General features: G+C 70.5%; 53 protein-coding genes. 39 read left to right on the plus strand and 14 right to left on the minus strand.

Annotated features, from left to right (window positions below):
* Positions 1-52: 52 nt before the first annotated feature.
* Positions 53-1,654 (minus strand): peroxidase family protein, encoded by a 1,602-nt coding sequence (locus VGX25_RS05700; RefSeq protein WP_326916538.1) that lies wholly within the window; start codon positions 1,652-1,654, stop codon positions 53-55.
* Positions 1,655-1,912: 258 nt separating this feature from the next.
* Positions 1,913-2,329 (minus strand): hypothetical protein, encoded by a 417-nt coding sequence (locus VGX25_RS05705; RefSeq protein ID WP_326916539.1) that lies wholly within the window; start codon positions 2,327-2,329, stop codon positions 1,913-1,915.
* Between the two features lie 75 nt (positions 2,330-2,404).
* Here VGX25_RS05705 and VGX25_RS05710 point away from each other — a divergent pair, with 75 nt between their 5' ends.
* Complete coding sequence (locus tag VGX25_RS05710) at positions 2,405-2,830, plus strand: DUF4062 domain-containing protein (protein ID WP_326916540.1); 426 nt, start codon at positions 2,405-2,407, stop codon at positions 2,828-2,830.
* Positions 2,827-4,818 (plus strand): FxSxx-COOH system tetratricopeptide repeat protein, encoded by a 1,992-nt coding sequence (gene fxsT, locus VGX25_RS05715; RefSeq protein WP_326916541.1) that lies wholly within the window; start codon positions 2,827-2,829, stop codon positions 4,816-4,818. Before VGX25_RS05710 ends, fxsT begins: the two co-directional genes overlap by 4 nt.
* A 138-nt stretch (positions 4,819-4,956) precedes the next feature.
* Here fxsT and VGX25_RS05720 read toward each other — a convergent pair whose 3' ends face one another.
* Positions 4,957-5,670: a hypothetical protein gene (locus VGX25_RS05720; RefSeq protein ID WP_326916542.1), complete on the minus strand. Its 714-nt coding sequence runs from the start codon at positions 5,668-5,670 to the stop codon at positions 4,957-4,959.
* Positions 5,671-6,628: 958 nt separating this feature from the next.
* Between VGX25_RS05720 and VGX25_RS05725 the strand changes: the two genes are divergently transcribed.
* The 6 genes from VGX25_RS05725 (at position 6,629) to speB (ending at position 12,434) form a co-directional block, all read left to right on the plus strand.
* Complete coding sequence (locus VGX25_RS05725) at positions 6,629-7,345, plus strand: PEP/pyruvate-binding domain-containing protein (RefSeq protein ID WP_326916589.1); 717 nt, start codon at positions 6,629-6,631, stop codon at positions 7,343-7,345.
* 8 nt (positions 7,346-7,353) lie between these two features.
* Positions 7,354-8,247, plus strand: a complete 894-nt coding sequence (locus VGX25_RS05730) for an SIR2 family protein (protein WP_326916543.1) — start codon at positions 7,354-7,356, stop codon at positions 8,245-8,247.
* Between the two features lie 17 nt (positions 8,248-8,264).
* On the plus strand, positions 8,265-8,825 hold the full coding sequence (locus VGX25_RS05735; protein WP_326916544.1) for a non-canonical purine NTP pyrophosphatase: 561 nt from the start codon (positions 8,265-8,267) through the stop codon (positions 8,823-8,825).
* Between the two features lie 9 nt (positions 8,826-8,834).
* The gene (locus VGX25_RS05740) at positions 8,835-9,893 is read left to right on the plus strand and encodes a PEP-utilizing enzyme (RefSeq protein WP_326916545.1); all 1,059 of its coding nucleotides are present in this window, start codon (positions 8,835-8,837) and stop codon (positions 9,891-9,893) included.
* The gene (locus VGX25_RS05745; RefSeq protein ID WP_326916546.1) at positions 9,883-10,884 is read left to right on the plus strand and encodes a radical SAM protein; all 1,002 of its coding nucleotides are present in this window, start codon (positions 9,883-9,885) and stop codon (positions 10,882-10,884) included. Before VGX25_RS05740 ends, VGX25_RS05745 begins: the two co-directional genes overlap by 11 nt.
* A gap of 569 nt (positions 10,885-11,453) precedes the next feature.
* Entirely contained in the window at positions 11,454-12,434 is a 981-nt protein-coding gene (gene speB / locus VGX25_RS05750; protein ID WP_326916547.1) for an agmatinase, read from the plus strand.
* Position 12,435: 1 nt separating this feature from the next.
* Here the strand turns inward: speB and VGX25_RS05755 are convergent, their stop codons facing one another.
* Together VGX25_RS05755 and VGX25_RS05760 are read right to left on the minus strand one after the other, a co-directional pair.
* Complete coding sequence (locus VGX25_RS05755; protein WP_326916590.1) at positions 12,436-12,603, minus strand: DUF2795 domain-containing protein; 168 nt, start codon at positions 12,601-12,603, stop codon at positions 12,436-12,438.
* An 82-nt stretch (positions 12,604-12,685) separates the two neighbouring features.
* Entirely contained in the window at positions 12,686-13,021 is a 336-nt protein-coding gene (locus VGX25_RS05760) for a DUF3140 domain-containing protein (RefSeq protein ID WP_326916548.1), read from the minus strand.
* Positions 13,022-13,122: 101 nt separating this feature from the next.
* Here VGX25_RS05760 and VGX25_RS05765 point away from each other — a divergent pair, with 101 nt between their 5' ends.
* Both VGX25_RS05765 and VGX25_RS05770 read left to right on the plus strand, forming a co-directional pair.
* Positions 13,123-14,019: a glycosyltransferase family 2 protein gene (locus tag VGX25_RS05765; RefSeq protein ID WP_326916549.1), complete on the plus strand. Its 897-nt coding sequence runs from the start codon at positions 13,123-13,125 to the stop codon at positions 14,017-14,019.
* Positions 13,997-14,152, plus strand: coding sequence for a DUF2795 domain-containing protein (locus VGX25_RS05770; RefSeq protein WP_326916550.1), 156 nt, complete (start codon positions 13,997-13,999; stop codon positions 14,150-14,152). The genes VGX25_RS05765 and VGX25_RS05770 overlap by 23 nt, the downstream gene beginning before the upstream one ends.
* Positions 14,153-14,166: 14 nt before the next feature.
* Here the strand turns inward: VGX25_RS05770 and VGX25_RS05775 are convergent, their stop codons facing one another.
* On the minus strand, positions 14,167-14,340 hold the full coding sequence (locus VGX25_RS05775) for a hypothetical protein (RefSeq protein ID WP_326916551.1): 174 nt from the start codon (positions 14,338-14,340) through the stop codon (positions 14,167-14,169).
* 96 nt (positions 14,341-14,436) lie between these two features.
* Here VGX25_RS05775 and VGX25_RS05780 point away from each other — a divergent pair, with 96 nt between their 5' ends.
* The gene (locus VGX25_RS05780; RefSeq protein WP_326916552.1) at positions 14,437-15,621 is read left to right on the plus strand and encodes a zinc-dependent alcohol dehydrogenase; all 1,185 of its coding nucleotides are present in this window, start codon (positions 14,437-14,439) and stop codon (positions 15,619-15,621) included.
* Here VGX25_RS05780 and VGX25_RS05785 read toward each other — a convergent pair.
* Complete coding sequence (locus VGX25_RS05785; RefSeq protein ID WP_326916553.1) at positions 15,618-16,673, minus strand: NAD-dependent epimerase/dehydratase family protein; 1,056 nt, start codon at positions 16,671-16,673, stop codon at positions 15,618-15,620. The two genes, VGX25_RS05780 and VGX25_RS05785, sit on opposite strands and share 4 nt — an antisense overlap.
* Positions 16,674-16,802: 129 nt before the next feature.
* Here VGX25_RS05785 and VGX25_RS05790 point away from each other — a divergent pair, with 129 nt between their 5' ends.
* Positions 16,803-17,156 (plus strand): STAS domain-containing protein, encoded by a 354-nt coding sequence (locus VGX25_RS05790; RefSeq protein ID WP_326916554.1) that lies wholly within the window; start codon positions 16,803-16,805, stop codon positions 17,154-17,156.
* A 52-nt stretch (positions 17,157-17,208) separates the two neighbouring features.
* The gene (locus VGX25_RS05795) at positions 17,209-18,012 is read left to right on the plus strand and encodes an ATP-binding protein (protein ID WP_326916555.1); all 804 of its coding nucleotides are present in this window, start codon (positions 17,209-17,211) and stop codon (positions 18,010-18,012) included.
* 45 nt (positions 18,013-18,057) lie between these two features.
* Here VGX25_RS05795 and VGX25_RS05800 read toward each other — a convergent pair whose 3' ends face one another.
* Positions 18,058-18,249 carry a DUF2795 domain-containing protein gene (locus tag VGX25_RS05800; RefSeq protein ID WP_326916556.1) on the minus strand — a complete coding sequence of 64 codons (192 nt, stop codon included), beginning with the start codon at positions 18,247-18,249 and terminating at the stop codon, positions 18,058-18,060.
* Positions 18,250-18,355: 106 nt separating this feature from the next.
* Between VGX25_RS05800 and VGX25_RS05805 the strand changes: the two genes are divergently transcribed.
* From VGX25_RS05805 to VGX25_RS05855, 11 genes are all read left to right on the plus strand, one after another.
* On the plus strand, positions 18,356-18,904 hold the full coding sequence (locus tag VGX25_RS05805) for an HAD-IIIA family hydrolase (RefSeq protein ID WP_326916557.1): 549 nt from the start codon (positions 18,356-18,358) through the stop codon (positions 18,902-18,904).
* On the plus strand, positions 18,901-19,944 hold the full coding sequence (locus VGX25_RS05810) for a glycosyltransferase family 9 protein (protein WP_326916558.1): 1,044 nt from the start codon (positions 18,901-18,903) through the stop codon (positions 19,942-19,944). The genes VGX25_RS05805 and VGX25_RS05810 overlap by 4 nt, the downstream gene beginning before the upstream one ends.
* Positions 19,941-20,912: a glycosyltransferase gene (locus tag VGX25_RS05815; protein ID WP_326916559.1), complete on the plus strand. Its 972-nt coding sequence runs from the start codon at positions 19,941-19,943 to the stop codon at positions 20,910-20,912. Before VGX25_RS05810 ends, VGX25_RS05815 begins: the two co-directional genes overlap by 4 nt.
* Before the next feature lie 19 nt (positions 20,913-20,931).
* A complete protein-coding gene (locus VGX25_RS05820; RefSeq protein ID WP_326916560.1) occupies positions 20,932-22,158 on the plus strand; it encodes a glycosyltransferase in 1,227 nt (408 codons plus the stop codon).
* Positions 22,155-22,745, plus strand: coding sequence for an SIS domain-containing protein (locus VGX25_RS05825; protein ID WP_326916561.1), 591 nt, complete (start codon positions 22,155-22,157; stop codon positions 22,743-22,745). Before VGX25_RS05820 ends, VGX25_RS05825 begins: the two co-directional genes overlap by 4 nt.
* Positions 22,742-24,100, plus strand: a complete 1,359-nt coding sequence (locus tag VGX25_RS05830) for a PfkB family carbohydrate kinase (RefSeq protein ID WP_326916562.1) — start codon at positions 22,742-22,744, stop codon at positions 24,098-24,100. The genes VGX25_RS05825 and VGX25_RS05830 overlap by 4 nt, the downstream gene beginning before the upstream one ends.
* Positions 24,101-24,119: 19 nt before the next feature.
* Positions 24,120-24,830: an SDR family oxidoreductase gene (locus tag VGX25_RS05835; RefSeq protein ID WP_326916563.1), complete on the plus strand. Its 711-nt coding sequence runs from the start codon at positions 24,120-24,122 to the stop codon at positions 24,828-24,830.
* Between the two features lie 10 nt (positions 24,831-24,840).
* Positions 24,841-26,196 (plus strand): aldehyde dehydrogenase family protein, encoded by a 1,356-nt coding sequence (locus VGX25_RS05840; RefSeq protein ID WP_326916564.1) that lies wholly within the window; start codon positions 24,841-24,843, stop codon positions 26,194-26,196.
* Positions 26,196-27,287, plus strand: a complete 1,092-nt coding sequence (locus VGX25_RS05845) for a glycosyltransferase family 9 protein (RefSeq protein WP_326916565.1) — start codon at positions 26,196-26,198, stop codon at positions 27,285-27,287. The genes VGX25_RS05840 and VGX25_RS05845 overlap by 1 nt, the downstream gene beginning before the upstream one ends.
* Entirely contained in the window at positions 27,284-28,726 is a 1,443-nt protein-coding gene (gene rfaE2, locus VGX25_RS05850; protein ID WP_326916566.1) for a D-glycero-beta-D-manno-heptose 1-phosphate adenylyltransferase, read from the plus strand. Before VGX25_RS05845 ends, rfaE2 begins: the two co-directional genes overlap by 4 nt.
* A gap of 67 nt (positions 28,727-28,793) precedes the next feature.
* Positions 28,794-28,955, plus strand: a complete 162-nt coding sequence (locus VGX25_RS05855; protein WP_326916567.1) for a hypothetical protein — start codon at positions 28,794-28,796, stop codon at positions 28,953-28,955.
* A gap of 206 nt (positions 28,956-29,161) precedes the next feature.
* On the opposite strand, the gene VGX25_RS05860 is transcribed toward VGX25_RS05855, so the two are convergent.
* Positions 29,162-30,682: an MFS transporter gene (locus VGX25_RS05860; RefSeq protein ID WP_326916568.1), complete on the minus strand. Its 1,521-nt coding sequence runs from the start codon at positions 30,680-30,682 to the stop codon at positions 29,162-29,164.
* 122 nt (positions 30,683-30,804) lie between these two features.
* On the opposite strand from VGX25_RS05860, the gene VGX25_RS05865 reads away from it, so the two are divergent.
* From VGX25_RS05865 to VGX25_RS05880, 4 genes are all read left to right on the plus strand, one after another.
* Complete coding sequence (locus tag VGX25_RS05865; protein ID WP_326916569.1) at positions 30,805-31,371, plus strand: nucleotidyltransferase family protein; 567 nt, start codon at positions 30,805-30,807, stop codon at positions 31,369-31,371.
* Positions 31,368-31,634: a BON domain-containing protein gene (locus tag VGX25_RS05870; RefSeq protein WP_326916570.1), complete on the plus strand. Its 267-nt coding sequence runs from the start codon at positions 31,368-31,370 to the stop codon at positions 31,632-31,634. The genes VGX25_RS05865 and VGX25_RS05870 overlap by 4 nt, the downstream gene beginning before the upstream one ends.
* Positions 31,631-32,344, plus strand: coding sequence for a metallophosphoesterase family protein (locus tag VGX25_RS05875; RefSeq protein ID WP_326916571.1), 714 nt, complete (start codon positions 31,631-31,633; stop codon positions 32,342-32,344). The genes VGX25_RS05870 and VGX25_RS05875 overlap by 4 nt, the downstream gene beginning before the upstream one ends.
* A gap of 149 nt (positions 32,345-32,493) precedes the next feature.
* On the plus strand, positions 32,494-32,868 hold the full coding sequence (locus VGX25_RS05880; protein ID WP_326916572.1) for a hypothetical protein: 375 nt from the start codon (positions 32,494-32,496) through the stop codon (positions 32,866-32,868).
* A 113-nt stretch (positions 32,869-32,981) separates the two neighbouring features.
* Here VGX25_RS05880 and VGX25_RS05885 read toward each other — a convergent pair whose 3' ends face one another.
* Complete coding sequence (locus VGX25_RS05885) at positions 32,982-33,941, minus strand: fatty acid desaturase (protein ID WP_326916573.1); 960 nt, start codon at positions 33,939-33,941, stop codon at positions 32,982-32,984.
* A gap of 245 nt (positions 33,942-34,186) precedes the next feature.
* On the opposite strand from VGX25_RS05885, the gene VGX25_RS05890 reads away from it, so the two are divergent.
* From VGX25_RS05890 to cpt, 6 genes are all read left to right on the plus strand, one after another.
* Positions 34,187-35,824, plus strand: coding sequence for an ABC transporter substrate-binding protein (locus VGX25_RS05890; RefSeq protein ID WP_326916574.1), 1,638 nt, complete (start codon positions 34,187-34,189; stop codon positions 35,822-35,824).
* A gap of 16 nt (positions 35,825-35,840) precedes the next feature.
* Positions 35,841-36,797, plus strand: coding sequence for an ABC transporter permease (locus tag VGX25_RS05895; protein WP_326916575.1), 957 nt, complete (start codon positions 35,841-35,843; stop codon positions 36,795-36,797).
* Between the two features lie 94 nt (positions 36,798-36,891).
* A complete protein-coding gene (locus VGX25_RS05900) occupies positions 36,892-37,791 on the plus strand; it encodes an ABC transporter permease (protein ID WP_326916576.1) in 900 nt (299 codons plus the stop codon).
* Positions 37,788-38,789: an ABC transporter ATP-binding protein gene (locus VGX25_RS05905; protein ID WP_326916577.1), complete on the plus strand. Its 1,002-nt coding sequence runs from the start codon at positions 37,788-37,790 to the stop codon at positions 38,787-38,789. The genes VGX25_RS05900 and VGX25_RS05905 overlap by 4 nt, the downstream gene beginning before the upstream one ends.
* 157 nt (positions 38,790-38,946) lie before the next feature.
* Positions 38,947-39,957 carry an ABC transporter ATP-binding protein gene (locus VGX25_RS05910; RefSeq protein WP_326916578.1) on the plus strand — a complete coding sequence of 337 codons (1,011 nt, stop codon included), beginning with the start codon at positions 38,947-38,949 and terminating at the stop codon, positions 39,955-39,957.
* Positions 39,958-39,976: 19 nt separating this feature from the next.
* Positions 39,977-40,510, plus strand: a complete 534-nt coding sequence (gene cpt / locus VGX25_RS05915) for a chloramphenicol phosphotransferase CPT (RefSeq protein ID WP_326916579.1) — start codon at positions 39,977-39,979, stop codon at positions 40,508-40,510.
* 363 nt (positions 40,511-40,873) lie between these two features.
* Here cpt and VGX25_RS05920 read toward each other — a convergent pair whose 3' ends face one another.
* The gene (locus tag VGX25_RS05920) at positions 40,874-42,853 is read right to left on the minus strand and encodes a translation factor GTPase family protein (RefSeq protein ID WP_326916580.1); all 1,980 of its coding nucleotides are present in this window, start codon (positions 42,851-42,853) and stop codon (positions 40,874-40,876) included.
* Between the two features lie 201 nt (positions 42,854-43,054).
* Between VGX25_RS05920 and VGX25_RS05925 the strand changes: the two genes are divergently transcribed.
* Entirely contained in the window at positions 43,055-43,396 is a 342-nt protein-coding gene (locus tag VGX25_RS05925) for a metalloregulator ArsR/SmtB family transcription factor (protein ID WP_326916581.1), read from the plus strand.
* Entirely contained in the window at positions 43,393-44,283 is an 891-nt protein-coding gene (locus VGX25_RS05930; protein WP_326916582.1) for an SRPBCC domain-containing protein, read from the plus strand. The genes VGX25_RS05925 and VGX25_RS05930 overlap by 4 nt, the downstream gene beginning before the upstream one ends.
* A 102-nt stretch (positions 44,284-44,385) precedes the next feature.
* On the opposite strand, the gene ligD is transcribed toward VGX25_RS05930, so the two are convergent.
* Both ligD and VGX25_RS05940 read right to left on the minus strand, forming a co-directional pair.
* Positions 44,386-45,405 (minus strand): non-homologous end-joining DNA ligase, encoded by a 1,020-nt coding sequence (gene ligD / locus VGX25_RS05935; protein ID WP_326916583.1) that lies wholly within the window; start codon positions 45,403-45,405, stop codon positions 44,386-44,388.
* 19 nt (positions 45,406-45,424) lie between these two features.
* On the minus strand, positions 45,425-46,231 hold the full coding sequence (locus VGX25_RS05940; RefSeq protein WP_326916584.1) for an SAM-dependent methyltransferase: 807 nt from the start codon (positions 46,229-46,231) through the stop codon (positions 45,425-45,427).
* Between the two features lie 129 nt (positions 46,232-46,360).
* Here VGX25_RS05940 and VGX25_RS05945 point away from each other — a divergent pair, with 129 nt between their 5' ends.
* Complete coding sequence (locus VGX25_RS05945) at positions 46,361-46,684, plus strand: hypothetical protein (RefSeq protein WP_326916585.1); 324 nt, start codon at positions 46,361-46,363, stop codon at positions 46,682-46,684.
* 9 nt (positions 46,685-46,693) lie between these two features.
* Entirely contained in the window at positions 46,694-47,938 is a 1,245-nt protein-coding gene (locus tag VGX25_RS05950) for an RNA polymerase sigma factor (protein ID WP_326916586.1), read from the plus strand.
* Here the strand turns inward: VGX25_RS05950 and VGX25_RS05955 are convergent.
* Complete coding sequence (locus VGX25_RS05955; RefSeq protein ID WP_326916587.1) at positions 47,935-49,407, minus strand: PhoX family protein; 1,473 nt, start codon at positions 49,405-49,407, stop codon at positions 47,935-47,937. The two genes, VGX25_RS05950 and VGX25_RS05955, sit on opposite strands and share 4 nt — an antisense overlap.
* A 248-nt stretch (positions 49,408-49,655) precedes the next feature.
* On the opposite strand from VGX25_RS05955, the gene VGX25_RS05960 reads away from it, so the two are divergent.
* Positions 49,656-50,279: an LPXTG cell wall anchor domain-containing protein gene (locus tag VGX25_RS05960; RefSeq protein WP_326916588.1), complete on the plus strand. Its 624-nt coding sequence runs from the start codon at positions 49,656-49,658 to the stop codon at positions 50,277-50,279.
* Positions 50,280-50,314 lie beyond the last annotated feature (35 nt).

A 50,314-nucleotide genomic window follows, 5' to 3' on the forward strand; every position in this document is an offset into this window, starting at 1 on the left:
GTCCTTTGTGGTGCTACAGCCCCACAAAGGACTCACGACAAGCGCGCGGCACCTACGGGGCCGTCCCGCGGCTGACCGGGTCGACGCGGGCCCAGCGCAGCAGATCGGTCATCTTGAAGTCGCCGGCCGTCTGGCTCGGCAGCGACGGGCGGAACCCGGAGTTGAGATAGGAGAACTCGTCGAGCTGGAGCAGGCCGATGATCGTCTCGGCGACGATCCGACCACCCACCGGGCCCAGCCGGGTGCCCTGGTTGAACACCTGGGCCTCGCGCAGGATGTAGTACCAGAGCGGGGTGCTGGCATCCAGGCCGAGGTTGTAGGGCCGCAGCTCCGGGAAGTTGCTGGAGCCCAACACCGGAGATCCGGTCGCCGCCGCGATGCGCTGCCCGGACGGCAGCGACCAGGTGAGGTGCCGCAGCAGGTTGCGCTGCGCCAGCGAGATCGGCGCGTCCCGGCTGGGAATCGCCGCCAGCGGCAACCGGAACAGCGGCGTGGAGATGCTCGTGTCGATCAGCTTGTTCGGCCGGACGTGCTGCGCCCACACGCCGCCGAAGTTGAAGAACGTCTCCCAACCGATGAACCGCCTGGGCGCCCGCGCCCCGCCGCGCAGGTCGACCGGGTCGCGCTGGCCCTCGCCGGCCGGATCGAAGATGAACCCGAAGAACGCCGGCGCACCGGTCGCCGGGTTGCCGCCGGCGTCACCGTCACGGTTCGCCCGGTACGACGGGCGAACCAGGCTGTGCCCCATCCGGTAGGTGCCGGTCTGGAACTCCACCGGGATCGTCGGCTGGCTGAACCGGTACCACCGCCGGCCGTTGCGCAGGATGTCGTCGACCAGCGAGCGGCCAACGATCTGCGGCAGGAACTCGTTCACCACGATCCACTGCCAGTGGTGGATGATCGTGCGCCGGGAGTAGAACCAGACGTCCCCCGCCAGGTTATTGGCCCGCCGGAAGTCGACGGTCCGGTTGTGCGCCAGCAGGAACGCCGCGTGCAGCCCGGCGATCATCAGGTTCTCGTCGTTACGCGGATCGGCGATGACCGCCGCCAGGTTGTCGCTTCGCCGGGGCAGGTCCTCGAACCGCCCGCCCGAGCTGACGAAGAACTTGGCCCGGTCGTCCGTGCGGTACAGGCTCGGGCTGACCGACGGGCCGCCGCCGTAGACCGAGTCCAGGTCGAGCCGCGCGTCCCGGACGTTGGGCGTCTGGGTCGGCTCGGCCGGCACGCCGAGCGGCGAGCTGTTGTCGAACGTGATGTCATGGTCGAGGAACTGGCCGACGAACGTGGTTCCCGCCGTCATGTTGGCGACGTTCTGGTCCACGTTGCGCGGGCTGAGCTCAGGATTGGTGATCAGGCGCACGGGTCCCTCGTTGAGCGGGTCCCGGGCGTCCAGCAGGCCGCCGAGCTTGCCGATGTCGGTCATCGCGTTCCTGACCGCCGTCGAGCGGGGGTCGGCGAACGCCGGGAGCTGGAACATCCGGCTGAACCGCGGGTCGGGCGCCGCGGTCGCGACCGGACCCTCGACCTGTTCGGCCAACGCCTCGACGTCCTTGAGGACGAAGATGCCGGCCGCGCCGGCGGCGGTGGCGCCGAGGAAGCGCCGCCGGCCCATCGTGGTCGTCTGAATGTCGGGGTCTGGGCTGGTTTTGGACATGCGTTCCCTCCAGCTGGGCTGAGGGCGGGGATTACCTATGCAGGGAGAGGAAGGGGCGATTTGGGCGTTTCCGGATGTTCCTCACCCGACAGCCTCTTCGCCACCGTTGAACGATGCAAGATTGAATCGATTTTGACGCATTCCCTTGGGGGAAGGCCGAAGTAACGCCCCCGGGGGACCAAAGAGGACGGATGACCGGTCCGGCACCGATCCCCTTGGGGGGTGCGCGGCCGGGTCTACGTGGAGCAGTCGGTGCGCTCACTCGATCGTGGCGATCCACAGCTCCAGCTCGTCGCGCACCGAGCGCAGCTCGGCGGCCAGCGGACCGAGATCGAGCACGCTGCGCCGCAGCCGCTCCAGCCGCTCGCTGCGATACTTCGGAAACGCCAACCGGATCGACACGTGCAGCAGCTGGCAGTGATGCATCAGCAGCTGCGACACCCGCCGCTCCAACGACTCCGTCCCGGCGTCCGGCGCGAAGTCCAGCGACCACCCCCACAACCGGTGATACTCCCCGGCGACCACACCACCCTCGCGCGCCACAGACGTCGGCGGCTCCCCGGGCGCCGCGCACGCCCGGATCACGGCGACGGCCCGCTCCTGCAACCCGATCGCCCGATCCACGATCGCCAGCAGCGCCCGCAGATCTGCCAGCTCCTGCGCCTGCCCGCTCATCGGATCTCCTGGCCCGCTACCCGGTAACAGCATAGGGAGGTGCACGATGTATTGACGATTACTTCAGTCGCCGTGATGGGTGGTCGCCGGATGGTCCCGCGCCGGGTATTCATCAGCCATACCTCGGAGCTCCGCGAGTTCCCCGCGGGCAAATCATTCGTCGCGGCCGTGGAGTCCGCGATCGCCCGCGCCGGCGACGCCGTCTCCGACATGGCCTACTTCGCCGCCCGCGACGACAAGCCCGAACAGGCCTGCCGCGACGAGGTGGCCAAAGCCGACGTCTACGTGCTCCTGGCCGGCTTCCGCTACGGCTCCCCGGTCCGCGACCGCCCAGAGCTGTCCTACACCGAGCTGGAGTTCGAGGCCGCCGGTGACGCGGGCCTGCCACGGCTGGTGTTCTTGCTGGGGAGAAGACCGAGGGCCCGGTGGGTTTGTTCCATGACCCTCGGTACGGCGCGCGACAGGAAGGGTTCCGGACGCGGCTCCGCGACAGCGGCGTGACCACGGCGTTCGTGTCGTCGCCGGGTGAGGCCGAGGCCGCGGTCCTGCACGCGTTGACGGCGCTTCCCCGCGCCCGGACCGACGGTGGATCGGCCGGGCGGGTGTGGGGAGTGCCGGCCCGCCTGGCGCGGTTCACCGGCCGCGACGAGTTGCTGGCCGGCCTGGCTACGGCGTTGCGTGCGGGCGGCCCGGCGGTGGTGCAGGCAGTATCCGGGATGGGCGGGGTCGGCAAGACAAGCGTGGCCTTGGAGTACGCGCACCGGTACTCCGATGACTACGACGTGACCTGGTGGGTGCCCGCCGAGGCTCCGGAGCTGATCCCGGACCGGCTGGCTCAACTGGCCAGGGCCTTGCACCTGGCCGATGCCGGTGACCCGGCCGGCGTGGCTGTGGCGCGGCTGTTTGGTGAGCTGCGGGCGCGTGACCGCTGGCTGCTGGTGTTCGACAACGCCGAGGACCCTGCCGCGCTCGCCCCGGTCCTTCCGGGCGGAGCCGGCCATGTACTGATCACCTCCCGCAATCCGAACTGGTCTGATCTCGCGGCCACCATCGACATCGCCGAGTTCACCCGGACCGAGTCGATCAGGCTGCTGCGCTCGCGGTCCCCGGGATTGTCCGAAGTGGACGCCGACCGAGTGGCCGAAGCGGTCGGCGATCTACCGCTGGCGGTCGACCAGGCCGCCGCGCTCCTTGCCGACACGCCGCTGGACGCCGACACCTACCTGGCCGAGCTCAAGGCCCGTGCCGACGACCTGCTGGCCCAGAAGCACGACACCGCCGGATATCCGGTGTCGGTGGCAGCGTCCTGGACGCTGGCCTTCGACCGCTTGGCCGCCGACGACCCGGCAGCCCTGCAACTCCTCACCCTGCTCGCCTGGCTGGCCCCGGAACCCGTGCCGCTGACCCTGCTCACCGAGCACCACCACCTGTTGCCCGACCCGCTCTCGACCGTCGCGTCCGATCCGCTGGCCTTCGCCGCGACCCTCGCCACGATCCGCCGCCGAGCCATGGCCCGCGTAGCACCGGATAGCCTGCTCCTGCACCGCGTTCCCGCCGCCCTCCTACGCACCCGAACCACCGCGCCGCATCCTGACGACGGCTGGGCCGCCGCCGCTGTCCACATCCTGCGTGCGGCAGCGCCACCGGATCCTTGGAATAGTCCACCGATCTGGCCCGTGTGGCGCCAACTCCTGCCGCACGTGCTCACCGCTACCGATCCTGACCGAGATCTCGACCCGGTTATCGACAAGGTGTCGTGGCTGCTCGACTACGCAGCGACCTACCTGCAGACCCGAGGCGAACCCAGGGAAGCCTGTCCCCTGTTCCAACGCGCATATGATCTTCGCCGCGACCGGCTCGGCGACGACCATCCCGACACTCTCGACTCGGCGAGCAATCTGGGTCTTGATCTGTGGGCGTTGGGTGAGTATGAGCGGGCCCGGGCGTTGGATGAGGACACGCTGGGCCGGCGTCGGCGGGTGCTCGGCGACGACCACCCCGGCACCCTCATGTCGGCGAGCAATCTGGGTCTTGATCTGCGGGGGTTGGGTGAGTATGAGCGGGCCCGGGCGCTGGATGAGGACACGCTCGGCCGGCGTCGGCGGGTGCTCGGCGACGACCATCCCGACACCCTTAACTCGGCCAGCAGCCTGGCCAGTGTTCTGCGGCTCTTGGGTGAGTATGAGCGGGCCCGGGCGCTGGACGAGGACACGTTGGCCCGGCGCCGGCGGATACTCGGTGACGACCATCCCAGCACACTCACCTCGGCCAACAATCTGGCCATCAACCTGGGGCAGTTGGGTGAGCGTGAGCGAGCCCGGGAGTTGAATGAGGACACGTTGGCCCGGCGCCGGCGCGTCCTCGGCAACGACCATCCCAAGACCCTCAACTCGGCCAAGAACCTGGCCATCGACTTGCGAGCGTTGGGGGAGCATGAGCAAGCTGCGGCATTGGAGAGGGAAATCGAGGCTCGGGAACGCGACCGCTGAGGCGTTAGATGGTCGGGTTCGGGGTGGCGTTGGGGTCTGGATGGGATTGAGGCGTTGGGTGAATTGGCCCCATTGGCCGTGTTCGATGCGGAAGATTTCTTCGACGCGGTTGAGGTCGTCGGCTAGGGGATCGCTCCGTTACGATCCCGGCTGCCCGAGCGCCGCCGCGAGTGCTTCGGCGATTCCGGCGGGGTTGCCGACGTCCAGAATCCGGATCAGCGGTGAACCGGCGACCCGCTCGGCGCGGGACTCGGAATCCTGCCCGGCCACCGCCGCCGCGATCGCGTCCGCGGCGCGACCGGTCCCGGCCAGCACCAGCGTGGGCCGCTGACCGGCCAGGCTCCAGTCGATATCGTCGTAGGTGATCTCGCCCCCGTTGACCACCACGGTGACCGACCGGTGGTCTCCGGCGATCGCCGCCGCGACATGGCCCAACCATGGCGACTCGTCCCCCCACGACTGGCCCGGCACGAGGATGACGTGGGTATGGTTCGGCTCGATCTCCACCACGCCGCCGGCATGCAGCTCGCCGTCGCCCGGCCAGGTCACCGTCCCCTCGGCCGCCACCCCCACGAGCGGAAACCGCGCCCCGGCCGCGGCCCGCGCCCGGCCGACCACCTGCATGACGCCCGAGTCGCTGCCCCCGTCCACCACCGCGGCCGCACACCCCTCGAGCACCGGAAGCACCGCGAGCCGCAGCACCTCCTCGACCCGCCGCAGGTCATCCTCGCCCATGCCGCCCGCGCCCCCCACCAGCACGACGGCCGGCCGCCCGCCGCCTAGCCCGAGCCGGTCAAGCTCGGCGGCCAGCTCCTCCACCCGCTCGACCCGCCCCACCCGAAAACTACGCACGCGGCAAACCCCTCGACTCGATCCCGCGGAGTCTATCCGCCACCACCCCCCGGGGCCGGCTCCCAGACCGGCGGCTGGCCTCCACTCACGCCGACGGTCCGCACCCGCAAGGGCGGCTTGGGTGCCGTCCCCGGCTCCTTCCGGAATGCCGGGCCGGTCCCGTTGGCAGAGCCGGGCCCGGCGTTCCGGAAGTCGTCGCGGGCGGTCAGGTGAACAGAAGGATGGGCTCGGTCGGGAAGCTCCGGCGAGGATGTGGCGCCGAACACAGGAACACCGAGGCCCGGGAAACGAACGGAGCGAACTGACAACGCGCCCGGGGCCGACCCTAACTACCGAACATTCGCTGCCGACCACGTGGTCGAATGCCGGGGGTCCGGAATCGCCTACCTGGACGAGATGCCGGGTGGCCGGGACGAGAACGGTGTGCGGTGGCAGCGCGTGCCGTCGCGGCCGGGTTGGGACGGCCGGAGTTCGGGAAGGTCCATCCGCTGCCGCGGCGCCGGCCATGCGGCGGCTGCTGTGCGGCTTCTGCGCCGGACCGCACCGACCAGGGCGTGCCGTGGTTGATCAAGATGCACTTCACACGAACCGACGGCGGGTCCACCCAGCCACCGCATCCTCCTTCGGGGCAGGATCACCACTCAGTGGGCGCGTCGGCGCTCTCAGGACGCGTGCAATAGCCACCACCCGGCACGGCGCAACACGACGCGGGCTCAGCGATCGTCAAGGTCCTCGCCTAGTGAGTTGGTAACCACAAATCCTCATGATCTCGATCTCCGTTCCGCACGACCAACCACCCACCGTGTCACCTCACCCACTCGAGTCTCGGAGAGTGCCTTTGGCGTAGCGTTGGCGCATGCCTCCCGCAGCGGCTGCGCACGACTTCTCCTGGTGCCAACTGAACAGTCCATGGGACATGTCGACTGCGGGCAGATACGGCAATAAGTCGGCGAATCTGATGCGGCTCGCAACCAACGGCTTCCCGGTTCCACCTGGCGTGTGCCTCTCGTCGGCGTCACATGCGGCTGAACCAGCTACCAGAGCCGACCTTGTTGAGGCGCTCTCACAGGTCGCAAGCCCTTGGGCTATACGGTCTTCAAGCTTGACGGAGGATACGCGCCACAGGGCATTTCCTGGCATCTACAACACGGTCTTGGGTGTGGAAAGCCTCGAAGGGGTCATCAACGCACTTTGCCAGGTGGGCTCCGTTCCCGACGCCGAAGTGCTGCGCGTCTATTCGCCAGGCGACCCAACACCTACACGTGTTCCGGCGCTGATTCAGACGATATACGATCCCCGCGCGGCTGGTGTCCTGTTTACTAACAATCCGATCTCGTTGAGTGACTCGCTCCTGATAAATGCAAGCTGGGGCCTTGGCAAGCCTGTCGTCGACGGCACAGTCACACCAGACCAATTCGAAGTCGATCGAACCGGACGGGTGCTCTCGGCGGTTATCGCCATGAAGGACACGGTGGTCGATTCTTTCGGGAAGGCTGTTGAATTGCCGCCAGATGTGTCCCGAAAGCCGTGCCTAGGCCCACAGGAGCTCGCTTCTCTGGCACAGATCGCGATCAAGGTTGAACAACTCATGGGAGGCCCACAAGACATCGAATGGATGCAAGATCAGACGGGTCTCCTTTGGCTGGTGCAAACTCGACCAATAACGACTCTATAGAGGTTTTCGTGACAGTCCTGCTCCCCAGCGAGTACGAGGATACCGCGCGCGAACGCAAGGTAATCCCCTTTGTTGGTGCCGGATTCTCGAAGAACATCTCCGCGGACATGCCAAACTGGCGCGAGGTGATGGACATCGTGGCAAAGGCATTAGGCTACGACCCCGACGTACTTGGCTTGCACGGGGACTATCTCCAGATAGCCCAATACCTAAAGATAAGGGGCAAGGAGGGCGCAGTATACTCCGATCTGCAAAACCTCTTCCATCTTCCTACAATGAGTGTCAGCACATCGAGACCACATCGACTTCTGCCGTACATTGATGCCCCGGCGATCTTCACCACGAACTGGGACTATTGGATCGAGCGATCGTTCGAGCACGAAGGCGTTCCCTACGTAAAGATCGTTAGTCCTCGGGACTTCTATGATCGTGAGGTTGTGGCACCAGGTGCACCGTTAACCGCCACTCCACTCTATGATACCAGTCGTCGTGCACGAATTCTCCGAGAACATCCCGCGACGAGTATCGTTAAGTTTCACGGAGACTTCACCGACCACCAGTCGGTGGTCTTCGCTGAAGACAAGTACTTCGACCGAATGGCGTTCGAGGACCCTTTGGATCTATTTCTCCGATCAGAAATATTAGGAAGATCCGTCCTCTTCGTCGGCTATTCATTTACGGATCGCAACATCAGATTCATCTGGCACAGGCTTCGGAGAATGATGGCATCCGTCCCCGATCGCGCCAAACGACCCTCCTATCTAATCACGAGTGGAGCCAGCAACGTCCAGCAGGAGGTAATGCAACAGTTGGGGATCCATTTGATCCAGGTATCGCCGGGCGCCGTTGGCGACGGCATATCTGAGGTCCTGGAGCGAACGATAGAATGGCAGGAAGCGTAGTGCCGAACCTATACTTCTTGACCAGCAATGACTACAAGTTCAACGAGTATGAGAGACTGTCTCGCGCGTTCGGTCTTACCATCAGTCGATGGTCTGGCGATATTCAAGAGATACAAGAGATCGACTTCCACGCCATGGCGCGTCAGAAGGCGCTAGAAGCCTATAAATGGCTGCTTCACCCCGTCTTGGTGGATGTTAGTGGCATGCGCCTCGCTGCACTTGACGGTTTGCCCGGTGGCTTAAATCGACAGTTTTGGGACATCCTCCACAACAACATCTGCGAAGTCGTACACAAACTTGGAGACGCTACAGCGACCATGGTCGTGAGCTTGGCCCTCTGTGATGGGCGGAAGATATTCTTTGCCGACGGGGAAGTCGAAGGAGAGCTGGACACGCATGAGTCCGGCGTCGGTTCGTTCCATCTCGACCGAACATTCATCCCAAAGGGCGCGTCGTGCGTGCTGTCGGAGATGACGGAGGACGAGCGTGATTCCATTGGCCCGCGGGCGCGCGCACTGACCGACTTGGTCGCACAGTTGCGGGGAACTTCGACTGGTCGAGAACTAGGCTTGCGATAGGAGGCCGAAATGGACAAATACTTCAAGGATCACTGGACATTGTCGGAATGGCTGGCTCGCTCGACGCGTCGCGATGCGATCATTGCGGAGGATGCTTCCAAGCGGTCCAGGCTGGCGACCCTGCGGAGCTGCGCCGGGATCCCCTCCGTTGAGACCATCCGATTCCCTTACAGCGAACTGCTTGAACATGGGGCCCGTATCAGTGAGTTCGCAGAGACCTGTGGAGACACGCCCCACGCACTTCGGCTCACTCCTCTATCGGCTGGCCAAGTCCTGCGTGACAGGGGTAAGCCTGTTCGAGAACTGCTCGTGTGGGCTCGCGCGTTGCAAGCGCCCGCAGATGCCTATGAGTGCACCTTCGAGCGGCACGTGGAGTCCAAAAGCTCCGCGATCTTTGTTTGTGCCGAAAGCGGTGTGTGGGGAGAGTTTCACGAGGGGCCGCTTCTCGAGTTGAATCGGGGTACCGCATCTGATGCGGTTACCCATTTCAGTTTCCATTGGCGACAGACTGGTATTGCACTGCCCGAACTAGTTGCGCGCGCTCTCCGCTACCTCGAGATTTCCGACGAGGACCTGCGACAATTCTTGCAGGATGAATGCGGCGCCGATTTCGCGGAGAACCGTCTTCTGGGCTACTTCGAGGTGATTCGCGATGCTTCGGGAGAGCTATGGTTTGTCGACTACAACAGACTGCTGATTGCCGAGTTGCCCCATGTGCGACATAAGGAAGCGGTCAACGCGGGTGTCGTACTCACGGGGCAGACCGGATCGCGCGGGACGGGTCATGGAATCGTGCTTCACGCACCGGATATGGGGGTGACGCATGTGCCGGACAACACCGTTCTAGTCGCGCGAGCAACCAGGCCGGAGCTGATTGAGATGATGGCCTCCTCACGCGCCGTTGTGACCGAGGTGGGCGGGGTTTTGAGCCACGCAGCGATCGCCTGCCGCGAACTTGGGATCCCTTGTGTGGTCGGTGTGAAGGGAGCCACCTCAACACTGGCGGAGGGCGTTGAAGTGATCGTCGACGCGGACGCGGGCAAAATCGACATTCTCAATGAGCGGTGACTCCTCGATGAGTAATACTCTTGCGCCAGCCGGCGCCGATCTCTACATAACTGATCGTTGCGGCTTCAACTGCCAGCACTGCTTCCTTGGAAACGAGCTCAACTCTGGTCAACAGATGAGCGTGGAAATGGTGCGCGCCATCACTATCTTCCTGCGGGACGCCAACTTTGAGGACATTACCTTACTCGGAGGTGAACCCTTCCAGCATGCAGGTCTCGTGAATATTGTGCGGGAGGTCGAATCTGCGGGGCTAAGATGCAGAATCGTTACCAACGGCTATAGGCAGGCTTACAAGGTATTGCGCTCAGGTCTTCTACCGCGGGATGTTGAACTAACCTTTAGCGTCGATGGAGGACATGAGGACGTACATGATGGTATCCGCCGGCGCGGCTCACACTCCCAGCTTGCAGAGACGTCGCGGTTGGCACGGGAAATGGGGCATGCGACGTCGGCGATCCTCTCGGTGTCCGCACAAAATGCGGGTGATATTGCGCGGACCGTTGCCTTCTGCGAAGAGGTCGGATATAGCCTGCTGACGGTGCACCATGTCACTGCTCGGGGAAACGCCTCGCGAGATTCGGTTCTCGGAGAGATCGAGTGGCGTAGGGTGCTACAGGCGCTGTCGAGCATCTCCAACACCACCGGGATGCCGATTCGTTGCGAGGACCCGTTCTTCAGCCTAGAGCCGGGAGCGCCGTTGAAATGCGCCGTGCGAAACCGGACAAACATGATGTTCTTCCCCGATGGGCGAGTATATTCCTGCTTATTGTTCATAAACTCCGAAGGTGGGAGCGGAGCCTTCTGGGACGGTACGACGGTTGTCCAGGTTGTTCCACGTCGAGGAGATCTCGACGCCTGTCTTAGTGCCAGAGATAGCTCCTCTTGTCCCGCTTCCGTTGTCGTGCGGCCGGCCCTGTATCCTGGGGTTGAAACAACTCGTATCCGGTGCATTTACGACAAAGTGCCGCTTGTGCACGGTATACCTGCGTGACGTCATTACTTTGTCTGCGGATCGTGACTGTGCGCGGGATGCTGCCGGGCTCGGTGAAGGCAGGTGGCGCCGGGGTGGCGGTCAATCGGCGCGGCCTCTGTGGTCCCCGAGTGGGCGCCGCCGGGTCGATGACGCCGTCGTCGACTTGACGATCGCGCCATCGCCTGGACCCGCGCTACCAACTGATCCGAGAGCTCCGCGACCGTGCCGCCCTGCCCGCCTTGCCGGAACGCCAGGACCAGCTCTGCCAACGGGACCGACCTGGTGTTCCGAACGGAGTCGGGGACGGCACCCAGGCCGACCCCGCGGCTGCCGAGCCACGAGCCCGGGCTGGGTGTGCGACGGCCCCGCCATGGCCTGGACCCGCCGGCCTACTCGGCCCGAGAGTTTCGCGACTGCACCCTCCTGCCGGCCCTGCCGCAACGCCGGGACCAGCCCTGCGAGCGGCACCGACCTGGTGTTCCGAACGGAGTCGGGGACGGCACCCAGGCCGACCCCGCGACTACGGAGCCATGAGCCCACCGGGGTGTGCGACGATCTTGGATGGACCCGGAGTCGGAGGGGGAGGCATGAGCTCGTTGTTTGGGCCGGATATTACGTTTCTGGGGGTGCCGCGGGTGGAGTTGGGGGCCATTGACGCTGATGCGGTGATTGTGGGGGCGCCGTTCGACGGGGGGACGTCGCATCGGGCGGGGGCGCGGTTCGGGCCGGGGGCGATCAGGCAGGCGTGTTACCTGCCGCAGGACGGGTCGCGGCCGTCGTTGGCGTTGCGGGTGGACGGGTTGCGGGACCTGCGGGTGGTGGATGTGGGGGATGTGGCGCTGTTCAACGGGGACATCGAGCGCTCGATCGGGGTGATCGAGGAGGCGGTGTACGCGATCGCGGCGGCGGGGGCGATTCCGGTGGTGTTGGGGGGTGATCACACTATCGCGCTGCCCGATGTTACCGGAGTGTCCAGAGTGTACGGCGCGGGGCGGGTGTCGGTGGTGCACTTCGACGCGCATGCGGACACCGGGACCGGGGCGTTCGGGTCGTTGTACGGGCACGGGATGCCGATGCGGCGGTTGATCGAGTCGGGGGCGGCGCGGGGGGATCGGTTCCTGCAGATCGGGTTGCGGGGGTATTGGCCGGGGCCGGAAACCTTGGCGTGGATGGCGGAGCGGAACATGCGTTCCTATGAGATGAGCGAGATCGTGGCGCGGGGGTTGGACGAGTGTCTGGATGAGGCGTTCGCGATCGCGGTGGACGACTGTGACGGGGTGTTCCTGTCGGTGGACGTGGATGTGGTGGATCCGGGGATGGCGCCGGGGACGGGTACGCCGGAGCCGGGTGGGTTCACGACGCGGCAGCTGTTGGACGCGGTGCGCCGGTGTTGCTTGGAGCTGCCGGTGGTGGGGATGGATGTGGTCGAGGTGTCGCCGCCGTACGACCAGGCCGAGGTGACGGCGTACCTCGGCAACCGGGTGGTGCTCGAGGCGTTGTCGGCGATCGCGCGGCGGCGGCGCGGGGATCCGTGGGATCCCCGGCAGCCGCTGCTTTCGGGTCGGTAGGTCAGCTCTTGGTGTACTCGGAGCTCACCGCGTTCGGGCCGTCGAAGGTGCGGTCCGGCATGGCCTCCAGCTTGCGCAGCACCTCCTCGTCGGCGCCCTTCTTGCGGGCGTGCTCGACGAGGTCCTCGCGGCTTGCCGGGTAGTCGACGCCGCTGAGGAACTTCTGCATCTGGATCGGGTTGGCCGACACGAGTTTCCTCCTTCCGTTGGGTACGTCGGTGAGGCGTACCCGGGCGGACCGGTGGAAAACCTCAGGCCGACTTCAACGGGTCGTGCCCGAGTGACATCAGGCGGTGACGCCAGTTCACCTGGCCCTGGGTGGGTTCCAGGTCGTCGCGGCGCCGGGCGTGGATCCGGTCCACCACGCGGCGCATGGTGCGGACGTCCTCGTCGTCGAGATCGGTGCGGCGCTTGCGCAGGATGTGCAACACCTGCTGGCCGGTGGGCGTGCCGGCCCGGTCGGGCAGCTCCTCGTCGTCCGGGTGCGCCGACACGGTCCGCAGCCAGTCGGCGAGCTCCCGCGAGGACATGTTGACCACGCGATGGAACTCGTTCCACAGCTCGTCGTCGACGCGGGTCTCGGCCACCGTTGATCACTCCTCTCGAGCGGGGCCTTCCCGGGCGGGTTCCCGTGCCGGCCGGGCGGCAAACCACGGTTGACGTCCGCCGACCGGGGTACACGGATACGGTGAGCCCCGAGCTGGATGTGTTGGTGCCGACCAGGAATCGGCCCGAGGAGCTGGCCACGACGCTGGCCGGGCTGGCCGCGCAGGACCACCCGTCGTTCGGGGTGGTGCTCAGCGACCAGTCCGACGGCCCGGCCGGCTTCGACACGCCCAGCGCGCGGACGATGATCAGGTTGCTGCGGTACCGCGGGCATCCGGTGCGCACCCTGCGGCACCTGCCGCGGCGCGGGCTGGCCGAGCATCGCGCGTTCCTGCTCGCCCAGTCGACCGCGCGGTACGTGCTGTTTCTCGACGACGATGTGTGGCTGGAGCCGGGCGCGATCTCCTTGCTGCGCAAGGCGATCGGTGAGCTGCGCTGTGGGCTGGTCGGCAGCGCGGTGCAAGGTCTATCCTATGTGGACGACGAGCGACCGGAGGAGCTGGAGCCGTACGAGGAGTGGCCGGGCCGGCCGCAGCCGGAGCTGATCACCAACGGATCGCCGGAGTGGAACCGGTTGACGCTGCACAACGCCGCCAATCCGGTGCACCTGGCGGAGAAGCTCGATCTGGCGCCGGGGGAGTGGCGGGCCTACAAGGTCGCCTGGATCGGCGGTTGCGTGCTGTACGACCGCGCGGCGCTGGTGGCGGCCGGCGGCTTCGACTTCTGGACCGACCTGCCCCCGGAGCACGCCGGGGAGGACGTGCTGGCGCAGCTTCGGGTGCTGGCCCAGTACGGCGGCGCCGGGATCCTGCCAAGCGGGGCGGTGCACCTCGAGGCGCCGACCACGGTGCCCCGGCGCGACGTCGAGGCCTGGGCCGTGATACCGGTCGACGACGGAGAAACCGGAGAGACCCATGCAGCCCACGCACATGCAGGCGCAGAAGATGGTGGCCGGCGTGCACTTCCCCGCCGACCGTGACCAGCTCGTCAAGTACGCGCGAATGCACGGGGCGGACCAGGACCTGCTGGATCGCCTGCGGCTGCTGCCCGAGCGCAGCTACGCCGAGCCCAACGAGGTGGGCCGGGCGTTCGCCGAACTGACCGGGCGATAATCCCCGACCGCCACTCATACCGGGCGGTCGGACTCCATCCCGCCGTCGCCGCCCCGGCCGGTCGGCACCGACTCGTCCGGGTCCTCTGTGGACGGTTCGTCGGCGAACGTCGGCCGGGTGTGCTCCTCGGCGAAGTCCGGCTCGCGCTCGGGCTCGGCGGCGGTGCGGTCACGATCCGGATCGGTCATGCCGGCGGATACCCGAGAAGGGTCCACCGAAACCGTTTAGCGGGGCCCGCACGGGGAAGGCTCCCCGGTTGTGAACCGCGGAGCTGGAGGTGGGCAATGAAAGCCGTTGCATGGCACGGCAAGCGTGACGTCCGGGTGGACAACGTCGCCGATCCGGTGATCAAGGAGCCGACCGACGTGATCGTGCGGATCACCTCGAGCGGCATCTGCGGCTCGGACCTGCACCTGTACGAGCTGTTCGGTCCGTTCCTCGGCGAGGGCGACGTGCTCGGCCACGAGCCGATGGGGATCGTGCAGGAGGTGGGCGGCGGCGTCACCGAGGTGCGCCCGGGCGACCGGGTGGTGGTGCCGTTCAACATCTCCTGCGGCACCTGCTTCATGTGCACCAAGGGGTTGCAGTCGCAGTGCGAGACGACGCAGATGCGCGAGACCGGGATGGGCGCGAGCCTATTCGGCTACACCAAGCTCTACGGCCAGGTGCCCGGCGGCCAGGCCGAGTACCTGCGCGTGCCGTACGGGAACACGTTGCCCATCAAGGTTCCCGAGGGCCCGCCGGACGACCGGTTCGTCTACCTGTCCGACGTGCTGCCAACGGCCTGGCAGGCGGTGGAGTACGCGAACATCCCGGCCGGCGGCAGCGTCGCGGTGCTCGGCCTCGGCCCGATCGGCGACATGTGCGCCCGGATCGCCATGCAGCGCGGCGCGGAGAAGGTGTTCGGCATCGACCTGGTGCCCGAGCGGCTGGCCAGGGCCACCGCCCGCGGCGTGCAGACCTTTGACCTGCGCGAGCTCGAGGGCGACCTGGTCGAGGCGATCCGCGACCTGACCGACGGACGCGGCCCGGACGCCGTGATCGACGCGGTGGGCATGGAGGCGCACGGCGCGCCGGCGGCCCGGATCGCCCAGGGGATGACTGGTTTCCTGCCCGACGCGCTGGCGGCGCCGGTCATGCGCAAGGCGGGAATCGACCGGCTGCACGCGCTGCGGCTGGCGATCGACCTGGTGCGCCGCGGCGGGACGATCTCGATCATCGGGGTGTACGCCGGCATGGTGGACCCGCTGCCGATGATGACCATGTTCGACAAGCAGCTGCAGCTGCGCATGGGCCAGGCCAACGTGTGGCGCTGGGTCGACGACATCATGCCGCTGCTGACCGACGAGGACCCGCTCGGCACCGAGTCGTTCGCCACCCACCGGCTGCCGCTCGACGAGGCGCCGCACGCCTACGAGATGTTCCAGAAGAAGCAGGACGGCGCGGTCAAGATCCTGCTCAGGCCCTAAGGACGCTCGCCGACGCCGGTGGCCAGCTCGTGCAACCGCCCGCCGTCGACCCGGGGCGCCAGCGGCGGGGTGGGCAGCCCGGCGCCCTCGCGCAGGCCACGCAGGAACTCCTCGATGGCCGCGCGCGAGGTGTGCCGGGGCTCCCAACCCAACTCGGTGCGGGCCCGGGTGGTGTCCATGATCGGCAACCGGAGCACGGCGTCGAACAGGTCGGGCGAGGCCGGCACCAGGTGCAGCCGCCAGGCCGCGGACAGCGCCGCGCGGACTGGCCAGGCCGGCGCCGACACCACCCGCGCGGACAGGCATTCGGCCAGCAGGCCCGCGTCCACCACCGGGTCGGCGGCGATGTTGAACGCGCCGCGCACCGGCTTGACCGCCGCCAGCCGGTACGCCTCGGCGGCGTCGGCGGTGTGCAGCGCCTGGAAAGCCAGCCCCGGCAGGTCCGGAATCACCGGCACGGTGGACGGCCGGACGAGCAGGTTCGGCAGCAGCGGCCCGGCGAACAGCCGGCGCTGCTCGCTCGCCGACTCCCGCTTGAAGATGAACCCCGGCCGCATCCGCACCACCCGGATCCGCGGGTGCGCCCGGTCGTAGGCGTCGAGAACCCGCTCCAGATAAGGCTTCTCCCGGGTGTAGGCGGCCTGCGGCCAGCCGTGCGTCGGCCAATCCTCGGTCACCGGGGTGTCCTTGGGGCCGGGGGAGTACGCGCCGACCGACGACGCGTAGACCAGCGCCGGGACCCGGGCCTCGGCCACCGCGTCGAACACCCGCATGCCGCCGAGCACGTTGGCGCGCCACGTGGTGACCGGCTGGTGGGTGGGTTGGAACAGCCAGGCCAGATGGATCACGACGTCGGCGTCGCGGAACGGCCCGGTGAGATCGTCGGACTCGATGTCCGCGGCGACCCAGGTGGTCTTCGGCGCTGTCCACTCCGGGAGCCGGCGGGCCACCCCCACGATGGAGCCCACCTCCGGATCCGCGCTCAGCGCCTCGACGACGCTGGTGCCGACGTTCCCGGTGGCGCCCACCACGACGACGCGAAGCTCGCTCATAGAGCGGAGATACCCGGTCCCGGCACGGTTGAACGTGAACCTGGTCCCCGGGTGCGGCCGGGTCTATCGTCGACGATGCCGACGGTTGAGCAGCGAGCCGTACGCCTGGAATCGGAAGGGCACGAACCGGTGAGCGTTCCACAGCTGCGCATCGCGCACGAGATCGTCGGCAACGCCGTGGTGGTGCACGTCGCCGGCGAGATCGACATGGCCAACGCCCCGGTGATCAAGGCGCACCTGGACCGGGCGTGCCACCGGGCCCACCCGCCGCAGACCGTGGTCGCCGACCTCACCGAGGTCGTGTTCCTCGGCTCCGCCGGGCTTTCGGTGCTGCTCGAGGTCGACGAGGCGTGCCGCGGGCGGCGCACCCCGTTGTGGGTCGTGGCCACCACCCCGGGCGTGGTCCGGCCGCTGCGGGTCACCGGGATGGATCAGGTCCTGAAGGTGGCCGACTCGCTCGACAGCGTCGTGCAAACCGCCTGAATCGGCGATTGAGCCGGGGACCGGCGGGTAGTCCCGACTCAGGGAGACAGACATGGCTGCACCTGACCGGCGGGCCGGAGTGGACCGCGACCGCGAGGCAGTGACGGCCGATCCGACCCGGCTGCGGATCGACCACTCGACCGATGGCGATGTCACGCTGCTCGAGCCCCGCGGCGTGCTGGACCTCGGTACCTACCCGCACCTGCGGGACACCCTGATCAAGTCCGCGATGGAGCAGCCGCGGGCGGTCGTGGTCGACCTGGACTCGCTCCGGATCCCCACGGAGGCCACGCTGTCGGTGTTCGCCACGGTGTGGATGCAGGTGTCCGAGTGGCCGGCGGTGCCCATCGTGCTGGTCGCCTCGAACCCCGACGACCGGGAGTGGCTGCGCCGGCAGGCGATCGCGAACGTCGTCCCGGTCCTGGCGACGGTCCGCGAGGCGCGCGAGTCGCTCGACGACCCACCGCCGCGCCGGCGCGCCGCGCTCGAGCTGCCGTGCAGCCCGGCCAGCGCCGCGCTCGCCCGCCGGTTCGTCAGCGAGACGTGCCAGCGCTGGGAGTGCGCCGAGACGCTGCCGGCCGCCACCACGGTGGCCAGCGAGCTGGTGGAGAACGCGGTCCGGCACGCGCGCAGCGAGCCGAAGCTGAGCCTCGAGCTGCGCAGCGGCACGCTGGCCGTTGCCGTCTACGACGACGATCCGGCGCCGGCCCAGCTGGTCAGGACCGGCCGGGTCCAGTCCCGGCATCTGGGGCTGCGCCTGGTCGCCAACCTGGCAAGGGCCTGGAGCTGCGGCCCGACCTGGTCCGGCGGGAAGGTCGTGTGGGCGGTGCTGCGGATCATGTCCAGGATCGGGTGAGCAACCCCGGACCATGAGTCCGATGTGGACGCTCGATCGCCGCGACTAGCGGTGCCCGTCGAGCGCGGAGGCGACGTCGCCGGGGCTGCGGTACGCGCGCAGCGGGAGGTCGAACAGCGCCGCCCTGGTCGCGGCGTCGACCCCGTACAGCTCGGCGTGGGCCAGGATCTGCCACCGCTCGGCCGGGTAGGTCAGGCCCCGCAAGACCTGGCGCACGGCCATCTCCCGCTCGTCCATGAGCCGTTGTGTTCCCGCTCACAGTCCGTATCAAACAGCCGGTTACACAAAGTAGTAGTTGTCACGGAGAGGTTTGCCAGAAGCCCGATCGGCAACAACCTTCCCCATGAATGCGGGGCAGACGCACGCCGCTGTCCGGGCGGTGCTGTTCGATCGCGACGGAACCCTCGTCGAGGACGTTCCGTACAACGCCGACCCCGCGCTCGTGCGGGCCATGCCGGGCGCCCGCGAGGCGCTGGATCAGTTGCGGCTGCATGGAGTTCGCACCGGTGTGGTCACCAACCAGTCCGGTGTGGGGCGTGGGCTGCTCACCGTCGCGCGGCTGCGGGCCGTCAACGCCCGGATCGACGAGCTGCTCGGCCGGTTCTCCACCTGGCAGGTCTGCCCGCACCGGCCGGACGAGGGCTGCGCCTGCCGTAAGCCGAGGCCGGGCCTGGTGCTCGCCGCGTGCGCTGCGCTGGACGTCCGGCCGGTCGAGACGGTCGTCATCGGAGACACCGGCGCCGATGTGGACGCCGCGCGGGCCGCCGGCGCCAGGGCCGTCCTGGTGCCGAACCCGGTGACCCGGCCGGACGAGATCGACGCCGCTCCGGCCGTCGCCGACAACCTCGTCGCGGCCGTGCGCCTGGCACTCAGCTCGGGGGCGCCGGTATGACCACCCCCGCCCGCGTGCTCGTCGCCCGCCTGGACAGCGACGGTGACGTGCTGCTGTCCGGCCCGGCCGTCCGCGCCGCGGCCGCGGGCTGGCACGGGCGCCCGAGCGAGGTGACCCTGCTGTGCGGCCCGGCCGGCGCGCAGGCGGCCAGCCTGCTGCCCGGCGTGTCCCGGACGCTGCGCTGGAACTGCCCGTGGATCGCCGCCGACCCGGAGCCGGTGCGCCCGGCGCGGGTGCGCGGCCTGATCGACACGATCTCCCGGGCGCGGTTCGACCTCGCGCTGATCCTGACCTCGGCGCACCAGTCCTGCCTGCCGCTCGCGCTGCTGCTGCGGGTGGCCGACGTGCCCCGGATCGTCGGGATCTCGCACGACTACCCGGGCTCGCTGCTGGACGTGCGGCTGCGCCCGGACATCGACTTCGTCGACGACCTGCCCGAGCCGGAACGGGCGCTGACGGTGGCCCGTGCCGGCGGCTGCTTTCTCCCCGCAGGCGACGACGGCGCCCTCGAGGTGCTGCCGCCGCCGGACGTCGCCGAGCTGACCGGCCCGCGGCCCTACCTGGTCCTGCACCCCGGCGCCACGGTCCCGGCCCGCTCGTGGCCGGTCGAGCGCTGCCGCGAAGCCGTTGCGGCGCTTGCGGATCAGGGGCACCGCGTGCTGGTGACCGGCGGGCCGGGCGAGCGGGAGCTGACCGCGACGGTGGCCGGCCGGGCCGGGGTCGACCTCGGCGGCCGGACCTCCTATCCGCAGCTGGCCGGCGTGCTCGCCGGCGCCGACGCGGTGATCGCCGGCAACACCGGGCCGGCCCACCTGGCCGCCGCGGTGGGCACGCCGGTGGTGTCGCTGTTCGCTCCGGTGGTGCCCGCCGAGCGGTGGGCGCCCTACCGGGTGTCGCACGTCCTGCTCGGTGACCAGGACGCGCCGTGCAAGGGAACGCGGGCCCGGGTCTGCCCGGTGCCCGGTCATCCCTGTCTGTCCTCGGTGACCGCCGCCGACGTCACGCGCGCGGTCGATGCTCTCGTTGGGGTGGTCGTATGAAGCAGCGGTTGCGGATTCTGGCGTGGCACGTGCACGGGTCCTGGTTGGACGCGTTCGTCCAGGGCGAGCACGAATACCTGCTGCCGACGTTGCCCAAGGGCGGCCCGTGGGGCGCAGGGCGCCTCGGCCGAGACTGGCCGAACACCCGCGAGGTGCCGGTGTCCGCGCTGGCCGACACCGACGTGGACGTCGTCGTGCTGCAGCGGCCGGAGGAGCTCGACCTCTGCGCCGAGTGGCTGCGCCGCACCCCCGGCCGGGACCTGCCGGCGATCTACGTCGAGCACAACACCCCGCGCGGCGACGTGCCGGACACCCGCCATCCGCTTGCCGACCGGCAGGACATCTGGCTGGTGCACGTGACCCACTTCAACGACCTGATGTGGGACTCAGGCACCAGCCCGACGACGGTGATCGAGCACGGCATCGTCGATCCCGGCGAGCTGTACACCGGCGAGCTGTCCCGGGCCGCCGTCGTGATCAACGAGCCGGTGCGCCGCTGGCGGGTGACCGGAACCGACCTGCTGCCCCGGTTCGCCGAGGGCGCGGAGCTCGACGTGTTCGGCATGGGCGTCGGCGAGCTCAACCGGGCGCTGCACATCGGCGAGCACCGGCTGTTCGCGATCGGCGACATGCCGGGGCGGCGGCTGCACGAGGCGATGGCGCGCCGGCGGGTGTACCTGCACCCGGTGCGGTGGACGTCGCTCGGCCTGTCCCTGATCGAGGCGATGCACCTTGGCATGCCGGTGGTCGCGGTGGCGTCGACCGAGGCGGTGCGGGCGGTCCCGCCGGAGGCGGGGGTCGTCTCCACCGACCTCGACGAGCTGACCTCGGCGCTGCGCGCGCTCACCGGCGACATGGCGATGGCCCGGCAGATGGGCAAGCACGCCAGGGAGTTCGCGCTGAGCCACTACGGCCTCGGCCGGTTCCTGCGGCGCTGGGACGACCTGCTGCATCACGTGGCGAGATAGGGCGATGGGAGGTGCACCGATGAGAATCGCGATGGTTTCCGAGCATGCCAACCCGCTGGCCGCATTGGGCGATGTCGACGCGGGTGGGCAGAACCTGCACGTCGCCGAGCTGTCGGCGGCGCTGGTCCGGCTGGGCCACGACGTGACCGTCTACACCAGACGGGACGATCCCAAGCAGCCGGAGACCAAGCGGGCGCCCGGCGGTTACCGGGTGGTGCACCTGACCGCCGGGCCGCGGCGGCACGTGCCCAAGGACGAGCTGCTGCCGTACATGAACGACTTCGCCCGGCAGCTGGCCGCGCGCACCGCGCGGCGCCGTCCGGACGTGCTGCACGCCCACTTCTGGATGTCCGGCATGGTCTCCGCGCTGGTCGGCCGGGCCCAGGAGATCCCGGTGGTGCAGACGTTCCACGCGCTCGGCACGGTCAAGCGGCGCCACCAGGGGGACGCGGACACCAGCCCGCAGAAGCGGATCGCAGTCGAGCGCGCCGTCGGCCGGGCCGCCACCCGGGTCGCGGCCACGTGCAGCGACGAGGTGTTCGAGCTGGTCCGAATGGGCATCCCGCGCGACAAGATCTCCGTCGTGCCGTGCGGTGTGGACGTCGATCAGTTCACTCCGGACGGTCCACCCGCGCAGAAGGGCGCGCCGCGCCGCGTGCTCAGCGTCGGAAGGTTGGTGCCCCGCAAGGGTTTCGGCGAGCTGATCGACGCGCTGGCGCTGGTCCCGGATGCCGAGCTGGTGATCGTCGGCGGGCCGGCCCCGAACCGGTTGGGCAGGGACCCGGAGGCGCGCCGGCTCAGGGACCGGGCGAAGCGGCTCGGCATCGCCGACCGGGTGCACCTGACCGGTCAGGTGGCCCGCAAGGACATGCCCGCGCTGCTGCGCTCGGCCGACCTGGTCGCGTGCGTGCCGTGGTACGAGCCGTTCGGCATCGTGCCGCTCGAGGCGATGGCCTGCGCCGTCCCGGTGCTGGCCACCGCGGTCGGCGGGCTCACCGACACCGTCGTCGACGGCGTCACCGGGCTGCACGTGCCGCCCCGCAACGTCCACGCGCTGTCGGCCAAGCTGCGCGAGCTGCTCGCCAACCCGGCCTGGTGCGCCACGCTCGGCGCGGCCGGTTGCGACCGGGCCCGGTCCCGGTACACCTGGGACCGGATCGCGCAGGACACCCTGCGCACCTACCTGCGCTGCCCGGACCTCGCCGAGCGGGCCGGGCGGGAGCTGGTGGCGGGGGTGCGGCGATGAGCACGGACACCGACCACATCGACGAGCTGGAGCGCGCGCTCGCCGCGCTGCGCGCCCAGGCGCCGCGGCTGGCGCGCTGGGGCCGGTCGCTGGCCGAACGGCTGACCGACGGCGCGCGGCTGCTGGCCGCCGGCAACGGCGGCTCGGCGGCCGAGGCGCAGCACCTCACCGCGGAGCTGGTCGGCCGGTTCGACGGTGACCGCCGCCCGTTCTCCGCGGTCGCCCTGCACGCCGACACCTCGAGCCTGACCGCGATCGGCAACGACTACGGCTACGAGGAGGTGTTCGCCCGGCAGGTGACCGCGCACGCCCGGCCGCGCGACGTGGTCGCGCTGCTGTCCACCAGCGGCCGCAGCGAGAACCTGCTGCGCGCCGCGCAGGCCGGCCGGGAGGCCGGGGCGACGGTCTGGGCGCTCACCGGCGCGCTGCCGAACCCGCTTGCCGAGCTGGCCGACGAGATCGTCGCGGTGCCCGGCACGACGGCCACCGTGCAGGAGGCGCAGCTCGTCGCCGTGCACATGCTGTGCGGCGCCTTCGAAGCCGCTTTGTCCACAGAGGACAAGGCGGTGGGGAGGCGGGCGTCGTGAGGCTGGCCGTGGTTGGCGACTGCCTGCTGGACATCGACCTGGTCGGGTCGGTCAACCGGCTCTGCCCGGACGCCCCGGCTCCGGTGCTCGACCTGGACGACGAGCGGGTCCGGGCCGGTGGCGCGGGCCTGGCCGCCCGGCTGGCCGCCGCCGACGGCGTGCCGGTCACCCTGGTCAGCAGCGTGGCCGGCGACCAGGACGGGCAGCGGCTGCGCGAGCAGCTGGCCGGGATCCCGGCCGTGCTCGGGCCGTCGCGGCGCAGCACGCCGGCGAAGACCCGGCTGCTGGCCGGCGGGCGCAGCATCGCCCGGATCGACCGCGGCGGCAAGGGAAAGCCGCCGGCCGCCACCGACGACATGCTCGACGCGGTGCGCGACGCGGATGCCGTGCTGGTTTCCGACTACGGCCACGGCCTTACCGGCGACGACCGGCTGCGCGGGCTGCTGGCCGCGCTGGCCGGGCGGATCCCCGTGGTGTGGGACCCGCACCCGCGCGGCGCCGACCCGGTGGCCGGGGTCGCCGTGGCGACGCCGAACCTGGCCGAGGCCACCGGATCGTCCACAGTGGACGGACAGGTGCTCGAGGCGGCCGGGCGGGCCGCGGCCCTGCTGCGGACCCGTTGGCAGGCAAGGGCCGTGGCGGTGACGCTCGGCGCGCGCGGCGCGCTGGTCCGCGACAACGGCGTGTCCCACGTCGTGCCGGCGCGCCAGGTGACGTCGACCGACCCGTGCGGCGCGGGCGACCGGTTCGCCGCCGTCCTCGCCACCCGGCTGATGGCCGGCGACCGGCTGATCGAGGCGACCAGGACCGCGGTGGAGGAGTCCGGCCGGTTCCTCGCCGCCGGCGGCGTCGCCTCGATCGGCCGGGAGCCGCGGCCGGATGACGAGCTGGCGGTCGGCCTGACCGCCGCCCGTCGCCTCGCCGCGTCGGTGCGCGCCCGCGGCGGGACCGTCGTGGCCACCGGCGGCTGCTTCGACCTGCTGCACGCCGGCCACGCCCGGACCCTGCGGGCCGCACGGGAGCTGGGTGACTGCCTGATCGTCTGCGTCAACTCCGACGACTCCGTGCACCGGCTCAAGGGCGACGGCCGGCCGATCAACGGCCAGGACGACCGGGCGGAGCTGCTGCGCACGCTCGGCTGCGTCGACGCGGTCGTGATCTTCAACGAGGACGGGCCGGAGCGGGTGCTCGCCGAGCTGCGGCCGGACCTGTGGGTCAAGGGCGGCGACTACTCCCCGGCCGCGCTGCCCGAGGCCGACCTGGTGGGCAGCTGGGGCGGCGAGATCGTCGTGACCCCGTACCACGACGGCCGCTCGACCACCCACCTCGCCGGCGCCCTGCTCGCGATCTCGTAACTACCCCAAGGAGAGTTCCATGCCCACGCTGCCTACCCCGCCCGGGCCGCCGGGCACCGTGCTGGTCACCGGCGGCGCCAGCGGCCTCGGCGCGTCCGTCGTCGAGGTGATCAGCGCGGCCGGCGGCTGGCCGCTCGTGCTCGACAAGCAGGCCCCGGCCTTCGACCTCGCCGACTTCCGGCTGGTCGACGTGTCCGACAGCGAGGCCACCGAGGACGCCGTGCGCTCACTGGCCGAAACCCACGGCGGGCTCGACGCCGTGGTGGCCGCCGCCGGCATCGACAACTGCGGCCCGTTCGCCAAGGTGTCCACATCGGACTGGGAACGGGTGGTCAAGGTCAACCTGTTCGGCACGGCCGCCGTGGTGCGCGCCGCGCTGCCGTACCTCGAGCGCTCGCACGGCCGGATCGTGACCATCGCGTCCACCCTTGGCCTGCGGGTCGCCGAGGACGCGACCGCCTACTGCGCCTCCAAGTTCGGCGTCGTCGGCTTCACCAGGGCCCTGGCCATGGAGCTGGCCGGGCACGTCGGCGTCACGCTCGTGGTGCCCGGCGGGATGCGCACGCACTTCTTCGACGGCAGGGCCGAGCAGTACCGCCCGCCGGACGAGGAGAAGCTCACCCCGCCCGCGCTGGTCGCCGACAGCATCCTGCACGCGCTCACCCGACCGCGCGGCTGCGAGATCCGCGAGCTCGTGGTCTGCAGCGAGGAAGAGCCCTCCTGGCCGTAAGGAAAACTCAATGACCGACGTGATCGAGATCAGCAGCCCCGTCGACGGCGAGCCGGTCGGCTGGCTGCCGGTCGCCGGGCCGGACCAGGTCGAGCAGGCCATGGCGCTGGCCCGCGCGGCGCAGCCGGCCTGGGCGCGCACCCCGGCCGCCGAGCGCGGCGCCGCGGTGCGCGAGGCCGCGGCCCGCCTGCGGGCCACCGCCGCGGACGTGGCCCTCGTGCAGCAGCAGGAGACCGGCCGGCCGCGCGCCGAGGCCCAGGAGTCGATCGACGCCGCGGTGTCCACTTTGGAGCAGTACGCCGAGCTGGGCCCGGTGCACCGGGGACGCAGCCTGCTCGGCGGGTGGGCCGCGACCGATCTGATGATCCCCGAGCCGCGCGGCGTGGTGGTCGCGCTCACCCCGTGGAACGACCCGGTCGCGGTGGCCTGCGGGCTACTGGGCGCCGCCCTGGTCACCGGGAACACCGTGGTGCACAAGCCAAGCGAGCGCTGCCCGCACACCGGCCTGCTGCTCGGCCGGATCCTGTCCGAGACGCTGCCCGCCGACGTGCTGCAGACCCTGATCGGCGACGGCGCGGTCGGCGCGCGGCTGGCCGGCCACCCCGGCGCCGACGTGGTCGCCCACGTCGGCAGCACCGCCACCGGCCGCTCGATCGCCGAGGCCACGGCGGGCACCGGCGCCAAGGCGCTGCTTGAGAACGGCGGCAACGACCCGCTGCTGGTCGACCGGGACGTCGACCCGGCATGGGCCGCCGAGCAGGCCGCGCTCGGCGCGTTCGCCAACTGCGGCCAGCTGTGCACCTCGGTGGAACGGATCTACGTGCACACCGACGTCGCCGAGCCGTTCCTGGGCGCGCTGACCGAGCGGGCGAACCGCGTCGTGCTGTGCCCGCTGGTGGATCGCGCGCACCGGGACAAGGTGCACGCGCACGTGACCGACGCGCTGGAGTCCGGCGCCACCCGGCTGGCCGGCGCCGAGATCCCCGACGGACCGGGCGCGTACTACCCGGCGACCGTGCTGGCCGACTGCACACCGCGGATGCTGGTGCTGCGCGAGGAGACGTTCGGCCCGGTGGCGCCGGTCCGGGTGGTGCCCAGCTTCGAGGTCGGCCTCGACGAGGCCTCGGCCGGCCGCTACGGCCTTGCCGCGACCGTGCTCACCGGCTCGATCGCGCACGCCACCGAGGCGTACCGGCGACTTCCGGTCGGCACGGTGAAGGTCAACGACGTGTTCGGCGGGGCGCCCGGCGGGGCCGCGCAGCCACGGGGCGCCAGCGGCACCGGGTTCGGCTACGGGCCGGAGCTGCTCGACGAGATGACCACCACCAAGGTGGTCCACCTCGGCACGCCGGTCGGGAGCGCCTGATGACCCGCGCCCGGCCGGCCCGGCACCCCGCCGCGGACCGCGGCGGGCCGGTCGACTGGTCTGCGGTCGAGCGGATCCTGGTGGTGCGCACGGACAATCTCGGCGACGTGGTGATGCTGACCCCGGTATTACGGGCGCTGCGCCGGGCCGTGCCGCGGGCCCGGATCGACCTGCTCGCCTCGCCGGCCGGCGCGGCCGCCGCGCCGCTGCTGGCCGAGGTGCGTCATGTGATCACCGAGTCCGTCGTGTGGCAACAGGTTCACGCCGACGTGGACGCCGCCACCATGGCGCTTGCCGAGCTGGACCTGGTGCGGCGGGTGGCCGCGGGCGAGTACGACGCGATGCTGGTGTTCACCTCGCCGACCCAGTCCCCATGGCCGGCCGCGCACGTCGGCATGCTCGCCGGGATCCCGGTGCGGGCGGTGCACTCGGCGGAGTTCGGCGGGGCCGTTGCCACGCACTGGATCAGCGAGCCGCCGGCCGGCACCCACCAGGTGGACCGGGGCCTGCACCTGCTCGAGGCGCTCGGCGTGCCCGCGGCCGGACGGGCCCTCGAGCTCCGCTTGCCGTCCACTGTAGACGGACTACCCGACTCGTACGTGCTGCTCGCGCCCGGCGGATCGGCGCCGGCCAAGCGGTACCCCGCGGCGCGGTTCGCCACGGTCGCCGGGCTGCTCGGTGACATCGGGCTCGACGTGCTGGTCACCGGGACCCCGCGCGAGCACCGGCTGATCCAGTCCGTTGTGGATGGTGCGGGCGGTGGCCGGGTCCGCGCGCTCGAAGGGCTGGACGTGCCCGCACTGGCCGCCGTGGTCGCCCGCGCGGATGTGGTGCTGTGCAACAACTCCGCCTGCATGCATCTGGCCGACGCGCTCGGCGTGCCGGTGGTGGTGACCTACTCGGGGACCGAGCGGCGCAGCGAGATGCGGCCGCGCACGACCAAGGCGGAGTTGCTGCACGGCAGCGTGCCGTGCGCGCCGTGCCGGCAGTTCGAGTGCCCGTACGGGCTGGAATGCCTGGACATCGACCCGGAGGACGTGGCACGTGCGGCGCTGCGCCTTGCCGGCATTGGGGAGGTGTGTCCACTGTGACCGAGCTGACCGCCGGGCTGCCCGGGATGCTGGCCGACCGGCGCCCGCGGATCGTCGTGATCGGCGACGCCATCCTGGACGAGTGGCTGTCCGGCCGGGCGAACCGGCTGTGCCGCGAGGCCCCCGCGCCGGTGGTGGACGTGGCCCGGCGCACGGTCGCGCCGGGCGGGGCGGCCAACACCGCGGTCAACCTGGCCGCGCTCGGTGCCGACGTCCGGCTGGTGACCGCGGTCGGCGACGACGAGGGCGGCCGGGAGCTGGTCGCGGAGCTGGAGTCGGCCGGCGTGCGCACCGACGGCGTGACCCTCGAGCCGGGCCGGCGAACCGTGGCCAAGCGCCGGATCGTGGCCGCCGAGCAGGTGATGCTGCGGGTGGACGAGGGCGACCATCATCCGCTGCCGGCGGCCGAGGTCCGCGCCGCGCTGTCCGATTGCGACGCGGTCGTGCTGTGCGACTACGGGCTCGGCGCGCTCGACGGCGGGCTGCTCGAGACGCTCATGCCGGTGCGCGACGACATCCCACTACTGGTGGTCGACGCGCACCGGGTGGACCGGTGGCGCGCGCTGCGTCCGGACCTGGTCACGCCGAACGCCGAGGAGGCCGCGGCGCTGCTCGACGATCCGCTGCCGGCCGAGCCCGGCAAGCGCGCGTCGTTCCTTGCCGTGCGCGGGGACCGGCTGCGCGAGGCGACCGGCGCCGGCACCGTCGTGGTGACCATCGACCGGGACGGCGCCATCCTGCTGCCCGAGGGCGAGCCCACCTACCGCACCTGGGCCGACCCGGCGCCGGACAGCCAGACCACCGGCGCCGGCGACACGTTCTGCGCGGCGCTGACCGTCGCCCGGTGCTGCGGGCTGTCCTGGACGCTGTCGGTCGAGCTGGCCCAGGCGGCCGCGGACGTCGTGGTGCACCGGCCGGGCACCGCGGTGTGCACCGTCGGCGGGCTCACCGAGCGGCTCGCCAGCTTCCACGGCGCGGCCCTCGACGCCCCGCAGCTCGCCGCGGTCGTGCGCGAGCACCGCGCCGCCGGCCGCCGGATCGTGTTCACCAACGGCTGCTTCGACGTGGTGCACCGCGGCCACGTCGCGTACCTCAACCAGGCCAAGGCGCTCGGCGACGTGCTCGTGGTGGCGATCAACTCCGACGCCAGCGTCGCCAAGCTCAAGGGCCCCGGCCGCCCGGTGAACACCGCGGCCGACCGGGCCGCCGTGCTCGCCGCGCTGAGCTGCGTCGACCACGTCACGGTGTTCGACGAGCGCAAGCCGGTCGAGCTGCTGCGGCTGCTGCGCCCGGAGATCTACGCCAAGGGCGGCGACTACACCCCGGAGATGCTCGCCGAGACCGGCGTCGTACGGGCCTACGGCGGCGAGGTCAAGATCCTCGACTACGTCCCCGACCATTCCACTTCAGCGGTTATCGAGCGAATTCGGAGTGGTTGACGGACAATCTGTGAGGGTAACCACATGGTGAACGGGTTGCGAACCTCGTCGAGGGGAAGGTGACGACATGACCCGTGCCGCCCAGCGCATCGAGTGCCCCGGAGTCGAGCCCGTGCCGCTGCCGGAGGAGGCCACGATCATCGGCGGGCGCGCCGAGTCGTGGTCGGTGCCGTGTCCGCGCGCCGACGACGAGCCGTACGAGCCCTTCATCGTCCGCGGCAGAGAGTGACCCGACTACCGGGTCGGCGGCGTCTGCCTGCCGGTCCGGCCCGCCGTCCGGGTTGCCCGTCACCGTTCCCCGTTCGCTGATCGACCCCCGCCGAGGCGGCCAGGCACCCACCCTCGCCGAGTTCCAGCGGCACGCGGCCGGCGGCAAGATCTCGTCACCACGCGACCGGCCGCGGCCATACGGTGTGCGACCTCAGACACAGACCGTCAGGTCTCGAAGGGTGACCCGGCGCCCTCGGCCCTCGTCCGGCCCTTGCGTCCGGTCGCGCGCACCGCCAGCGGCGTTGCGATGTCCTCGAGCGACTTGCGCTCGGCGTTGACGGCAAGGAAGTACGCCACCAGGCCGCCGGCGATCATCACCGCGGCGCCGAGCAGGTAGCCGAAGAACAGCGGCCCCGGCCGGGAGCCGTCGCCGATCAGGGCGCCGTAGATCACCGGGCCGAGCGCGCCGAAGCACTGCGCGATGGCGAAGAACACCGCGATCGCCTTCGCCCGCACCTCCAGCGGGAAGATCTCGCTCACCGTGAGGTAGGCCGAGCTGGCGCCGGCCGAGGCGAAGAAGAAGATGACGCACCAGGCGATCGTCTGGGTCACCGCGGTCAACGCCCCGGCGTAGAACAGCACCGCGGTGACGGCCAGCAGCGCCCCTGAGATGATGTACGTCCCGGAGATCATCGCCTTGCGGCCGATGGTGTCGAAGTAGTGGCCGATCAGCAGCGGCCCCGCCAGGTTGCCCACCGCGAACGCGATCAGGAACAGCGGTGCCCGCTCCGACGGGATCCCGTAGAACTTGCCGAGCACCAGCGTGTACGTGAAGAAGATCGCGTTGTACAGGAACGACTGGCTGATCATGAGCGACGCGCCGAGGACGGCCCGCTGCGGGTAGTCGCGGAACAGCACCCGGGTCAGGGCCAGGTATCCGATCTTGCTGGTCGGCTTGACTTCCATGGCCTTGCTCTCGTCCACCGGTGGCAGCTCCCGGCCGGACGCGCGCACCTCGTGCTCGATCGTGGTGATGGACTCCTCGGCCAGGTGCGCCCGGCCGTTCATGACCTGCCAGCGGGGGCTCTCCGGCAGGTTGCGCCGCACCAGCAGAATCACCAGGCCGAGCACCGGGCCGAGCAGGAAGCCGATCCGCCAGCCGACGGACAGGTCCATCGCCCCGAGCAGGATGAAGGTGCCGAGCGTGCCGAGGACGGCCCCGGCCCAGTAGGTGCCGTTGACCGCGATGTCGACGCGGCCGCGGTACCTGGCGGGGATGAGCTCGTCGATCGCCGAGTTGATCGCGGCGTACTCGCCGCCGATGCCCATGCCGGCGATGAACCGGGTGACGTAGAGGAAGAACACCCAGCCGGCGCCGTTGCCGAGCGTGAGAGCGGTCAGGCCGCTGCCGAAGAGGTAGACGCCCAGGGTGATCATGAAGAGGTTCCGGCGCCCCAGCTTGTCGGACAGGCTGCCGAAGAACAGCGCGCCGACCACCTCGCCGGCGAGGTAGACCGTGGCGATGAGGCCCACCTGCGTGGACGACATGTTGAGGGTCTCGGGCTTGGTCAGCGCGTCGGCCACGGCGCTGGCCACGGTGATCTCGAGCCCGTCGAGGATCCACGCCACCCCGAGGGCGATCACCATCCTGGTATGGAACTTCGACCAGGGCAGCCGGTCGATCCGGGCCGGGATGAGCGTCCGGACGACTCCGGTCGAGGCGGCAGTACCAGGCGTGGTCACCATGGCGATCCCCTCCCAGGGCGCAAGCTGGGGGAGGGGATACCCAGAGGTGGGGTGGGCAAACGTGACCGCAGGCCCGCACCCCGCGGCGGATTGACGACCCCCTGCGTGGGTACTCGCGGCTCATGGGTAGCGCGGTCCAGAATGCCCTGCTCCGCACGGTGACGCGGGTCAGCACGGCCCTGCGATCCGAGGGTATCCGGTTCATCCTCACCGGCGGCTGTGCCGTCTACGCGCGTGGCGGTCCCGAGACCGAGCACGACGTCGACGTCCTCGTCCGCGAGGACGACGCCCCGCACGCCGTGCGCACGCTCGTCGGCGCCGGGATGCGGGCGGCGGAGGCGCCGGAGGAGTGGCTGTGCAAGGTGTACGACGGCGACCGGCTCGTCGACATCATCTTCCGGCCCAATGACCGGCCGGTGACCGAGGAGATGCTCGCCCGGTCGGAGGAGATGCGGGTGGGACCGGCGAGGGTGCCGGTTCAGTTCGCCACCGACGTGCTGGTCGGCAAGCTGCTCGCGCTCGGGCCGCTGGCGTGCGATTTCACGAATCTGCTGCCCATTGCCAGGGCGTTGCGCGAGCAGATCGACTGGGAGCGGCTGAGCGCCGAGACGGCCAAGTCGCCGTATGCCGAGGCGTTCCTGGTGCTGGCACACCGTCTTGGCATTACCCAACAAGGAGTGCATGCATGACCGAGCAGCAGGAGAACGTCCCCGCCCAGTACGTCGCCGCCCGGCTGCGGCGCATGCTGGCCGAGGATCCGCGCACGGCCGAGCAGGGGGTGCGGGTGACCGTGCGCGGGCAGCAGGTGATGGTCAGCGGGGACGTCGCCTCGCCGGAGCGGCGCGAGCAGCTGGAGGTCGTGCTGCGCGAGGCGGTGCCGGACATGGTGGTGCACAACGACGTCCGGATCGTGCGGGCGGGTGAGCCGACGGACCGGGAGGAGCTGACGTGATCCGGATCGCCGCGGTGGGCGACGTCCACCTTGACGAGACCGTGCGGGGCCGGCTGCGGCCCGCGCTCGACCACGTGCACGAGCATGCCGACGTGCTGCTGCTGGCGGGGGATCTGACCAGGCACGGCACGCTGAGCGAGGCCGAGGTGGTCGCCGCGGAGTTCGGCGGCCTGCCGATCCCCGTCGTGGCGGTGCTCGGCAACCACGACTACCACAGCGACCAGCAGGACGACATCGCGGCGCTGCTGACCGACAGCGGCATCACGATGCTGGAGGGCGACGGGACCGTGCTGCGGGTGGACGGCCACCGGCTCGGCATCGCCGGCGTCAAGGGGTTCGGCGGCGGGTTCGCCGGCAAGTGCGGCAGTGCCTTCGGTGAGCCGGAGATGAAGTCGTTCGTCCGGCACACCGCCGAGATCGCCGACCGGCTCGGGCGGGCCCTGAAGGATCTCGACGCCGACGTCCGCGTCGCGCTCACCCATTACTCCCCGGTGCCCGACACGCTGCGCGGGGAGCCGCCCGAGATCTATCCGTTCCTCGGCTCCTACCTGCTGGCCGAGGCCATCGACGCGGCCAGCAGCGACCTGGCGGTGCACGGGCACGCCCACTTCGGCACCGAGCAGGGCGTCACTCCGGGTGGCGTGCGGGTACGCAACGTAGCCCAACCGGTTATTCGGGCGGCCTACTCGCTGTATTGCATCGAGCCTTAATTACCTTGTCACCGCACCGACATCGCGCGTCACTGGAGCCGCAATCATTTGTCTTACCGTGGAACTCGCGCATCGGGCATTTCGGATCGTAGGATGAGTCCGCCCGTGAGGACCTGCTGTGCGCGTGAGTGCGGGAGGAGTGGGTCGCGGTGGCAAGACAAACTGTGCCCGTCGATGTTCGGCCGGAGCGGGGGCCGATCAAGCGGCGGGAGACCGTCATCGCCCGGCGGCGGGTGCCGGACGCGGGGGTTCACCTGCGCAAGGCGGTCGACAGCGTGCTGGCCGAGCTGACCGCCGGCACGCATCCCGACCCGCAGGCCCTGCAGCGCTTCGCCGACACGCTGCGCGGCGCGCTGGCGTGGACGGCCGCGGTCGGCGACACCTGCCGGATCGCTGCGGCGGTGAGCGCGGTGCGGGACGCCCGGTTGCGGCTGGACGCCGACGACCTGGACGAGGCGCGGGTCGCGCTGCTCAGCGCGCGCGACGGCCTACGCCTCCCCGCGTCCCGCACGCCGATCGAATAACGGTCAGCGGGAACGTGCTCGAGTAGGCGGCCGCGTACCGCGCGGTCGCCGGGTGCTACGCGCGCGCGGGGTGCACTCCGCGGCCCCGCTGAACGAGCGTCCCGACTCGCCGGCTACCGCAGCTTGATCGGCCCGCGGAACTGGCGGCCGGCCGCGCGGAACCAGCCGAGGTGGTAGTGCCCGCCCTCGGCGAGGAACGCGCCGCGCAGCTCGTACCAGCGCAGCCCGGGGTGCCGGTGGTGCACGTCGTGCAGGTTGAAGCTGAGCGCCAGGTTCTCCAGCGCGCGGGGCAGCCTGAGGTTCATCGCCTCGAGCATGGCCTCCAGCCTGGTGCCGTAGTGGTAGGCGTTGTCCGACACCGACACCACCAGCGCGCGGCCGCCGAGCGCGGCCAGCAGCATCCACCAGTGCCCGCCGTAGGCCAGGAACGCCATGGTGTAGGCCACCACGATCGCGGCCGCGTCGAGCCGGAACTGGCGCAGCACCCGCGGCTGCGCGACGCGCTCGATCAGCAGCCCGGCCACGGTGTCCGGGGTGTCCAGCCGGCGCCCGAGCCGGCGCAGCCGCCCGGCGGGCAGGACGGCCAGCAGCGTGGACAGGACCTCGAGCAGGTACAGACCGCCGAGCAGCCGCAGGTAGTAGCCAGGCGCCGTCCTGGCCCAGGTGGTGGTCGCGGGGTCGTAGATCTCGCTGCGCTCGCGCCGCGTGCGGCTGTACCGGTGATGCAGCAGGTGACCGGTCTTGAGCAGGACGAACGGAGAGCCGTACAGAACCGACAGCACCCGGCCGGACCGGTCGTTGGCGGTGCGCCGCCGGATCAGCGTGCCGTGGATGGCCTCGTGGATCAGCGACCAGAACGGCGTGGTCAGCGGCACCAGCGGCACCAGCAGCCAGCCCCACCCGCCGCCGGCCGGCAGCAGCACCAGCGGCAGCAGGAACAGCTGGAACAGGTTGACCACGACGGCGGCGCCGGTCAGCCACGCGTTGACCGGGCGGTCCTCCCCGGCCGGCCGGCCCGCGCCGGCGGTCATCGGCTCGCTACGGAGCGGTCTGTCGGTTTTGGTGTCCGTCACGGCAGATCCCCCTCTTCGGAGTCCACATCAGACAATTCGCGTCGTCCATGATGGACCAGGTCTGCGGCGGGAGTCATCCGGATTTTCCCTGATCAGGCTCAGGGTCGAGGGGGAGTTGGTCGCTATCCGGCCAGTTGTTCGCGCCGCGAACGCCTGTGACGGATGGACAACGTCCGATGGTGTTTACCGTAGCTTGTATGCAGTATGGTCGGCGTACCCTGCTCCTGAACCGGGAGGGCTCGACCATGACTCGGTCCCGTGCTCGCGGTGCCGGTCGGCTGCTGGCCGCCGCGACCACCGCGCTGGCCCTGGTGCTGACCGGCTGCGGATCGATCGACGAACCGCAGCAGCCGCAACAGCAGTCCGGATCCGACGTCGACAGTCGGGCGGTCAAATCCGGCGGCACGCTGCGGTTCGCGCTGGACGCCGACCCGGACAAGCTCGACCCGACCGTCGCCCGCACGCTGGTCGGCCGCAACGTGTTCGCCGCGATCTGCGAGAAGCTCTACGACGTCAACGACAAGCTCGAGGTCGTGCCGCAGCTGGCGAGCGGGATGCCGGAGGTGTCGCAGGACGGCAAGACGGTGACCATCAAGCTGCGCACCGGCCTGAAGTTCGCCGACGGCACCACGATGGACGCGGCCGCGGTGAAGACCTCGCTCGACCGGCACCGCACGCTGGAGGGCTCGCAGCGCAAGAGCGAACTGGCCAGCGTCGCCGACGTGACCGTGGCCGGCCAGGACACCGTGACGATCAACCTCAAGGAGCCGTTCGCCCCGCTGGCCGCCATCCTCGCCGACCGGGCCGGGATGATCATGTCGCCGGCCGCGCTCAGCTCCGGCAAGGACTTCGGCACCGCGCCGGTGTGCGTCGGGCCGTTCAAGTTCGCCTCCCGGATCGCCCAGGACCGCATCGAGGTGGTCAAGGACCCCAACTACTACGACGCCGCCAAGGTCAAGCTGGACAAGCTGGTGTTCCTGGCCATCCCCGACGACAACACCCGGTTCAACAACCTGCGCTCGGGTGACATCGAGGTGGAGTACGACGTGAGCGTGGTCAACGTCGAGGAGGCCAAGGGCGTCGACACCATGCGGCTGATCATGAATGATTCCCTTGGCTACCAAGGAATCACGATCAACCTCGGCAACGTCAGCGGGGTCGGCAAGGACCCGGGCACGCTGGCCGCGCCGTACGCCGGGCCACTGGCCGCCGAGGCCAAGGTCCGCAGGGCGCTGGCGCTCAGCATCGACCGGGAGGCGCTCAACCGCTCGGTGTTCCGCGGCGTGTACGCGCCGGCCTGCGGCCCGATCAGCGCCGCCGCCCAGCTGTCCTCCGACGCCGCGCAGGCCTGCCCGAAGCACGACCCCGCAGAGGCCAAGAAGCTGCTCGGCGAGGCCGGCGTGACCGTCCCGTTCAAGCTCAGCATGGTCATCCCCAACTCGCCGGACAACCGGCGGATCGGCGAGGCGATCAAGTCGATGGCCGCCGAGGGCGGGTTCGACATCCAGCTCGAGCCCACCGAGTTCGCCAGCGCGCTCGACCTCACCGACGCCGGCAAGTTCCAGAGCTTCCAGGTCGGCTGGTCCGGCCGGGTCGACCCGGACGGCAACCTCGCGCCGTTCGTGACCACCCGCGGCTCGCAGAACATCGCCGGCTACTCCAACCCCGAGGTCGACGCGTGGATCAAGGAGGCGCGCGCCACCCAGGACGTCGACAAGCGCCGCGAGCTGTACGGCAAGGTGGTCGGCAAGCTGCAGGAGGACCTGCCGCTGATCTACCTGTGGCGGCAGAAGAACATCCTCGGGGTGAGCAACAAGGTCGGGCAGGTCAAGATGTACGGCGACGGCATCGCCCGGTTCGACACCGCGGGATTCGTCGACTAGCCGGGCCCGGCGCACCATGGGTCGCTACCTGCTCCGCCGGCTCGTCGAGTCGATCATCACGCTGTTCCTGGCGACGGTGGTGGTGTTCCTCGGCATCCGGGCGCTGCCCGGCGACCCGGCCAGGACGCTGGCCGGTGAGGAGAGCGACCCGGAGGCCGTCGCCGAGATCAACGCGGCGTACGGCTTCGACCAGCCGCTGCCCGTGCAGTACGTCCGCTACCTCGGCAAGGCGTTCACCGGTGACCTCGGCACCTCGCCGCGCACCGGCCTGTCGGTCACCGACGCCATCATGCACGCGCTGCCGGTGACGCTGGAGCTCGCGGCGCTGGCCATGCTCGTGGCCATCCTCATCGGACTGTCCGCGGGCGTGATCGCGGCGGTCCGGCGCCGCGGCCCGGCCGAGTGGGGGGCGAACTCGGTGGCGCTGCTCGGGTTGTCCGTCCCGAACTTCTGGCTGGCCCAGATGGGCGTGCTGCTGTTCGCGATCTACTTCGGCGTGCTGCCGGCGTCGGGCTACGTGCCGTTCCTCGACGATCCGGTGGAGAACCTGCGGCGCATGATCATGCCGGCGATCGTGCTCGGCACCGGGCTGGCCGCGCTGATCATGCGGCAGACCCGCTCGTCGATGCTGGAGGCGCTGACCGCCGACTACGTGCGCACGGCGCGGGCCAAGGGGTTGCTGCGCCGTCAGGTGATCGTCGGCCACGCGTTGCGCAACAGCTTGATCGTGGTCACCACGGTCGTCGGGCTCGAGCTCGGCGCGCTCATCTCCGGCGCGGTGGTCACCGAGTCGATCTTCGTGCTGCCCGGGTTCGGCCGGCTCACCCTCGACGCGGTGTTCACCCGCGACTACCCGATGATCCAGGGCGTCGTGCTGTTCACCGCGACCGCGTACATCGTGATCAACCTGCTGGTCGACCTGCTGTACTCGGTGATCGACCCGCGGATAAGGGTGGGGGGTGCGGTGCTGTGAGCGGAGCTTGCGGAGCGAACCACTCAATACAGCCCCGGCGCCGAGCCCGCGAGGCGACGGGGTCAACCGCCACCGAGCTTGCGAGGTGGCGCTCATGACCGGTGTCCTCGAGGTTCGGCCGCTCGAGCCGTCGGCTCCGCCCCCGCTGACCAGGCGCCGCGTGCTGCGCCGGGTGTTGCGCAACCCGCTGGCCATGGTCGGGCTGGTGGTCGTCGCGGTGGCCGTGCTGGCCGCGATCCTGGCCCCGCTGGTCGCCCCGTTCCCTTACGACGGAACGGATTTCTCGGTGCCCGCGCCGGCGCCGCCGTCGCCCGAGCACTGGTTCGGCACCGACGAGCTCGGCCGCGACCAGTTCTCCCGGGTGCTGTTCGGGCTGCGCGCGTCGATCCTCGTCGGCGCGCTGTCGGTGGCGCTGTCGATCGCGGTGGGCGTGCCGCTCGGCCTGCTCGCCGGGTTCTACGGCTGGCTGGACCCGATCACGTCCCGGCTGACCGACCTGCTACTGGCCTTCCCGTACCTGATCCTGGCCGTGGGCCTGGCCGTGATCCTCGGCCCGTCGCTGTTCACCGCGATCATCGCGCTGGCCGTCGGGGCGCAGATCCCCGGCATGATCCGGGTGACGCGCAGCGAGACGCTCCGGTTGCGCGGCCTTGACTACGTCGGCGCGGCGTTCGCCAACGGGGCGCGCGACCGCACCGTGCTCGGCCGGCACATCCTGCCCAACGCGGTGAACGCGATCATGGTTCAGGCCACCCTGTACGTGCCGGCGGCGATCATCGGCGAGGCCGTGCTGTCCTTCCTCGGCCTCGGTGTCCGCCCGCCGACTCCGTCGCTCGGCGTGATGCTGGCCAGCGCCCAGCCGTTCTACCGCGCGGGCCCGTGGATGGCGGTGTTCCCCGGTGTCGTCATCGTGGTGCTCACGCTCGCGCTGAACCTGCTCGGCGACGGGCTGCGGGATGCCTTGGATCCCAAGGAGAGCGGGAGGCCGGTATGAGCCTGCTCGAGGTCGCCGGCCTGTCGATCCGGTTCGGCACCGAGGAAGGGCCGGTGCTCGCGGTCGACGGCGCGTCGTTCGAGATGGCCGAGCAGGAGGTGCTCGCGCTGGTCGGCGAGTCCGGCTGCGGCAAGAGCGTCACCGCGATGGCGCTGACCGGTCTGCTGCCGCGCAACGCCGTGGTGACCGGCTCGGTTCTGCTGGACGGCAAGGAGTTGGTCGGGCAGCGCGAGCAGCGGCTGGCCACGGTCCGCGGCCGGGACATCGCCTACGTCTTCCAGGAGCCGATGACCTCGCTCAACCCGGTGCTCACGGTCGGCAGGCAGATCCGCGAGGTGCTCTACCGGCACCAGCGGACGGCCCGCGCCGCCGCCTCCCGCCGCGCGCTGGAACTGCTGGAGCAGGTGGGAATTCCGGAGCCGGCGCGGCGCCTTCGCGAGTACCCGCACCAGCTCTCCGGCGGCATGCGGCAGCGCGTGATGATCGCGATGGCGCTGGCCTGCCGGCCCAAGCTGCTCATCGCCGACGAGCCCACCACCGCCCTCGACGTGACCATCCAGGCCGGCATCCTCGACCTGCTGCGCACGCTCAGTGCCGAGAGCGGCACCGCGGTCCTGCTGATCACCCACGATCTCGGCGTGGTGGCCGACATCGCCGACCGCGTCGTGGTCATGTACGCCGGCCGGACCATCGAAGAGTCCCATGTGGACGGTCTGTTCGCGTCGCCGTCGCACCCCTACACCCGGGGCCTGCTCGATGCCGTGCCGAACCCGGCCCGGCGCGACGAGGGCGGCCTGCGCGAGATCCCCGGCATGGTCCCGGTGATTCGCTCCACACAGGACTGCTGCACGTTCGCCGACCGCTGCCCCTTGGCCGACGACCTCTGCCGGTCAAGCCGCCCGGCCCTCGAGCCGGGCCCCGCCGGCCACCCGGTCGCCTGCTGGCACCCGGTGCCGGCGACCGCCGAGGCCCAGGAGCTGTGGAGGGCCGGGGCATGAGCGAAGCTTGCGGAGCGAACCATTCGATGCTCCTGCGTCTTCGAGGAACGAGAAGACGCAGGCTTGGCGGAGCTTGCGGAGCGAATCGTCGAACACTGCCCGATCGCCGAGGGACGAGGCGATGGGGTCACCAGCACCGAGCTCGCGAGGTGCTGGCATGACCGACACGAATGCTCCGGTGCTGCAGCTGGTGGACCTGGTCAAGCACTTCGGGATCGGCCCCGGCGCCGTGCGCGCGGTCGACGGCGTCAGCCTGACCGTCAGCGCCGGCGAGGTGCTCGGCCTGGTCGGCGAGTCCGGCAGCGGCAAGACCACCCTCGGCCGCTGCGTCGTCCGGCTGGTCCCGGTGACCTCCGGGCAGGTGTTGATGCGGGGCGTGGACATCGCGTCACTGTCCCGGCGCAGGCTGCGCGGGCTGCGCCGGGACTTCAACATCGTCTTCCAGGACCCGTCCTCGTCGCTCAACCCCCGCATGACCGTCGCCGACATCGTCTGCGAACCCCTTCGCCTGCACCGGATCGGCAACGCCGCCGCCCGGCGGGCGCGGCTGGCCGAGCTGCTCGACCAGGTGGGGCTGCGCGCGGAGGTCGGCCGCCGCTACCCGCACGAGCTGTCCGGCGGCCAGCGCCAGCGGGTCAGCCTGGCCCGTGCGCTGTCCGCCGGCCCCGCCCTGCTGGTGGCCGACGAGCCCACCTCGGCGCTGGACGTCTCGGTCCAGGCCTCCGTGCTCAACCTCATCGCCCGCCTGCAGTCCGAGCTCGGCTTCGCCTGCCTGTTCATCACCCACGACCTGGCCTCGGTCGAGTTCCTCGCCCAGCGCATCGCCGTGATGTACCTCGGCAAGCTGGTCGAGGTCGCCGACCGGGCCGAGCTGTTCGCCACCCCCCGCCATCCCTACACCCAGGCGTTGCTGTCGGCCGCCCCGATCCCCGATCCCCCCGTCCAGCGCCGGCGCCGGCGCATCGTGCTGTCCGGCGACGTCCCCAGCCCGGTCCGGCCGCCCTCCGGCTGCCGCTTCCACACCCGCTGCCCGGTCGCCGAACCCCGGTGCGTCACCGACGAGCCCCTGCTGCGCCCGGTCGGCCCGACCGGTTCCCTGGTCGCCTGCCACCTGGTCACCGACACCGGCCACGGTCCCCGCCTGGCCGACCCCGCCCTCGCCCCCTGAGCGCCGCTACGGTGGCGCGGTGTCGACTCAGGTGATCGTGCTCAACGGCGGCTCCAGCTCGGGGAAGTCCGGAATCGCCCGGTGCCTGCAGGCGGTTCTGCCGGATCCATGGCTGGTCCTCGGGACCGACACCCTGGTCCAGGCCATGCCGCCGGCCATGCGGGCGTCGCCGGCCGGCATCGAGTTCGCCGCCGACGGCACGGTGACCGTCGGGCCGGAGTTCCGGACGCTGGAATCGGCCTGGATCGCCGGGGTCGCCGCGATGGCCCGCGCCGGCGCCCGCATCGTCGTCGACGAGGTCTTCCTCGGCGGCCCGGCCTCCCAGCGGCGGTGGCGCACGGCCCTCGACGGGCTGGCCGTCCGCTGGGTCGGCGTCCGGTGCGCCGGCGCGGTCGCCGCGGCCCGGGAGACCGCCCGGGGCGACCGGATCCCCGGAATGGCCGCCGCCCAGGCCGATCTGGTCCACCGCGGCGTCGCCTACGACCTGGAGGTCGACACCACCCACACCGAGGCCCTCGACTGCGCCCGCACCATCGCCGCCCGGCTCGGCTGACCGGCAACGCGTCCGGGCTGACCGGCGGGCGGTTCCGAATCACTCGTGGGCTGTGGGAGGGGAGTGCCATGAGCGGAACCGTCAGAGGCGCGCGGCTGCTTCGGTTGTTTCGCCGACTGGTTGGACGGTGCGGTCATCGTCGCCGGCACGGGCATGGGCCGGGTGCGGCCGGCGGGCCCGAGGGTGGGCCGGGACTGCCCGGAACCTCGTTGCCGCACAACGGTGTTCGGCGACACGGAGCCGGAGGCGGCGCGCCGGTTGGCCGCGCATCGGCGGCGCTGTCATGGCTGACCGGGAACGGGCGGCCGACGAGCCGGCCGGGCTCGGGCGGGCGGGTCCGCCTCGCGGGAGCGACCGTCAAGCCTAGACGCGACGGAGTACGTGGAGGAGGTATTCCTTGCGGTTGAGCGGGTTGTGGTCCCAGCGCGGGCGGGTGGGGGCGGCGCCGCGGACCGGCTGGTAGTGGTCGAAGGCGGATTCGAGCACGGCCTCGCCGCGGGTGAGGGCGGGCAGCCGGCGGTGCAGCTCGTGCACGCGGGCGGCGGGGATCTCGCCCTCGATGAGGTAGGTGGAGTCGCGGAGGGTGGCGGTCAGCGGGACCGCGCGCAGGCGGGTCATGGCGGGCTGGACCGAGCCGAACGTCTCGGCGGGGATGTCGAGCCGGAAGCGGTGCATCGGCTCGTAGACCCGGGTGCCGGCCCGCTTGAGCGCGTCCATCAGCACCAGCGGCGTCAGGTTGCGGAAGTCGCCCGCGGTGCTCGACATGCTCTTGCTGAACCCCTGGTGGGCGTGGCTTTGCCGGGGCCAGTAGCCGGAGTGCGTCATGGTGATCACGCAGTCCGTGACCTGCCAGCCGGACAGGCCCTGGCGCAGCGTTTCGTGCACGGTTTCCTCGACCGCCTTGAAGAACGAGTACGGCATGGCGCCGAGCTCGACGCCGAGGCGGAACTCCACGCCGGAGCCGACGGCGGCCGGCTCGATGCGCAGCCCGACGGTGGCCAGGAACGGGTTGGGGTCGGTGTCGATGATCTCGACGGCGGCGCCGGCGCCGACCGGCCGCTCGATGCAGATCGTGGTCGTCTCGCGGAAGGTCACGTCGACGCCGAAGTCGTCGGCCAGGGTCGCCTGGATGACCTCCTTCTGCACCTCGCCGTAGAGGGACACCGACATCTCCTTGCGGATCTCGTCGAGCCGCAGGTCGATCAGCGGGTCCTGCTCGGCGAGCTGGGTGAGCGCGACGTGCAGCGCGCCCATGTCGCCGCGGCGGCGGGGGAGGACGACCGTTTCCAGTGTCGGCGGGGAGAAGTGCCGCTCCGCGGGCGCCGCGGGCGCGGTCCCGACGGCGTCGCCGATCCGGATCTCGTTGAGGCCCCAGAGCTTTCCGATCTGCCCGGCCGAGACCGAGTCGCGGGCGGTGGCCGAGCCGCGCTCGAACACGGCGATCGCGGTGACCTTCCCCTCCTTGCCGGCGCCGAAGCCGAGCCGGTCGCGCGTGTGGACCGTCCCGGAGAACATCCGCACGTAGGCGATCTTCTCCCCGGCCGGTCCACGCTCCACTTTGAACACCGTGCCCGAGACCGGCCCGCCGGCCCGACCCTCGGTCGCCGGCAGCAGCTCGGTGATGCCGGCGACCAGCTCCTCGACGCCCGCGCCGGTCATCGCCGAGCCGAGGAACACCGGGTGCACGAGCGCCCGCTTCGTTTGCGCCGCAAGCGAAGCGCGGAGCCGGCGGTAGGAGACCGATTCGTCGACGTACGCGGCGAGCAGCGCGTCGTCGTGCTGGGCGAGCAGATCGACGAGCGCGGACGTGAAACCGGCGTCGGCGGCGCCGTAGGGCGTGTACCCTGCGCCGCGCGTGCCGAGCCCGCTGACCGCTCCCATGTGGACGATTGCCTTCGTCAGCTTCTCGGAAATGCCGCGCAGCACGCGCTGATCGTGCGCGCCGGCGCGGTCGATCTTGTTGACGAAGATGAGCGTGGGAATGCGCAGCCGCTGCAGCGCCCGCATCAGCACGCGGGTCTGCGCCTGCACGCCCTCCACCGCGGAGATCACCAGCACGGCGCCGTCGAGCACGCTGAGCACCCGTTCCACCTCGGCGATGAAGTCCGGGTGGCCGGGGGTGTCGATCAGGTTGACGGTGCCGCCGCCGACGACGAACGACACCACGGCCGACTTGATCGTGATGCCGCGCCGCCGTTCCAGCGCAAGGGAATCGGTCTGCGTGCTGCCGTCGTCGACGCTGCCGATCTCGTCGATGACCCCGGCGGCGTAGAGCAGCCGCTCGGTCAGCGTGGTCTTACCGGCGTCGACGTGTGCGAGGATCCCCAGGTTCAGCGTGCTCACCAAGCGTCATGTCCTTTGGATAGGCGAAAGCTCCTTCCCGTGTGGACACGACGGCTCGCACTCGCTTCTCCCTCGCTCGGTGCTCGGCTGCACCCGCAGTAGAGCAGACGGCCGAACGCCGGGCAACCGAATTTGCCCTTGACACACCGGGGTGCGGCCGGTAGGAAACCATATGGTTATGGAACTTAGGGGTTATGAAGCATGGGTGCCACCGACCAGCTCGATGCGACGTTCGCGGCGTTGGCCGATCCGACGCGGCGGGCCATCCTTGCTCGGCTGCGCGGGGGAGCGGCGTCGGTGACCGAGCTCGCGGCGCCGTTCGCGATGAGCCAGCCGGCGATCTCCAAGCATCTCAGGGTGTTGGAGCGCGCGGGGCTGATCTCGCGAGGCCGGGACGCGCAGCGGCGGCCGTGCCGGCTCGAGGCGCGACCGCTCAAGGCGGCCACCGACTGGCTGGAGAGCTACCGCCGGTACTGGGAGGAGAGCTACCAGCGCCTCGACGCGCTGCTCGAGGAGCTCAAGACCGAGGAGGGCCGGCCGTGACGCTGCGGGTGACCACCCCCACCGACACCGACATCGTGCTCACCCGCGACTTCGACGCGCCCCGCCGGCTGGTGTTCGCCACGCTGACCCGGCCCGAGCTGCTCACCCGCTGGTACGGCGCGCGCGGCTGGAACCTCACCGAGTGCCATATGGACCTCAGCGTCGGCGGCGCCTGGCGGTTCGTGTCCAGCGGACCCGGCGGCGAGCGGATGACCCAGCGCGGCGTCTACCGCGAGATCGAGCCGCCCGAGCGCCTGGTCTACACCGAACGGTTCGACGACCAGTCCTACGAGGGTGAGTCGCTGGTCACCCACATCCTCGTCGAGCACGACGGCCGCACGACGCTGACGACCACCGTGCGCTACGCGTCACGGGAGGCCCGCGACACCGTGCTGCGGTACCCGATGGCGCGCGGCGTCGGCGAGGCCTACGACCGCCTGGCCGAGCTGCTGGAGATCGAGAAGAGGAGAGACGGACTAATGAACTGGACGCTGGAAGTGGTGCTCGTCCCGGTCTCGGACCTGGACCGCGCCAAGGAGTTCTACGCCGGCAAGCTCGGCTTCAACGTCGACCACGACACGAAGATCAGCGACGAGGTCCGGATCATCCAGCTGACCCCGCCGGGCTCGGGCTGCTCGATCGTGCTCGCCAAGGGCATCGGCAACACCATGGCGCCGGGCTCACTGCACGGCCTGCAGCTGGTGGTGTCGGACCTGCACAAGGCGCGCGCCCAGCTGGTCGACAACGGCGTGGACGTCAGCGAGATCCAGGTCCTGGGGGAGAACCCGAGCCCCCAGCCCGACCCGCTGGACAACGTCGGCTTCATCCACTTCGCCGACCCCGACGGCAACCGCTGGTCCGTCCAGCAGATCTCCACCCGCCCCTGACCCGCGTGTTTGCCTCTGGCGGCGCCGTGTTTGCCTCTGGCGTCGCCATGTCGGCGTCGTGCGCGGCCGACACGGCGACGTGAGGCGCCAACACGCCGGTGCCTAGGCCTCCTTCCGGGCCCGGCTGGGGGCGACCCGGGGCGGTTCGTTGGGCATCTTGGGGTAGACCGGCGGCCAGGGGGCGTCCATCAGGCCGTCGGCCATGTCGCGCTCGTGCAGGGCGAGCAGCGGCTCGAGGGACTGTGGGGCCGCCGCGATGGTGGCCCAGGGGTCGCCGCCGGCGGCGACGCGGGCCGGCACGGTGGCGATGGTGAGCTCCGGGGGGTGCAGGGTGGGCAGCTCCTCCCAGGTGAACGGGGCGGAGACCGGCGCGTGCGGGTGGGCGCGCACGGACCAGGCGCCGAACACGGTCCGGTGCGGGGCGTTCTGGTTGAAGTCGATGAACACCCGGCTGCCCCGCTCCTCCTTCCACCATGCGGCCGTGATCAGGTCGCCGCGGCGCCGCTCGAGCTCGCGGGCCAGGGCCACCGCCGCCGACCGCACCTGGTAGCTGTCCCACCGCGGCTGCAGCCGGACGTAGACGTGGATGCCCCGGCGACCGGTGGTCTTGGGGTGGCTCACGATGCCCAGCTCGTCGAGGAACGCCTTGGTCTCGGCGGCCGCCTCCCGGATCATCGGGAAGGTCACGCCGGGGCTGGGGTCGAGGTCGATCCGCAGCTCGTCGGCGTGCTCGGGGTCGGCGGCGGTGCTCGGCCAGACGTGGAAGCCGAGGCTGCCCATGTTGACCGCCCACAGGATGTGCGCCAGGTCCACGGCCACCAGCGCGTCGGACGTGGTTCCGTTCACCGTGGACACGACGGTGGTGGTCAGCCACGGGTCGGCCTTGGTCGGCGTCACCCGCTTCTGGAAGAACGACGGACCGGTGGCGCCGTGCGGGAACCGTTGCAGCAGCACCGGCCGCCCGCCGATGGCGTTCATCAGCGGCTCGGCCACGGCCAGGTAGTACCGGACCAGGTCCAGCTTGGTCTCCCCGCGCTCGCCGAAGAACACCCGGTGCGGGCTGGTGATCCGCACCTCCCGCCCGGCGACCTCGACGATCTCGACGTCCGCACCCTTCGCCACGAGGTGACCGTAGCGGCGATCAGGGCTTTCGGGCGACGCCGGCGTAGAACGCGTCCTGCTTCGGGTCGGTGGCGACGTCGTCGCCGCGGTCGGGACGCCACTGCGAGGTGCTCACCAGGCCGGGCTCGACGAGCTCGAAGTCGCCGAAGAACTCCGCGATCTCGGCGCCGGTCCGCGGAAACACGTTGATCTGCGTCCGCGCCACGCTGCGGAGCTCCTCGCTGGACTCGCTGTCGAAGTCATAGGTGACGTGCGTGATCGCGAGATAGCTGCCGGAAACGACGGCCTCGCGATATCGGGCGAATACGGCGGACGGGTTCCGCTCGGGCCCGACATGGTGGCCGATGGTCACCGCGAGCACCCCGACGGGCCGGTCGAAGTCCAGCATCGTCGTGGTCTCCTCGGCGGTGAGGACCACCTGCGGCTCGGTGATGTCGGCGTGCACGACCGTCGCGCGATCGTTGTCCCGCAACAGCAGTTGCGTGTGTGCGACCGCGACCGGCTCGTTGTCGACGTAGACGACGCGGCACTGCGGGTCGGCCGCCTGGGCGATCTCGTGCACGTTGCCGACCGTTGGAATGCCGGAGCCGAGATCGAGGAACTGGCGTATTCCGGCATTCACCATGAACAGCACGGCGCGCCGCAGGAAGGCCCGATTCATGAACGCGATCCGCCGCATCTCCGGCTGTACCGCGAGCATCTTGTCGACGAGAATGCGGTCCGCCTCCAAATTGTGGCCGCCGCCGAGGATGTAGTCGTACATTCGGGCGGTGCTCGGCCGTCCGATGTCGAGCGAGTCGGGGATCCAGTCCGCCTGCCGTGTCACCGCACCACCTTAATTTGTCCAGTTTGTAGCCGGAAAGCGTACGCAGTGACTCAGGTCACAGCCAGTCCTTCACTCGAATGGAGCAGTGGGGCTGCGAACGTCAGTTCGAAACTTCGCTAGGATCGCCACGTGGGAGCGGGGGAGCAGCACGTGATCAAGATCTACCAGCCGTGGCCGGCGCCGGTGCAGGCGGCCTGCTACCGCGACCCGTCGGTGCTGCCCGACATCGACCGGTGGGTGACCGCGCTGCGCGAGCGGGGCCGGGTCCCACCCGATGTCGGCTTCACCATCCGGCAGCGGCGCGGCGCGCTGGTGGGCGTGCTGCGGGACCGGGCGGGCGACCACGAGCTGCCGCCCGGCGGTTTCCTGGTGTTCGGCCGCGGCGGGCTGCAGGTCCTGGACGAGCGATCGTTCTTCCGGCTGTACCACGACCCGGCCGAGGCGCTCCGGTAGCTTGCGGGCGTGACGACCATCGAGGTCGAGGACCTGCTGCGCCAGCTCGTGCCGCAGGTCCTCGGCGTGCTCGTCCGGCGGTACGGCCAGTTCGACGCGTGCGAGGACGCCGTGCAGGAGGCGCTGCTGGCCGCCGCCACGCAGTGGCCGGAGGAAGGGACGCCGGACAACCCGAAGGCCTGGCTGATCACGGTCGCGTCCCGGCGCATGACCGACCAGCTGCGCAGCGAGATCGCGCGCCGGCGCCGGGAGGATGCGGTCGCCGCCCTGGCCCCCACCGACGAGGCCGTCGCGCCGGCGCCCGGCGACGAGCACGGGGCGGACCGGGACGACACGCTCACCCTGCTGTTCATGTGCTGCCACCCGGCGCTGTCGCCGGCCTCCCAGGTCGCGCTCACGCTGCGAGCCGTCGGCGGCCTCACCACGGCGCAGATCGCCACCGCGTTCTTCGTCCCGGAGGCCACCATGGCCCAGCGGATCACCAGGGCCAAGCAGCGGATCAAGGCCACCGGCGCCCAGTTCGGCCTGCCGCCCCCCGACGAGCGGGCCGCCCGGCTGCGGGTGGTGCTGCACGTGCTGTACCTGATCTTCAACGAGGGCTACACCGCCACCTCCGGCCCGGACCTGCACCGCACCGAGCTGACCACCGAGGCCATCCGGCTCACCCGGATGGTGCACCGGCTGCTGCCCGACGACGGCGAGGTGGCCGGGCTGCTGGCGCTCATGCTGCTCACCGACGCGCGGCGGCCGGCAAGAACCGGGCCGGACGGGGCGCTGATCCCGCTCGCCGAGCAGGACCGGACCCGCTGGAACCGGGCGTACATCGAGGAGGGCATCGCCCTGGTGACCGCCGCGCTGTCCAGCTCGCCGCCGGGTCCCTACCAGGTGCAGGCCGCGATCGCCGCCGTGCACGACGAGGCGCCCAGCTCCGACCGGACGGACTGGCCGCAAGTCCTTGCCCTTTACGGCGTCCTGGATCGGATCGCGCCGAACCCGATGGTGACGCTCAACCAGGCCATCGCCGTGGCCATGGTGCACGGCCCGCAGTCCGGCCTTGACCGCCTGCGCGCGCTGGACGGCGACGACCGCGTCTCCGGCCACCACCGCCTGCACGCCGTCCGCGCTCACCTGCTTGAGCTGGCCGGCGACCATGCCGCGGCGCGCGCCGAGTACCTGCGGGCCGCCCGCCGCACCACCAGCCTGCCCGAGCAGCGCTACCTGGAAAACCGCGCCGCCCGGCTGGGTACCTCCTAGACCCCGATGCGGTGCCAGGGTCCCCAGATCGCGAACGACATGCCGCGGCTGGCCTGGATGTTGACGAACAGGGTGTGGCCGTCGGGGCTGAAGGTGGATCCGGCGAACTCGTCGTCGAAGCGCGGCGTGCCGGTGCTGCTGACCAGCCGGTTGAGGGCGATGTCGAACAGCCGGCCGCCGCGGGTCAGGCCGCGCAGGAAGTTGTTGTCGACGTTGTCCTCGCAGACGACCAGCGTGCCGCGCGGGCTGGTGGTGACGTTGTCCGGGAAGTCGAGCACGTCCGGGCCGGGGGACTGGTACAGCAGCTGCAGGACCTCCGACCGGGTGTGGTACGCCCAGATCTGCCCGGAGCCGTTGCCGTACCCGTCTGCGATCGGTCCGATGCCGGTCTCGGCCGGCCCGCCGCCCTGCGTGGAGCAGAAGTAGACCACGCCGTTGTCGTAGGCCGAGCCCTCCAGCCGGGAGAAGTAGGCCGCGCCCTGCGCCCAGCCCTGCCGCGCGACGTGGGTGAGGGCGTCGTTGTTGGTGGTCGGCGCCGGCTGGCCGGGCGTGAACGGGAAGGTCGGCGCCGGGTCGTCGATGTCCACCCACTCGACCCGGTAGGTGGCCCGCCATGGCTGATCGGCGGCCAGGTCCAGGTTCGGCCGGCCGCGCACGGCCAGCATCTGCAGCCGGCCGTCGTTGTCCAGCCGGCCGGTGCGCATCGGGTTGCGCCGCGGCGTGTACCGGTAGAACCCCGACGGGAAGCCGAAGTCGTCCTCGGTCAGGTAGAGCGCGCCGCCGTGCGGGTCGAAGGCCACCGACTCGTGGGCGAACCGGCCGGCCGCGGTGATCGGCCGCCGGTCGGACTCGCCGTCGACCGGCACCTCGAACACGAAGCCGTGCCGCTGGGTGAGCGCCACGTTGGGCACGCCGGTGAAGTCCGGCCCGACGTCCGGCCCGTTGACCGTCTCCTCGCAGCTGATCCAGCTGCCCCACGGCATCTGGCCGCCCGAGCAGTTCATCTGGGTGCCGTTGAGGCTGGTGTGCGAGCGCACCACCTCACCGAATCGGGTGACCTCGATCGTGGTCGTCCCGCCCTGCGCCTTCGGGTCGTATGCCTTGCTCGCGTCGCCGAACGCCGTGCCGGGGCCGTTCAGCTCGTGGTTGCGGACCAGGCGGTAGGTGCCCTTCGTCCGGGTGGCGAAGGCGCCCATGCCGTCGTGCCGGCCGGGCAGGTTGGTCCCGTCGTCGAGCCGCACCGGGAACTCGGTGTCGTGGAACGAGCGGTACCGGAAGCCCTCCGGCAGCCACAGCCGCACCGCCCCGTCCCGCTCGTCCGGAATGGGGCGCAGCTCGCGATGGCCGTCGGCGCCGTCCCGGTCGGCCTGCGCGCGGTTGACGAACCCCAGGAACGGACCCCCGACGATCGCGCCGCCGGCGGCGGCCGCGGCACCACGCAGAACGGAACGACGATCCAGCTCGACCATCGCCCGATCCTGCGTTCGCCGCCGGGCGAAGGCAAGAGATCCGTTCGTCACATGTTCATCTCGAGTTCACCGGCCGCGGATCGGCGCCGCCATACCCAGGCTGAGCAGGCACGATGCGCAATAGGGGACCCGGTGAAAAGTAACTCACAAGGGTGACTACTCTTCCCCCATTCATCGTCATTGGTGACTCCCCGATCGCGGGCAGTCACCGCAGCACCGTTGGTCATAGCAGCAGCCCGGAGGACTTCATGGCAGCACCCTCGGCCTCGCGTAGCTGGTCGACCCTGGTCCGCAGATCCCTGGTGGTCGGGGCCGCACTCACCGCCGCGCTCGTCGCCTTCGCCGTCCCGGCCAGCGCCCACATCCCGGAGGTCAAGGCCGCCTGCAAGGACGGCAAGACGACTTTGAAGGTCGAGCTGACCCGGTACGTCCCGAACGACGAGGAGTCGAACCACGTCAAGATCACCGACAACGGCGAGGTGCTCGACGAGGCCGAGTTCGACGCCGAGTACAAGGAGTCGTTCGAGGTTGCGGGCGACACCGACCACGAGTTCGTGGTCACCGTGCACGCCTGGGACGACAAGTCGGGCAAGAAGGGCTGGTCGTTCACCAAGAAGCTCGAGGTGAAGGCGTGCAAGGAGAAGCCGCCGACATCCACCGCCACGACGACGACGACCACCACGACCACGACCACGACGACCACGGACGAGGCGGCTCCGCCCACCACCACGACCACTGAGGCGCCCGTCGGCGCCAACGCCAACCTGGCCGCCACCGGCGCCAGCATCGGCATCCCGATCGCGATCGGCGCGCTGCTGCTGATCGGCGGCGCGACCATGCTGCTCGTGGTCCGCAAGCGCCGCAAGGCCTGACGACACGCTTCCAGCGCCGGGGCCGGGTTCCGACC

This window comes from Actinophytocola sp., from assembly GCF_035942955.1.
Lineage (GTDB): Bacteria > Actinomycetota > Actinomycetes > Mycobacteriales > Pseudonocardiaceae > DASYTH01.

What these genes read in the sequence shown, in the direction of transcription:
- VGX25_RS05705 (WP_326916539.1), bottom strand. Translation starts at nt 2,329, where the DNA reads ATGAGCGGGCAGGCGCAGGAGCTGGCAGATCTGCGGGCGCTGCTGGCG.
- VGX25_RS05905 (WP_326916577.1), top strand. Translation starts at nt 37,788, where the DNA reads ATGAGCCTGCTCGAGGTCGCCGGCCTGTCGATCCGGTTCGGCACCGAG.
- VGX25_RS05860 (WP_326916568.1), bottom strand. Translation starts at nt 30,682, where the DNA reads ATGGTGACCACGCCTGGTACTGCCGCCTCGACCGGAGTCGTCCGGACG.
- VGX25_RS05840 (WP_326916564.1), top strand. Translation starts at nt 24,841, where the DNA reads ATGACCGACGTGATCGAGATCAGCAGCCCCGTCGACGGCGAGCCGGTC.
- VGX25_RS05755 (WP_326916590.1), bottom strand. Translation starts at nt 12,603, where the DNA reads ATGCAGAAGTTCCTCAGCGGCGTCGACTACCCGGCAAGCCGCGAGGAC.
- VGX25_RS05795 (WP_326916555.1), top strand. Translation starts at nt 17,209, where the DNA reads ATGGCTGCACCTGACCGGCGGGCCGGAGTGGACCGCGACCGCGAGGCA.
- speB (WP_326916547.1), top strand. Translation starts at nt 11,454, where the DNA reads ATGAGCTCGTTGTTTGGGCCGGATATTACGTTTCTGGGGGTGCCGCGG.
- VGX25_RS05910 (WP_326916578.1), top strand. Translation starts at nt 38,947, where the DNA reads ATGACCGACACGAATGCTCCGGTGCTGCAGCTGGTGGACCTGGTCAAG.
- VGX25_RS05775 (WP_326916551.1), bottom strand. Translation starts at nt 14,340, where the DNA reads ATGACCGATCCGGATCGTGACCGCACCGCCGCCGAGCCCGAGCGCGAG.
- VGX25_RS05865 (WP_326916569.1), top strand. Translation starts at nt 30,805, where the DNA reads ATGGGTAGCGCGGTCCAGAATGCCCTGCTCCGCACGGTGACGCGGGTC.
- VGX25_RS05700 (WP_326916538.1), bottom strand. Translation starts at nt 1,654, where the DNA reads ATGTCCAAAACCAGCCCAGACCCCGACATTCAGACGACCACGATGGGC.
- VGX25_RS05810 (WP_326916558.1), top strand. Translation starts at nt 18,901, where the DNA reads ATGACCACCCCCGCCCGCGTGCTCGTCGCCCGCCTGGACAGCGACGGT.
- VGX25_RS05815 (WP_326916559.1), top strand. Translation starts at nt 19,941, where the DNA reads ATGAAGCAGCGGTTGCGGATTCTGGCGTGGCACGTGCACGGGTCCTGG.
- VGX25_RS05780 (WP_326916552.1), top strand. Translation starts at nt 14,437, where the DNA reads ATGAAAGCCGTTGCATGGCACGGCAAGCGTGACGTCCGGGTGGACAAC.
- VGX25_RS05745 (WP_326916546.1), top strand. Translation starts at nt 9,883, where the DNA reads ATGAGCGGTGACTCCTCGATGAGTAATACTCTTGCGCCAGCCGGCGCC.
- VGX25_RS05825 (WP_326916561.1), top strand. Translation starts at nt 22,155, where the DNA reads ATGAGCACGGACACCGACCACATCGACGAGCTGGAGCGCGCGCTCGCC.
- VGX25_RS05890 (WP_326916574.1), top strand. Translation starts at nt 34,187, where the DNA reads ATGACTCGGTCCCGTGCTCGCGGTGCCGGTCGGCTGCTGGCCGCCGCG.
- VGX25_RS05835 (WP_326916563.1), top strand. Translation starts at nt 24,120, where the DNA reads ATGCCCACGCTGCCTACCCCGCCCGGGCCGCCGGGCACCGTGCTGGTC.
- VGX25_RS05820 (WP_326916560.1), top strand. Translation starts at nt 20,932, where the DNA reads ATGAGAATCGCGATGGTTTCCGAGCATGCCAACCCGCTGGCCGCATTG.
- VGX25_RS05900 (WP_326916576.1), top strand. Translation starts at nt 36,892, where the DNA reads ATGACCGGTGTCCTCGAGGTTCGGCCGCTCGAGCCGTCGGCTCCGCCC.
- VGX25_RS05870 (WP_326916570.1), top strand. Translation starts at nt 31,368, where the DNA reads ATGACCGAGCAGCAGGAGAACGTCCCCGCCCAGTACGTCGCCGCCCGG.
- VGX25_RS05710 (WP_326916540.1), top strand. Translation starts at nt 2,405, where the DNA reads ATGGGTGGTCGCCGGATGGTCCCGCGCCGGGTATTCATCAGCCATACC.
- VGX25_RS05845 (WP_326916565.1), top strand. Translation starts at nt 26,196, where the DNA reads ATGACCCGCGCCCGGCCGGCCCGGCACCCCGCCGCGGACCGCGGCGGG.
- VGX25_RS05725 (WP_326916589.1), top strand. Translation starts at nt 6,629, where the DNA reads ATGCGGCTCGCAACCAACGGCTTCCCGGTTCCACCTGGCGTGTGCCTC.
- VGX25_RS05785 (WP_326916553.1), bottom strand. Translation starts at nt 16,673, where the DNA reads ATGAGCGAGCTTCGCGTCGTCGTGGTGGGCGCCACCGGGAACGTCGGC.
- VGX25_RS05800 (WP_326916556.1), bottom strand. Translation starts at nt 18,249, where the DNA reads ATGGACGAGCGGGAGATGGCCGTGCGCCAGGTCTTGCGGGGCCTGACC.
- VGX25_RS05955 (WP_326916587.1), bottom strand. Translation starts at nt 49,407, where the DNA reads ATGGTCGAGCTGGATCGTCGTTCCGTTCTGCGTGGTGCCGCGGCCGCC.
- VGX25_RS05960 (WP_326916588.1), top strand. Translation starts at nt 49,656, where the DNA reads ATGGCAGCACCCTCGGCCTCGCGTAGCTGGTCGACCCTGGTCCGCAGA.
- VGX25_RS05925 (WP_326916581.1), top strand. Translation starts at nt 43,055, where the DNA reads ATGGGTGCCACCGACCAGCTCGATGCGACGTTCGCGGCGTTGGCCGAT.
- VGX25_RS05895 (WP_326916575.1), top strand. Translation starts at nt 35,841, where the DNA reads ATGGGTCGCTACCTGCTCCGCCGGCTCGTCGAGTCGATCATCACGCTG.
- VGX25_RS05805 (WP_326916557.1), top strand. Translation starts at nt 18,356, where the DNA reads ATGAATGCGGGGCAGACGCACGCCGCTGTCCGGGCGGTGCTGTTCGAT.
- VGX25_RS05855 (WP_326916567.1), top strand. Translation starts at nt 28,794, where the DNA reads ATGACCCGTGCCGCCCAGCGCATCGAGTGCCCCGGAGTCGAGCCCGTG.
- VGX25_RS05740 (WP_326916545.1), top strand. Translation starts at nt 8,835, where the DNA reads ATGGACAAATACTTCAAGGATCACTGGACATTGTCGGAATGGCTGGCT.